The sequence below is a fragment of the Acinetobacter sp. C26M genome, from assembly GCF_023702675.1.
GTDB lineage: Bacteria > Pseudomonadota > Gammaproteobacteria > Pseudomonadales > Moraxellaceae > Acinetobacter.
Window position 1 is genome coordinate 3,285,119 of the sequence record NZ_CP098478.1, and the last position, 57,671, is coordinate 3,342,789.

Genomic DNA, 57,671 nt, shown 5'->3' on the forward strand with positions numbered 1-57,671 from the left:
CATTTTTTATCACCATTTTCCATCAGATCACGCGCTTTTTCAGCTTCGGCTTTCTTATCGGCTTCAGCTTTACGCTTTTCTTCTGCTGCTTTCTTATCCGCATCAGCTTTACGTTTATCTTCAGCGGCTTTCTTATCAGCTTCGGCTTTACGCTTATCTTCTGCTGCTTTCTTGTCAGCTTCGGCTTTACGCTTATCTTCAGCTGCTTTCTTGTCAGCTTCGGCTTTACGCTTGTCTTCTGCTGCTTTCTTATCCGCATCAGCTTTACGTTTATCTTCCGCTAACTTCTTTTCAGCATCAGACTTCTGTTGATCTGTTTTTTGCTGCTCAGCACGCTTCTTTTCATCGGCTTTACGCTTTTCTTCAGCAAGACGCTGTGCCTTGGCTTTTTCGTCTTCAACTAATTCGGGTGGAATATTATCCGAGCTTTCCTGAGCTGCAGTACGACGTGCATTAATCGCTGCATATTCTTCTGCAGCTTTACGTGCTGCTGCTGCTTCGGCCTGTTGCTGCATCTTTAAGAATTCAGCTGCACGTGCTTCTTGTTCAGCCACTGCTTTTTCACGTGATCGACGCTGTTCTTCCAGTAAACGCTTTTCTGTTTCCACATCGACAGCCAATGGTTGTAATGACACCATTTCGCTGTCTTGAGCTGGCTGTGCCGTTTTCGGTTTAGACTCAGTTTTGGGAATCGGATGAGTAACTGGAGCTTGCGTGTGATCTTGCTCAATTTCATCATTGCCCTTTAACAGCAATGCAGCTAATAAAACACCACCACCGAGTAGAACAACGCCGCCCATCCAACGTTGTTTGTTATTCATCGACATTCTTCTAAATACTCCCAGACCGCTTCTAAAGTATGAAACGAACCACAGACTAAAATCAGCTGATTGTTATTACTTTGTTTCAGCACAGTTTCAAACGCTTGCTGGATACTGCCGAACTCGTATACCTGTTGCCCTTGCAATGCATCATGTATCTGTTGCACTGGTGCGGCTCTAGGCACATCTAAATTAGCAATAAACCAATCTTTTACTGTTGTTTTTAGTAAATCAGTGACCGATGGAATGTCTTTATCGGCCAGCATTGAAAATACTGCAACAACATCTGTGTACTGTTTATTGTATTTTAAGAATTTTCGCAACTGCTTCAATAAAAATTCGACGCCATGCGCATTATGCCCAGCATCAAAAATCACGGTTTTATCTTGGATTTGTCGTATTTCAAAACGACCTTGTAAACGTGCTTGTTGGATACCTGTTGCAATCGCTGCTTGCGAAACCTCAATACCACTCGCCAATACAGCGGCAACTGCGGTAGAAATATTGTCGAGTGCTAGCTGTCCAACAGGAAGCTGTAAGGTTGTGCCAGAAGAAGCAAATGACCAAGTTTGGCCATCATCATTGAACTGGTAAAAATAATCCCGATTCAAGGCATATAGCTGCGCTTGGGTTTCAACCACTTTATCTTGAATGGCTTGCGGCAATTGTTGCTGACCAGCAAACACTACTGGAATATTCGGACGAATAATCCCTGCTTTTTCAAATGCGATTTTTTCTACGGTGTCACCGAGCCAATCTATATGATCTAAACCAATATTGGTAATCACAGCAATATCAGGATCAATCACATTGACCACATCAAGACGACCGCCTAGACCGACTTCAAGTACCCAAACATCACATTGTTGTTGTTTAAAAATCAAAAAAGCAGCCAATGTGGTTGCTTCAAAAAAAGACAAACTCAAACCACATTCACGTCGGGCTTGATCCACCAAAACAAAAGCATCAACCAGACTTTGATCATCAACCTCCGTACCTGCCAATTTAACGCGTTCATTAAAACGATAAATATGCGGTGATTGATACAGACCAACCTTATAGCCTTGCGCATTTAAAATCGCAGCCAAAGTTGTGGTGGTTGAACCTTTACCATTGGTTCCAGCGACAGTAAATACCTTCGCTTGAGGTCGCATCACATCCAGTTTTTCAGCAACAGGAATGACACGTTCTAAACCTAAATCAATGCCTGTAACATGAACATGGCCCCAATAATCGAGCCATGTTGTTAGTGTATCTGTTGAATGTGGTGCAAGTGGTTTCAAGGTAAATTCATCAGCTTAGCGACAAGTCGGTATACAGTATCACGTAATGCATGACGATGAACAATTTGATCGACCACACCATGATCAAGCAAATATTCTGCACGTTGGAACGGCTCTTCCAGTTTTTCACGAACCGTCTGTTCAATCACACGTTTACCAGCAAAGCCAATCATGGCTTTCGGTTCAGCAATATGTACATCGCCAAGCATCGCCAATGATGCCGTTACACCACCGTATACAGGATGGGTTAATACCACCAAGTATGGAACACGTGCTTCTTTCATTTTCTGGATTGCAGCCGCAGTACGCGCCATCTGCATCAAAGACAACATGCCTTCCTGCATACGTGCACCGCCAGAAGCAGCAAAACAGATCATCGGTTGGTGCAATGCGATTGCACGTTCAGCGGCCTGCACAAAACGGTCACCAACGACTGTACCCATTGAACCCGCCATAAAATCAAACTCAAAGGCACACGCAATCAGATCTAGGCCTTTCAACGACCCCTGCATCACCACAAGTGCTTCGGTTTCATCTGTTTTGTCTTGTGCTTCACGAATACGATCTGGATAAGGTCTGCTATCTACAAATTTTAATGGATCTTTGGGATTAAATTCCTGACCTAACTCACCATTGACTTGATCAAAGAACCAGTTCAAACGATCACGCGCACGCATATGTAAGTGCTCATCACACTGAGGACAGACATAAGCATTAAATGACATTGCAGTACGTGTTACCAGCGCATGACACTCAGGACATTCAATCGTAGGCTCAGTAAAGGTCGCTTTAAATATCTGTTGTTGATCTGCAACCTGAATACCAGGGACATGACGCTCAGTCCAAGGTGTTGAAGGGTTAAGAACCTTCCCTGATGTTAACTCTTGACTCATACTAACTCATCGAGCGCAGCTCGAAGCTCCTTCACTTTATTCACCGTCTGTTGCGCAGCTTCATCCGCTGGCAATGTCGCAAAAGATTTAACGAAAGCACTTCCTACAATCACGGCATCGGCAACTTGACCCATTGCTTTTGCAGACGCAGCATCACTAATCCCGAAGCCAACGCCTACTGGCACATTGGTTTTAGACTTAATTTTTGCAATACGCTCTGCTGCTTCAGAGGTATCTAAAGTTGCTGCACCTGTCACACCTTTGAGGGACACATAGTAAACAAAGCCGCTCGCCTGATTGACCACATGTTGGATACGTTGGTCTGTTGAAGTAGGTGCAAGCAAGAAGATCTGATCCATTCCATTCTGTTTAAGAACTTCACCTAATTGCTTAGACTCTTCTGGTGGTAAGTCCACCAAAAGTACCCCATCAACACCACAGTCTTTCGCATAAGCAACAAACTTTTCATAACCAATGACTTCGACAGGATTTAAATATCCCATCAATACCACTGGTGTCGTTTGGTCTTTTTCACGAAAGGCTTTCACCATATCCAATGCATCTAAGGTATTGGTTCCACCTGCCAAAGCACGCTCTGCGGCTAAAGCAATCACAGGGCCATCTGCCATCGGGTCAGAGAATGGTAGACCCAGTTCAATGACATCGACACCTGCTTCAACCATTTGGTGAAGCAATGGAACGGTTACCTGTGGATGCGGGTCACCTGCCATAACATAAGAAACAAGCGCTTTACGTTGCTGAGATTTAAGCTGTTCAAAACGAGTGGCAAGACGTGACATAGGATTATGCTTTCCTGATTTATATAAATTAAGGAGTTGTTTGTAGTCATACAAAAACACTGCATTGTAACGCTATTTTTTGTTCATTGAACAGAGTTTGACGTGATTGCGACAGTGAATCTTGCTACTTACAACAGCCTTGCTACATTTATCTATATTTTGAGTTTTTTCTCAATGATCAAAGCTTCCTAATTTTGGGCTTATCGCATAGCATTTTAGAAATCAGCCAAGCTCCTTTATACTAGCCGCAATTTTTAAGTTTTCTTTTTATTTTTATGTCTGCCCACTCTCAGGAAAAAGTACAAAGCAATGCCCTTGCTTTGCTACCGCTATTGGTATTTTTGATCATCTTTCTCGGGAGTGGTGTCTATCATTCAATAATTGGGACAGAATTTGCCTTCTATCAAGTCAAAGCACCTGTTGCAGCCATTCCAGCCGTGATTTTGGCTTTGTTGTTATATAAACAAAAACTAAATGCAGCAATTGAAGAATTTTTGCAAGGTGCCAGTCACCCCAATCTGATTCTGATGTTTATGGTATTTATGCTGGCAGGTGCTTTTGCCAGTGTCTCCAGTGCCATTGGCAGTGTCGATGCAACGGTACAGTTAGGGCTTTCGCTTATTTCACCAGAATTTGTCTTACCCATGCTGTTTATCATTGCCGCGTTTATTGCAACAGCAATGGGAACATCAATGGGCACCATTGCCGCCTGTGCCCCAATCGCCTTTGGTTTTGCCCAAGCCACTGATATTGCAACTGTCTATGCCATTGGTGCCGTAGTCGGTGGCGCGATGTTTGGCGACAATTTATCCATGATCTCAGATACTACCATTGCTGCAACTCGTAGCCAAAATGTTGAGCTTAGAGATAAGTTTAGAGTCAATGTCTGGATTGCACTCCCTGCGGCCATTATTACCTTATTGGTCTATATCTCGATGAGCCATGAGGCGGAAGCGATTCAATCAACACCTTATGATCTCTGGCTGATTTTGCCTTATCTGGCTGTGTTTTTCCTCGCTTTTACCCGCCTACATGTCCTAGCAGTGCTGATGATTGGGGTGATTTTATCAGGGCTAATGGGTCTAATTGAAAAGCCAGATTTTGATATCCTCAAACTGAATAGTGCGATTTATGATGGCTTTGTCGGCATGTTTGAGGTGGCATTACTTTCCATGTTGCTTGGTGGACTATCTACTTTGATGCAGAAAGAAGGTGGTTTACAATGGTTGATCCAACGTATTTACGCCATTACACGCCTCTTCAAATTCGGTAAACAACGTGCTGGTGAATTAGGCATTAGTTTTCTCGTGGTATTCTCGAATCTCTTTGTCGCCAATAACACCGTGGCAATTATTTTATCTGGCGATATGGCACGTGAAGTGGCAAGAGAATATGGGGTTGATCCTAAGCGCAGTGCGGCTTTGCTTGATATTTTCTCGTGCGTGGTTCAAGGGATTATCCCCTACGGCGCGCAATTACTGTTGGCCTGTTCGATTGCCAAACTCTCTCCAGTCGAGTTGATTGGCAATATTTATTATTGCTGGATCCTTGCAATTTGCGCAGTCCTCGCAATTGTCTTTAATTATCCACGTTTAAAAGTGCGCTAGGACATTTCTATCTATTTCTCTCTTTATAATATTTTTATAGCTAAATCAATACTATGGATCTTTAAATAAGTTCACATTACCGTCATAAGCTGTGAAGTATTGGAAACGTTCGCTCTAGGTAATACCTTACTTTTCAAGGATGAAAAGTAAGCAAAAATCCTCTGTTGGACTGACGGTACATCCTTGTTACCGCAGTCCAACAAGGCGGCATCCATGCCGCCTGTCTCGAATGTAAATACAGAATACTCATCCAATAAGAAATAAGAGATTTTTCTTATTCCCAACTAAAGAGACTTTAAAAACTGTTTGGGAGTAACTCCTGTCCAACGCTTAAATGCCCGTCCAAACGCACTCTGATCGGCATAATTCAACCGCTCCGCAATCTCAGAAAAAGATTTACCTTGCTGCAAATACAGCTTGCTTTGCTCCAAACGATATTGATCCAGCACATCCTGAAAATTTAGCTCATAGGCTTTAAGCTGACGTTGTAGCGTTCGTTCCGAACAATGCAAACGCTTTGCCACATAACTTTGCAACACCTCTTCCTGCTGCAATAAACCTTGCTCGATAAAGCCATGTATTTTTTGACGAAATTGCTGCTGTTGGATTTCAAAAGAACTCACGCTATTCAATGAATGCTGTGCTTGAGTGGATAACACTTGATTCAGTTGCAGATCGGCAGCAATACTTTTTGCCTTTAAAATTTGATTGGAAAAACGAATCGCATACTGCCCCTGCTGAATCTGAATCGGACAACCATAGAATTTTTCAAAATGATAAAGCGCTGTATGCGGTGCATAACCAAATTGAATCATCTGCGGTGGCACTAAAGCATCCTGCACGATCGATTGTGAAATTTTAAAGATCAAGGCCAGATTGAGCTCATACATTTCTCGATAATCGCTATAGGATGCACTCCAAACAATTTGAATATATTCAGAAAATTGCTGCACATCGAGTTGTTCTAAATTGGTTTGCTTAAATACTAGCGAATAATAGCGTTGTAATAATTGAAGTGCTTGTTGTAGATCAATACTGGTCGATGCCAAATAGCCCATCAAACCCAAATCTTGCAAATTGGCATGCTCGGCCAACACCAAAGTAATCGGACGAGTAAAGTGTGCTTGAGCAGCCTGTAATAACAAGGCGTAGCGTTCGACATCAAAGTCACGCTCATCGGGGTTTTCCAGACAGGCTTGAAAGGCTTGCCAAAGTTCAGGTGCAACAACTTTAGACAAATCAATTTGTTCCTGTTGCAAAACACGATTAAACAAACGCAAATATCCAATGATTATTTTAACTGACATGGGTCAATCTCATCCTGAGCTGTCGTTATTTGTATAAAACTTGGCTGTAACTGTCAAAACATTTCATCGGACTTTTTCCATACTGAGTTCATGAAGAAAAACAAGGAATAGTCAAGATGAATGCACATGTTTCCTATCAAGTTGATCCTGTTGTCAGAACCAAATTGGACTTCCACCTCGACCAAGCGCCGCGCTTCTGGTTTGGGGGTGATCCGTTCCGTACTCGTATGTTTGATGCTTTAAGCCTCACCTTCCCTGATGGCGAACGTTACTTTATTGAATGTGTCCGTTTATTCCGTGACAAAATTGATGATCCAGACTTGCAGGAACGTGTTGCTGATTTTATCCGTCAGGAAGCACAACATGGTATTGCCCATGACAAAATGAACCAAGTCATGAAAGATCAAGGAATGCCTGTAGATCAGTTCACAACGCGTTTAAAGAAAATTTTTAGATTTGAACTCAAGAATCGCTCACCACAATACAACATTGCCATGACCGCAGCAGCCGAGCATTTAACTGCGCTGATGGCGGATACTTTCTATAGCAAAAAAGCAACTTTGGCGGAAGCTGATCCCTTTGTACGTGCGCTTTTTGCTTGGCATGCGATTGAAGAAATGGAGCATCGCGATGTCGCCTTTGATGTAATGCGTGAAGTCGGTGAAGTGCCAGAAGCAACCCGTCGCTTTGCCTTGGTGTTCACCACAGTGATGATGTTTGGCTTTACCTTGTATCGTACTGATGTGATGCTCAAAACCGATGGTTTTAATTTAAGACAACGTTTTGATATGGCACGTAAAGGTTTGCCTTGGTTCTTTGGTCGTAACGGGATTTTAACAGCGAAAAGAGCACAATATAGCGACTGGTTTAAAAAGGATTTCCATCCAAATCAACATCCGGTTATTCGCCAGTATGATGTCTGGATTGATACTTTAGCCAAAACCAATGATCCAATTGCGGCAGGTGAAGCGTTCTGGCAAGCTGGGCTTTAAAAATATATATTTTAAATCTCCTTATACTTAATTAAAGGTATAAGGAGTTAAGTATATAAAGATAAATTTTTACTTAAAAATATTCTTAGTTTTTTCTAAATAGTCTAGATTTTCCTTATTTCTATGTTGAATTGCATTATCTAGTCTATCTACCACACAGCCACCCCATTGCTTAAATTTAGCTTTAGGAATAGATTCGTTTTCTGCTATTCCCATTTCAGCCATACATTCCTTTCTATAAAAGTGATCTAAATTTAGTAATAAATCTGAATTAGCTTCAGATTCAGTATTCACAACTGCAATTTTTTTGCCATCTTCAATATAATAATCAACTTTGGTTCTTGAACACCAAGTTCCAGCTTGATTGCAATTCTCATAATCCATTAGAGCAGATTGCATAGGTTGTTCAGCTAATACATGAAGAGATGCTACTAGTAATAGTATAAAAAAAACTCTATTCATTTTATGCGTAAAAACCTCTAAATTTTACATATCACCACTTCGCATAATGCTGTTCTAATAAACCATATTGCTGATCCAACGCCACCAGCTCGACCTGTTCATGTGCAATGGTGCCACTGACCTTCGCCTGCCATTGATTAAACTGACTACCGATCAACCGTAAATTAATATTTTCAAAACGGCACCAGCCTGTTTCGACAACCAAATTCAAACATCCGCCCAATGAACGAATCGACCACGTCGTTTCATTTTGCTGTTCAAATAAAACATCCGTCAGTGGATACAAACGACCATTCACCCACAAGGCATTTTCATTACCAAAACTTTCATTGACTCCCGATGCAAGATTCAACCCAATCCGACGGTCCTGTGCATCACGGAACTGGCAAGACAACCAGAACCAAGCTGTTTCAGGACGCAAAAAGCCACAGGTATCATCCAAAGCTGCAAGGCTCTGCGCATTAAATTCAATCTGTTGTCGATCTGGGCTGATAAAGAATCCCTCAACCGCCAATGTGGTTTGCTTCTGGGTATAAGTCCAACCATTAATCCCCGTCGGGCTACACAAACTTAAAGCATCCGTGCCCGCACAAAAAATTCGGGCTTTCAGTTGTACTTCACCATGTTTGGTCACTTGGATATAGCGCACCCCATTGGCATGTTGCATATCGAATTGATAAGCCGATTTTTTAAAATGACTTTGACTAAATAAAGGTTGTTCATCCAATTGAGTCTTTAAAGCCAATGGCTGAATCGCATTCCACTCAATCACTTTCTCTGACTGATGGTCGTAGACATAGAAAAAACCATGCCCTGCCCAAGATAAATCAACAATTGCGACCCCAATGCTGTAATGCTCATGCTGCAAACCACAGAATTTAAATTTTTTATATTTAAGCTGTTTGCGCCAACCTGTTAACACCTGACCATAAGGTGTTTTATAAATATAGTCATCCAAGTTAATGCGCGAAGGTACTTGCTCAAAACGCCCATAACGCGGTTGACCATTGGCTTGTATCAAATCCATTTTCTATTCCATGATTGCTGAGTCGCATCTACGCCCATAATAGACTGTAAGTGATCAAATTTACTACTATTTTTATGTTGGAAAATTCTAATTACCACATATTTTTTCCAGCAATTTTAAAATTCTGAACAATACTTTTTAGCTCACTATTTCATCAAATATTCATACAGAAGTTTTATTTTAAAAACAATCTTATACCACCCGATCAAAAACCATGATGACTCATAGACTATTAAAAGCAAACGTACTCTGTCTCATGATGCTGGCTTTAACAGCTTGTAATGACAATGATGATAATAACGAAACGCCAACAGTTGAACGCAAAAATCAGAATATCAACATCCTTGCGTTTAACGACTTTCACGGTAATTTAGAACCACCAAAACGTTTTATTGAAGCAGATGATCCCAGTGATAACAGTAAAACCGTACGCATTCCTGTTGGTGGCGTCAGTTATTTTGCCGATGCCATTAAAAAGCTACGTGCTCAATACCCCAATAATGCGGTGGTTTCAGCGGGTGACTTAATTAGCGCTTCCCCACTCACTTCATCGCTGTTCTTGGATGAACCCACCATTGAAGCCATGAATGACATTCAGATTGATTTCAATGCGGTTGGTAATCATGAATTTGACCGCGGGACAGATGAATTACGTCGTTTGCAAAATGGTGGCTGTCAACAATATACCAGTGCAAAGCCCTGCCAAATCAATACCAAATTTGAGGGTGCAAAATTCAATTTCTTGGCCGCCAATGTTTCAATGAAGAATGATTCCAAGAAAACCCTATTCCCTGCTTATAAAGTCAAAAGCTATGGTGGCATTCCTGTTGCCTTTATTGGCATGACCCTGAAAGCGACACCAAGTATTGTCTCAGCTGCTGGTATTAAAGATGTTAACTTTAATGATGAAGCGGATACGGTCAATGCCCTAATTCCTGAGTTAAAAAAACAAGGAATCGAAGCGATTGTCGTGGTAGTGCATGAAGGTGTGGCACCAAGTACCAAATTTAATAAGAAAACTTGTGATGGTCTCAGTGGTCCATTACTCGGTATCCTCGATCGTTTAGACCCAGCGGTTGATGTAGTCGTTTCAGGTCATACCCATCAATCTTATATCTGTGATTATGCCACCAAGAATCCACAAAAACCGTTTTTACTTACTTCTGCGGGTCAATACGGCACAGCCATTACCAACATTCAGTTAGAACTAGATGGCAAAACAGGTAATGTGATTAAAAAAGATGCCAAGCAAGTTCCGATTCAAAGTGAAGCCTATAGCTCTGGCACAACCACGGTAGGCTTGACCAATCTATATGAAAAATTCAATAAGACGCCAAGCATCGAGGCAATTCTGGATAAATATCGCCAAGCCGTCACAACCATTTCAGCCCGTGTGGTCGGTACAGCCAATGGTGTCATTAATCGTAATGCCACCGAAAGCGGTGAAAGCCCACTTGGTAATTTGATTGCCGATGCGCAACAAGCCATGGCATTAACAGCAAGTAATCAAGGCTCTGACTTTACTTTGATGAATCCAGGCGGTGTTCGTGCCGATTTATTGGTAAATAGCAGCAATCAGATCACCTTTGGTGATGTCTTTACGGTACAGCCTTTTGGTAATTCGATCGTGACTCTTAGTCTGACAGGCAAGCAGATTCGTGATGTGTTAGAACAGCAATGGTCAGGTGCAAACACAGCCACAGTTCGTATCTTACAGCCATCTAAAGAGTTCAGTTATTCGTATAAGAAAGATACATCGGCTTCTCCACGCGCCAGCAATATCTTAGTTGCAGGACAAGCACTCGTGGATAGTAAGGTTTACCGCGTGACGGTGAACAGTTTCCTTGCCGATGGCGGTGATAACTTCACGGTATTAAAAGAAGGTAAAAATCCAGTCGGTGGCGGACAAGATATCGATGCATTAGAAAAATATGTGGCGCAGCATTCTCTACTGACGGCACCTAAAACAGATCGAATCAAAGTACTTCATTAACCGCATACGCAATAAAAAAATAGGGAAGCAATTGCTTCCCTATTTTCATTTTTACTACTGATCAATCCAAAGTCAGATAAGTATTTTCCCAAACTGTAGGATTAAACTCACCTTGAACTAAATGAATATAACGCCCCGCAACATGATCAATTGGAATGCAATCATCGACATCCACGACACGATCGGTATGCGGTTTATGCCAATCTTGTTCGATAAATTGTTTACCTAACTGTTTTGCAATCACTGCATCAGGTGCAACGACTAAATGATAGCTATGTAATTCACCAAAAGCGTTAAGTGAATATCCACCTAGATTAATCAAATATAATTTTTCATCCAAAGCCGCCGGTGCGGCATCGGAAAACTGAATTTGATAATTCACACCTTGTGATTGAACACCTGAAATCTGTGCCCAAGCATCTATATGTAAGCCTTTCGATTCACCAAACCAAGCCTGTTTGAGCTGAGGTATGACTTCAGACAATGATTCACCTATTGCCATCACCACATCATGCACTTCAGTATTGGCCTTTGCATGTCGGCCACCCAACATCACCATAAACAAACTTGGCATTTTGAAAACTTACATCTCGACCATTTCAACACCATCAATACGCGCAACCGTCATCAAGTCTTTATCGCCACGACCTGAAACTGTTGCAATAATGATTTGATCTTTCGACATGGTTGGCGCGAGTTTAGTGACATAAGCCATGGCATGTGAGCTTTCAAGCGCAGGAATAATTCCTTCGATTTGAGTGAGATCACGGAAACCTTGTAAAGCTTCATCATCATTGATTGGCACATATTCAACACGGTTCATGTCTTTCAGGAAACTATGCTCAGGCCCAACACCCGGATAGTCTAAACCTGCTGAAATACTATGTGTTTCAATGATTTGCCCTTGTTCATCAGACATTAAGTAAGTACGATTACCATGTAACACGCCCACATGGCCAGCATTTAATGGTGCAGAGTGTTTGCCCGTTTCAATGCCATAACCAGCGGCTTCAACACCGTACATTTTCACGTCTTGATCATTCAAGAATGGATAGAACAAGCCCATCGCATTTGAACCACCACCTACACAAGCCACCAAAGCATCTGGCAAACGCCCCGCTTGTTGTTGGATTTGTTGGCGAGCTTCGCGACCAATAATCGACTGAAAATCACGAACCAGCTGCGGATATGGATGTGGGCCTGCAACAGTACCAATCACATAATAGGTGCTATCCACATTGGTTACCCAGTCACGCATTGCTTCGTTCATGGCATCTTTCAATGTTTTTGAACCACTTTGCACAGGCACCACCGTTGCACCCAACAAACGCATACGATAGACATTCATGGCCTGACGTTTCACGTCTTCAGCGCCCATGTACACCACACATTCCATACCCAAGCGTGCCGCAATCGTTGCTGTCGCCACACCGTGTTGACCAGCACCTGTTTCCGCAATGATACGCTTCTTACCCGATAGCTTTGCCAATAAAGCCTGACCAATGGTGTTATTAACCTTATGCGAACCCGTGTGGTTCAGGTCTTCACGTTTCAGGTAAATTTGCGCACCGCCGAGGTGCTGAGACCATCGTTCAGCATAATAAAGCGGGCTAGGACGACCAACATAGAATGCAAGATCACGGTCAAACTCCGCTAAAAACTGTGCATCATTCTTCATACGACCATAAAGACTCTCGAGGTCTTCAAGTGCAGCCATCAGCGTTTCGGATACAAAACGTCCACCATGAATACCGAAATGCCCTTGAGCATCTGGAAACTGGGTGTAGTCAATCACTTGATTTTTTTGACTAAGGCTTTGCTGATCCACGTTGGACTCCTTGCATAAATTTTTCAATCAGTTGTTGGTCTTTTATACCTTTTGCGGACTCGACGCCTCCGCTGACATCTACAGCAAATGCCGCTGTAGTATCAATAGCTTCACTGACATTTTCAGGGGTTAATCCGCCTGCCAAAATGAGTGGAATTTCAAGTTGCGGGAATTGGGTCCAGTCAAAACTGTGCCCTGTGCCGCCTTTCAGTTCAGGATGCCATGCATCAAGCAAGACGGCACCGGCTCCCGCTGCTTGATAACGCTGGATTTCAGCCACAATATCTAAATCAGGTTTGACTTGAATGGCCTTATACCAACGGCGTTTACAGTGTGCTGCAATTAATTGGCATTGTTCTGGCGTTTCATCGCCATGTAGTTGTAATACATCCAAAGCAACGGAATCAAGCACCGTTTGTATTTGTTCAGCACTGGCATTTACAAATAAACCAACCAGCTGCACATAAGGTGGTACCAGCTTTGCCAAGCTTTGGGCTTGCTCGATACTGACATGACGTGGACTGGGTGGAAAAAATACAAAACCAATCGCATCTGCCCCTGATTCTACAACGGCTTGGATATCTTGTGCTCGGGTAATTCCACAAATCTTGGCGCGAGTTCGTATTTGGCTTTGGCGCATGAGCTGTCCAATTTAAACTGAATATTTTTGAAACTTTCGCATTGTAATCCAATTTGACTTGCTTTGGGCAAAGTTCATTCGGAAATGCAATTGTTTAAAAAACGTTAACACTTTATACTTTGCGTAATCTTGCAACAAGTCTAAAGCAAATTCTTTTGTTTATAGGGAAGTTGGTGTAAGTCCAACACTGCCCTCGCAACGGTAACACCGAATCACTCATCTCAGCTCAAAGCCAAATCACTGCATCGGTATGATGTGGGAAGATGATGAGTAACATCATTTATTTGATGATTATAGTGAAGTCCGGAGACCTGCTTGTTGTTTATTTCCACATTATCATTCACGACGGGTGAATGTCTGGAGCGACATCATGTCTACTGTTTTTCAACCGACTCGTTTAGTTTGTGCTATCGCTATTGCGATGGGGTTTTCTTCACCTGCTTTTGCTCAAGATCAATCAAGCGATAAAACTGCGACGCTAGATACAATTGTTGTGACAGCATCTCGTACTGAACAAAAAATCAGTGAAGTTCCTGCGCGAATCAATATTATTGAACCGAAAATTCTTGAGCAGTCACCAATTGCATCTTTACCACAATTATTACAAACCGATGCTTCTATCAATATGGTACAAAGCGGTGGCTATGGCCAGACAGCTTCTATCTTCCTACGTGGTGGTAATTCAAACCAAACGCTTGTTTTAAGAGACGGTGTCCGCCTGAATTCAGCAACTTCTGGCACAGCCTCTTTACCATTTATTGATACAACTGATATTAAGCAGATCGAAGTATTAAAAGGTCCTGCATCAGTTTTATATGGTACTGATGCAATCTCAGGCGTAGTTCAACTTATTTCTAAAACACCAGAAAAAACCGCTGCATTTGTAACAGGTGAAATAGGTGAAAATAAAACCTATAAATCTGTAGTAGGTGCAGATCTGGCTGAAAATGGTTTCTATGCACAAATTCGTGGGCAACGCCTTGAAACGGATGGGACACCTGTAAAAGAGATAAAAAATGCAGCCGATGCCTCATTTGATCAAAAGGGCTATAGTGCAAAAGTTGGCGTTGATAAAGAGCAATATGCGGCTTCGGTTGATTATAGTGAGAACCAAGGTTCTAGCGATTACGATATCTCAGGCAAATTCGTTTCTCAAGATTTTAAAAATGAAATCATTAACGTCAAAGGACGTTTAAATATTCTTGATAATTTAGCCGTACATGCCCGTTTCTCTCAATTTAAAGATGAATTAGATCAAAATAATTCAATAGATTTTGTGCATAGTAAAACACAAGAATCTGAAATCTATGGTCAATGGGGCTTTACACCAAATCAAAAGCTTCTCGTTGGTGTAACACACCGAAATATTGATGGTGATGTGATTTCCTATGGCACGCCATATCAAGAGGATATTGATTCAACAGGTTATTATATCCAGCACAAATATGATCAAGCAGGATTAAACACCCAAGTTGGTATCCGTGTAGAAGACAATGAAAAATTCGGTACACATACTGTTGCTCAAGGATCTGTTCGTTATCAATTGCTACCTTTAACTAGTATTTATGCAAATATTGGTTCAGCTTTTAAAGCTCCAACACTCAATGATATGTATGCTTATGGCGGTAACCCAAACCTTAAACCAGAAGAAAGTTTGTCTTATGAAATCGGTCTAGACCAAAAACTGGCTTACAATATTTCAACTGGTTTATCTCTCTATACTACAGAAGTAGATAATCTCATTGCTTTTGATGGCGTTCTGAATCAAATGAGTAACGTTGAAAAAGCTAAAATGGAAGGTAGTGAGCTGTATGTGAAATGGCAAGGTGAAAACCTGTTTACTAATTTAAGCTATAACTATGTTCGAGCTAAAGACAAGAAAAATGATGAAGATTTAAGTCGTCGTCCTCGTCAAAATATTGCTTTGACTGCAGGTTGGAGCGATGAACAATATACCTTCTCGACTACAATGCTAGCGAATGGTGATTACGACAACAGTGCTTTTGACAATGTTCAAATCCCTGGACACTTCCGTGTAGACATGCATGGACAATACAAAGTGAATAAAAATGTAGATGTTTTTGCGAACATCCAAAATGTAGGTGATTCAAAATATCGTACCGCTTATGGTAGTGGTAGTTACTACATCAACGGTGGTCGCCTAGCTTCTGCAGGTGTCACATTCCGTTATTAATCGTATGATAAAATAATAAAAAATATTTTCTTAACTCCAGTTTCGGGGTAATGTTCTGACCGACATTATCCCCTTTTTATTTTCAGGATCAGAGAAACAGAACTATGGGACATCGTTTAAGCAAAATCTATACCCGTACAGGTGACTCAGGCACAACTGGCTTAGGGGATGGTTCACGCGTTGCCAAAGATGATTTACGCATCGCAGCATTGGGTGATGTCGATGAACTCAATGCAACCATTGGCGTGCTCCGCGCACAAATCAGTAACAGCCAAATTGAAAATAAAGCCCACTGGGATAAAAGCTTAAGCCTGATTCAGCATTGGTTATTCGATTTAGGTGGCGAAGTGTGTATTCCAAAATATCTTCTACTACAACCTGTATGTATTGATTTCCTTGAAAAAGAAATCGATCACATGAATGAATCACTGCCGATGTTAAAAGATTTCATTTTGCCATCAGGCACTTTAGCTTGTAGTTATGCACATCAAGCCCGTGCAGTCTGCCGTCGTGCAGAACGTGCTTTGTTGTCAGTACATAATCGTGACCAAAATATTCAAGCAACCGCATTACAATTACTGAATCGCTTATCGGACTGGTTGTTCGTTGCTTCACGTGCATTACAACGTGCTGAAGGTGGTAGCGAAGTGCTGTGGCAAAAGAATATTAATGACAGTATCGATCAAGCGTAATTTTTCAATAAAGGCAGAAAAACATGCGAATTATTGGTCATCGTGGTGCACGTGGTGAAGCTCCTGAAAACACTTTGGGTGGTTTTCACTATTTGCATGATTTAGGTGTACGTGCCGTTGAATTTGATGTGCGCCAACTGAAAGATGATCAATTGGTCGTGATTCATGATGATGATTTTGTTCGTACTGCCGGTCGTTCACAACAGGTTGAAAGCTGCAATTTATTAGAAGCTCAGCAATTCGATCATCGCCATCAATGGCAGGCATGGGCATTTGAAGAATACACACCAAGCCTGCCGCATGTTTTGGATTGTTTAACCGATTTTGAGCATATCGAAGTTGAAATTAAGGCCGTTGCAGATGAAGCAGCAGCTGAGCGTTTGGTCTATCAACTGCATCAAGATTTAAAAGGGTTTGAGAAGAGCGCAACCATTACCAGTTTTGATGTCAAAATTTTGGCGGCATTACAACAACATCACAGTTCATTTAAACGTGGGCTATTGGTGGAAATTCCAATTGGTGAATATGCGATCGAACTAGCACAGCAATATGGCTGCAATCAAATTGGTTGGGGAGATGCCTTGGCAACAGATGAAATTATTCAACGGACTCAACAAGCGAATCTTGAGATTAGCGTCTGGACGGTGAATGACGCTGAACGTGCCAAGCACCTTCAGCGATTGGGCATTCAAGGTTTGATTACCGATGTACCCACCACGATGTTGCAACACTTGAAGTAAACAAAAGGCGGAATACATTCCGCCTTTTTTATTCTATTTTTTACGTTGCGCCTGAATAAGACGTTGCCCTTTTGCATCTAATAAATATAAGTTTGCACCATCCAACTGGAAACGCTCAACCCGTTGAATCGAGTCCATCAAGTCAGCTTCTTGTGCTAAAGCACGATTACAGCTTTGATGTTGTGCCATCACATCAAAATCTAGTTTTCGTTGGGTGAAATCGTATTTATAACGACCATAAATATTGTTACACCCAGTATGGCCTGTCACCATTTTTGAAACAGAGTTAAGCAAGAAACTGGGATATTGATTAAAGAACAATGCTCGCTTGCCCTGAATCGTTGTAATCTGCCATTCCACATCCTGAACACCGTCTGTACTCTTACGCACTTGCATTGCTGGTGGCTGAGTTACTCGCTTGGGTTGCAAGGTGTTTTTTTGCACAGGTTTTGGCTGGCTTTGGCACGCTGCAAGCATGACTGCAGCAGAGAATATTAAAGTTTTGTTAAAAAATGCCTTCAAAGAAAAAATGGGATTTTTCATGGTAATTTGCTCAGACATTGATTTATTTCACCTTTTAATTCATTGATTAATTTTACAAATGAATTCTGTTACTGTTCTTTCGATACAACTGTAGAATAATGCTAGTGCTAATTGATTTGGGCATGCTAATATCAGTGATAAAATAGCAATATATCGTCATGATTGGTTTTGCTATCTCGTTTAGTTTTATTATCTTGTGCAAACAAGGTTTTTAGGAGCGCTGACGGATATGACTTCCGCCCCACTCAAAAAAGCACCCATTAACTGGACTGCTAGCATTACCTTAATTGGAACACCAATTCTTGCTGCTATATTAATTCCTTTGTACGCCTATTATTATGATTTTAGTGTAAGTGCATGGGTGAGTATGATTTTCCTATTGGCACTCAGTAGCCTAGGAATTACAGCAGGTTATCACCGTCTATGGGCACATCGTGCTTATGAGGCAGCATTACCGCTTAAAATCTTACTCATGATTGGCGGCACCTTTGCTGTTCAAAACAGTATTTTGTTCTGGGCTTCAGGTCACCGTACCCATCACCGCCATGTCGATGATGTTGATGAAGACCCGTATTCAATCAAACGTGGCTTTTGGTATGCACATTTAGGTTGGATGATTCGCGATCACTCCCCATCTAAACCAGATTTTAAAAATGCACCTGATTTGCTCAATGACAAATTAGTGATGTTCCAACACAACTACTATGTGCCAATGGTGATCGCAGTTCACGTTGGTGTATTAGGCTTGATTGGTTGGGCGACAGGCGATATCTGGGGTGTAATTTTACTCGGTGGTTTATTACGTTTGATCATCAGCCATCATGTCACCTTCTTTATCAACTCACTATGCCATATGTGGGGCAAACGTCCTTATACTGATGAAAATACAGCGCGTGACAACTTCGTGTTAGCTATTTTCACTTGGGGTGAGGGTTATCATAACTACCACCACATTTTCCAATACGATTATCGTAACGGGGTGAAATGGTGGCAATATGATCCAACCAAATGGTTGATTTGGACCAGCTCTAAACTTGGTTTAGCAAAAAATTTACGTCGTATTCCGAGCTTTAATATCAAAAAAGCAGAGCTTGCGATGAAGTTCAAATATGCTGAACGTGACTTGGCAATTTATGGTCATGATGTGAATACTGACATCGTGCAAATGAAACAACGTATCGCACAAGAATATGAAGCTTTCACCCATACTTTAAATGATTGGGCTAAGCTGAAAGAACAAGAGCTTCAAGCGAAGAAAGCAGCGATGGCTGAAAAGATCCATCAAATGGACCATAAACTGAAAGTTGATTTCCAATTGCTTGAACATCGCTTAAGTCACCATCGTGAATGTTTAGAAACCTTGATGCGCAATATCAAAAAAGCGCCTGTTTCTGAATAAGCGATCGATAACTAAAAATGGCCTCAAGAGAGGCCATTTTTTATGCCTGTTCATCTATCTTTCCCCCTCCTTCCGATTCCCCATTTCACACTAATTTTTGCTATAGTCATGATTCAGCTCTCTCTGATGTTTCAGTTATGCAATTCAATTCCCGCTATGCTTCCCTCAATCCTAAGCTCTATCACCAGCAGCAGCCAAGTCCATTGCGTGGTGCTAAAGCAGGTCATTTTAATGAAGCATTGGCTGATGAATTGCAGTGGAGCGAAGAAGATAAAGCCAACTGGGTTGAAATCTGTAGCGGACAAAAAACCTTTGCTGAATTTCCCCCACTCGCCATGGTCTATGCAGGCCATCAGTTTGGGCAATGGGCTGGACAGTTAGGAGATGGCCGCGGTTTGTTGATCGGGCAAATCCTAAATAAACAAGGTGAAACGATTGATCTACATCTCAAAGGTGCAGGTTCAACCCCCTACTCGCGTATGGGTGATGGTCGTGCCGTCCTACGTTCAGTGATTCGTGAATATTTAGCGGGTCATGCATTGAATGCCCTTGGCGTTGCATCAAGTCATGCGGTTGGTTTTACCAGTTCAACTCAGGGCGTACAACGCGAAACCCTAGAGCTGGGTGCAATGTTATTGCGCACATCCGAATGTCATATTCGTTTAGGGCATTTTGAGTGGATCAATCAATACGCCCCTGAGCTTTTGGTTGAATTCACCCAGAAATGTATTGAATGGCATTATCCTGAATGTCTAAAAGCTGAAAATCCAATTCTGGCTTTCGCTGAATCTGTGATTGAGCGAACCGCCATCATGATTGCTAAATGGCAATTGGTCGGTTTTGCACATGGAGTGATGAATACCGATAATCTCAATATTACCGGTTCAACCCTAGATTTTGGTCCATACGGTTTTATGGAACGCTTCCGTCCGAATTGGATTAACAACCACTCAGACTATCAAGGACGCTATACCTATCAAAACCAACCGAGTATTGGTCATTGGAATCTTTGGACATGGCTGAATAACTTAATTCCCCTAGCGACCACAGAGAACAAAGAACAGTTCAAACTCGATCTAGCAGCATGTTTAGAAAAATTTGAACCGACTTTTTTACAACATTATGGTCAAGGTCTATGCCAAAAGATGGGGTTGCCAGAGTTTCATAAAGACAGTCTAGATTGTAGTTTTGCCTTTCTTGGTATTTTACAAACTGAGCAGCTAGATTACACGCAAAGTTTTCTTCGTTTGCAGCAACAGGATTACAAGGCCTTAAGAGATGATTGTATTCATATCCAGCAGTTTGATGACTTCCTAACCCGCTATCAAAATATCCGACAACATCAAGATACTGATGCCTTGGATGAGATCATGCAGCAGGTCAATCCACAGTATATTCTACGTAATCATATGGCACAGAAAGCCATTGAACTTGCGGAGCGTGGTGACTTTAATGAAGTCGATCGTTTGTTTAAGCTATTGAATCAACCTTATCAAAAACAAGCTGATTTAGAAACGGAACAAGATACTGGGCCTTTACCAAGCGATGTAGCTGAAATTTCTGTCAGTTGTTCATCTTAGAAGAAGAAATCTATGAAAATTGGGCTGATGATTGGATGTGCGATTTTAATCCTGTTATTGGGACTGGCTTATTCCCAGTATGGCAAGTTTATCCCAACAATAGGCTCAGCACATCAACCTCTTTCAGCCCATGAAATACAACAGCTTCAAAAAAACAAACCGGTGACTTCAATTGAAGTGTTTAAAAGCCAGCGCATTTTGCAATTGAAACATCAACAGGAAGTCATTCGCAGCTATCCCATGCGTTTAGGCTTTGATCCGATCGGACACAAACAGTTTGAAGGTGATGGTAAAACACCTGAGGGAACTTATTCTATTGATTGGCGGAATCCTCAAAGTGCTTACTATAAGTCTTTGCACATCTCCTATCCGAATAAAGTGGATCGCACCTATGCCCAACAGCAGGGTCAATCCGCTGGTGGTGATGTGATGATTCATGGCACCGTACCAACACGGGCAACATCACTTCCTGCAAGCGCAAGCTATATGCCACGTAAAGACTGGACACTGGGTTGTATTGCGGTGACTAACTCAGATATGGATGAGATATGGCAATTGGTCACGGATCATACGCCCATTATCATTCATCCATAATCAAACAGGCGTTTAAAACCGATTCTGTGGATAGCGGCTTTTATTAAACCGAACAAGGCTTATTCAGGGAATAAGTTCTATAGAGAGAATTGATCTCAATTACGGCGCTGATATCATCACAACCTTTTGTAAAGTAATGTAATATTTTTTAGTAGCGAAGATACCTATTTTTCACTTAACCACATAACAGCAGATAATTTCTACAATAGCTTTGCGAAACTATCCACATTTTCTGTGGATAACGCTGTGGTTATCCACAGGATAAAACTTTTTACAGTACGTCATCCCTTATCATCATCAAGATCCATCTTATTTCAGCTTCTCTATACAAAGGAAAAGAGGCGAACTCATCTGTAGAAACTGTTCCATATTTTCTTGGATATGAGCCGCGTTGAAGCGGCGCAAGGGCGACTATAGCAGTGCAAGACGTTGTAGCAGCGCAAGGCTTATCACAGGATAGCGTAAATCTAGTTACTCATCTGGATATTCAAAGCGATAACCTACCCCATACACCGCCTGAATCCATTCATGACGATTGCCCGTATCTGCCGCTTCTGTGATCTTACGGCGCAGGTTTTTAATATGACTATCAATCACGCGATCGGCAACATCGAAGCTATCAGGGTTAATATGATCAAGTAATTGCGCACGAGAATAAACTTGACCTAAGTGTTCCAAGAACAACTCCAATAAACGAAACTCAGTCGGGGTCAAAGTCAGTGCTTTTTGTTGATACCAAATCCGTTGCTGCGCTTTATCAATACGGAATAAATCATTTTGTTCAGGCTCAGCCTTACGTTCCAAACGGCGTAAAACAGCTTGTACACGAGCAACCAGTTCTTTTGGACTAAATGGCTTACAGATATAGTCATCTGCCCCCATGTTCAAACCTAATACACGGTCAATTTCTTCAGTACGAGCAGTCACCATAATGATCGGTAGATCAGACTGTTCACGGACTTTACGGCAAATGGTCAAACCATCCATACGCGGAACCATCAAGTCCAAAATCATTAAGCTTGGTTTACGTTGCTGAAACTGAGTATAAGCATCTTGACCATCATGAAACATACTGACTTCAAACCCAGCAGCTTCTAAATAGTCACGAACCAACTGTGCGAGTTCAACTTCATCTTCAACCAACATAATATGTTTCATGGTCTTCATCCTATCCATCATCCCCCACCAAAGAGGATTTAAAAGTTACTTAATCTGTTTTGGGAAAGTCAGCACACAACGCAACCCACCTAGAGGTGAATGGTCGAAAGTCAGTGAACCACCTAAAGCTTGTGCCAGTTTACATGATAAAGCTAAGCCTAAACCGGTACCCCCAGTGCTACGTGTACGCGAGTCGTCGACACGATAGAAACGTTCACCTAAACGTGCCAGTTGCTCATCATTCACACCCAATGGACTATCATCAACATACATTATCCATTGTTGCTCATTTTGTTGAGTGTGAATCTGTATTTTTCCACCTTGCTCGGTATATCGAACACAGTTACCCAACAAATTGACAATAATCTGTTTAAAGCGGTCTCTGTCTAAAGATAAGCTAGCCCCTTCCCCTGACAGTGTTACTTCAAGCTGGTTTTGCTCAAAGGTAGACTTAAAGTTTTCAACCTCTTGCAATACTACATCCCAAGAATTAACCGTCGCAAAATAGCATTTCAACTGTTGTGCATCAGCTTGTGCCAAATCGGCTAAATCTTGGGTTAACTTTTTCAAGGTACTCACCTGACGCATCATGGCATCAAGGTGTTCAGGTGTGGCTTTACGAATCCCGTCCTGCATCGCTTCGATCTGTGCCTGCAATACAGCCAACGGTGTTTTTAGTTCATGTGAAGTATCGGATACCCATTGACGGCGTGATTCTTCATGCTGATGTAAAATATCAGCCAAATGATTCAGTTGATTAGATAAATCACCCAGTTCATCATTACGTTTGATCATGACCTGATGCTGATAATTACCATGTGTCAGTTCTAAAGTAGCTTTTAATAAGCGTTGAATCGGCTTCTTAAAATAAGTTGCCATCAACAATGCAGCAACCAGACTTGAAAGTACCGTTAATGCATAGACCAACAGCAAATAACGTTTTTGGTTACTAAAGAAATTGATACTGGATGCATCGTCCTGATCGAGTACAGGTTTTAAACCTAAATAACCAACCACCTTTTCCCCAACCACAATTGGGCGGAACGAAATTTGGTCACTCGCTGGCTCACCTACAATAAACTGCTGGTTTTCATCATATAAAGATAAACGTGAACTTAAACCTAAACGATCAGGAATAGAAACAAAGCGTTTTTTACCATGTTCAACAGGCGCTGTATTAAGTTTGTTTTCTTGTTTATCTTCTTTGCTATCCGTCTTTAAACGAAATTGACGAGGGCTTAAAGGAAAACGTAAGCCTTCGAAAGGCTGATATTCTGAAGGTAAGTTTTGCTTGAGAATTTTTAATTCTTCGTCGTTAAATATCTGCCGATTTTTTACCTCAACACTATTCTGTGCCAAAGTAGGAGAAAGGCTGAGTAAAGTATGGTCATTAAAATAACGTTGCTGTAAGGCAATATCATACTGACGACGTAACCACCACTGCGATAATCGATCATAGTCGTCAGGTGCGGCAGTACCTTCTATTTGCAGAATCTGTGCCTGAATCGCATTACCCCAGTCATGATAAACCGTATAAACATTGCCCAAATTGGCAATTAGACGGTCTAACTTCTGCATTTCCACATCGGCCACATAACGCGCAAAGTTTTTTTGCATGGTCCAATGCAAAACCCCCAAGCTAATCGTTGCGATCAACAAGGTTGTAAGTAATACCGTTAAAAACAGGCGTAAGGCTAAAGGTACGCGACGAACATTCAAAAGCTGAATCTCAATAGTGTTCTATTTATGGATTGTAACCAACATGGTCGAAAAAAACTCTCCATTGTTTCTTCATCTTTATTATCTAATCTTTAACCATCGAATCTCAACTGATCATGCTGGATAAAATAATGAACAAGACAAAAATTGTATTGATGACCACTCTACTCGGTTCTATTTTAGGTTTGGCTGCCTGTCAATCGACAACTCCAGCAGAACAGTCGATGAACCGTGACCACCACCGTCATAATATGCAACGTACACCACTAACACCAGAGCAACGTGCCGAATGGCAAGCTAAACGTGAACAGCGTTTAGAGCAACGTGAACAAATGCGTCAGGAACATCAAGCTCAACGTGCGCAAATCGAACAAGCCTGCCAAGGTAAGCGTATTGGAGAACGTGTGAATGTTCAATGGAATAAGCGTGTAATTGAAGGCACTTGTGAAGTTCGTTTTACCCCAGATAAATCTCAGTTCAAACACCAAGCCAACGCAACAACATAATCAACCTCTTCCTCATCGGCGCTTTCAAAGCGCCTTTTTTTATGGCCAAAGAGCATTCATTTTGAATTACACAGCTGCTTACGATTTTAGATCAGCAGTTTAACTCAAAAGCCTAAAAACCGCCTACAATCTATACGCTTAAGCAGGTTGAACCATAAACTTTGACTTAGCAGTCACTAAGAAATGACCTGCAAAAGCTTGTACCGAACTATAACTTGTTGCACGATTAGCGCTACCAAATGGTGCTCTTGGGCACATCAAACATTGACTAAGATTATAACTCTGGTTTAACCAGTATTGAGGAACCCGCTATGCCACAATACAAAGCACCCTTACGTGATATGCAGTTCGTATTGCACGAATTATTAAATGCTGAAGCACATTACGCGAAACTTCCTGCATTTCAAGACACAGTAAGCCGTGAATTGGTTGATCAATATTTAGAAGCAGCGGCTGATTTCTGCGAAAACGAACTTTCTCCTTTAAACCAAGTGGGTGACCGTGAAGGTTGTACTTGGAATGACGGCGTTGTAACAACACCTACAGGCTTTAAAGAAGCGTATCAAAAATATATCGAACTTGGCTTCCCTTCTCTTTCTGCTGATGAAGAGTTTGGCGGTCAAGCATTACCAAACTCTTTAGGGATTTCTATCTCTGAAATGGTGGGTACTGCAAACTGGTCATGGGGCATGTACCCTGGTCTTTCTCACGGTGCTGTTCGTACTTTAGAACATCACGGTTCTGATGAGCAAAAGAACACTTACTTGCCAAACCTTGTTTCAGGTGTTTGGACAGGGACCATGTGCTTAACTGAATCTCATGCAGGTTCTGACTTAGGTATCATCCGTTCTAAAGCAGAACCAAATGCTGATGGTAGTTACGCAATCTCTGGCGAGAAAATCTTTATCTCTGCTGGTGAACATGACATGGCTGAGAACATCATCCATATCGTACTTGCGCGTTTACCAGGTGCACCAAAAGGCACTAAAGGCATCTCTTTATTCATCGTACCTAAGTTCCACGTCAATGCTGATGGTTCAGTTGGCGAGCGTAATGCAGTACGTTGTGGTTCAATCGAACATAAAATGGGTATCCATGGTAACGCAACTTGTGTCATTAACTTTGACCAAGCAAAAGGTTACTTGATCGGACCTGAAAACCGCGGATTAAACTGCATGTTCACCTTCATGAACACTGCACGTATCGGTACCGCAGTTCAAGGTTTGTCTGCATCTGAATCTTCTTTCCAAGGCGCTTTAGCGTATGCGAAAGATCGTTTGGCAATGCGTTCTCTTTCTGGTCCTAAAGCACCTGAAAAAGAAGCTGATCCAATTATTGTTCACCCAGCTGTTCGTAACATGCTTTTAACGCAAAAATCATTTGCTGAAGGCGGTCGTGCGTTGGTTTACTTATTGGCTCAATATGCAGATATCGTTGAAAAAGGCGAAACTGAAGAAGAACGTAAGTTTGCTGACAACATCTTGTCTTTGTTAACTCCAATTGCAAAAGCATTCTTAACTGAAACTGGTTCTGAATCTGCGAAGCACGGCGTACAAGTGTTCGGTGGCCACGGCTTCATCTCTGAACACGGTATGGAGCAAATCGTACGTGATACACGTATTGCTTGCTTATACGAAGGTACCACTGAGATTCAAGCACTTGACTTGTTAGGTCGTAAAGTCTTGCAAACTCAAGGTGCTATGTTGAAAGACTTCACCAAAATCATTCATAAATTTGTCGAAGCAAACAAAGACAATGCTGCAATGCAAGAGTTCATTGCGCCATTGGCTGCTGCAAACAAAGAATGGGGCGATATCACCATGCAAATCGGCATGCGTGCAATGCAAAACCCAGATGAAGTTGGTGCAGCTGCGGTTGACTACTTATACTTCTCTGGCTATGTAACGCTTGCTTACTTATGGGCACGTATGGCGCTTGTTGCTCAAGAGAAATTAGCAGAAGGTTCAACTGAAGTTGACTTCTACAATGCAAAAGTGACTACTGCTCGCTTCTACTTCAAGAAGATCTTGCCACGTGTTCGCTCACATGTAGACGTACTTTCAACTGGCGTTGCGCCATTGTTTGAACTTGATGCGGAACACTTCGCTTTCTAAACATAGTTTAGAATGAGATGCAACGTTCATCACAGAAAAAGGACTGGTCAGTTTTGACCGTCCTTTTTTTGTTTAATCAATGCTAAATTTACACTATTCAATTTATTTGTTCGTTTTATTTGATCACTTTGCACATGAAACTGTGCGTAGAAGGGAACGATTATGCCAATTTACAATGCTCCTTTAGCAGACATGAAATTCATCTTAAATGATGTATTTAAAGCAGAACAATTTTGGCAGTCTAATGAGAAACTGGCTCATGTAGATGCTGCAACAGCTGAAGCAATTTTAGAAGAAATGGCGAAGTTTGCCCAAAACGTGACACATCCGTTAAACCGTACGGGTGATGAAGAAGGCGCACGTTGGGAAAATGGCGAAGTTTTTACCCCAGCAGGTTTTAAAGAAGCATTCCGTCAATACGCTGATGGCGGTTGGATCGGCTTAGGTGCTGATGAAGAATGGGGCGGTCAGGCAATGCCAAAAATGCTGACTGTACTATCTGATGAAATGTTATTCGCAACCAACCCATCATTCATGCTCTACCCGCTTCTTTCCGTGGGTGCTGGTATGGCCTTAAACAGCTATGCATCACAAGAGCAAAAAGAAACCTATTTACCTAAAATCTACTCTGGCGAATGGTCAGGTACGATGTGCTTAACTGAACCACATGCAGGTACAGATTTAGGCATTATCAAAACTAAAGCTGAACGTAATGAAGACGGTACTTATAACATTACCGGTACTAAAATCTTCATCACCGGTGGTGATAACGACCTAGCTGAAAACATCATTCATCTTGTTCTTGCCAAGACACCTGATGCTCCTGCGGGTTCACGTGGTATCTCGTTATTCATCGTTCCAAAGTTCCTGTTAAATGAAGATGGTTCTTTAGGTGAACGTAACCCTGTAGGCCCTGGTTCAATCGAGCACAAAATGGGGATCAAAGCCTCAGCAACATGTGTGATGAACTTTGATGGTGCTAAAGGCTACCTCGTTGGTAAAGAAAACGAAGGTCTTGCTGCAATGTTCGTAATGATGAACTACGAACGTTTGTCGATGGGTATCCAAGGTCTGGGTGCTTCTGAATTTGCTTATCAAAATGCAGCACAATATGCGACTGACCGTTTGCAAGGCCGTAGCGCAGCAGGCGTCCAATCACCAAACAAACCAGCGGACAGCATTTTAGTTCACGGCGATGTACGTCGTATGTTGTTAAATGTACGTGCGAATAACGAAGCATCACGTGCATTTGCCGTCTATGTCGGTCAACAACTGGACATCACCAAGTTCTCGACCGATGCTGAAGCTGTGAAGCAAGCGAACAACCGTGTTGCATTGTTAACACCAATCGCAAAAGCTTACCTCACTGATACTGCTTTCCAAGCGACTCTAGATGCGCAAATGGTGTTTGGTGGCCACGGTTATATCCGTGAATGGGGTATGGAACAATGTATCCGTGATCTTCGTATTGCTCAAATTTACGAAGGGACCAATGGTGTTCAGTCTCAAGATTTAATTGGTCGTAAAACCATTAAATGTGGCGGTGCATTCATTGCTGAGTACATCACTGAAATCCGTGACTTCGCCAATGATCTAGACACTGATTTGAACTTCATTAAAGATGCAACCTTAGACGCTGCTACTGAAATTGAAGCAATCACGCAGTTCATTATTGAGCAAGCAGCTGAAAATGTTGACTTCCCGAACTCCGCTGCGGTTGATTACTTACATGCAGTAGGCTTACTCAGCTTCGCATATATGTTTGCAAAAATCGCTGCTGCTGCAAAAGACAAGTCTGGTGATTTCTACCAAAACAAAATTGCATTAGCACAATACTTTGTAGACCGTATCTTGCCTGAATTAGATGCACGTTTAGCGAAAATCAAAGCAGGTTCTGATTTGATCATGAACTTCAGCGAAGATTACTTCACCAATCAAGCTTAATTGATTCAGCATGAAAAAAGCGTCTGAATATTCAGGCGCTTTTTTCTTTCAAGCAACAGCGAATAATCTAATATTCAGACGCTCCATCAGGGCTATTTTTAAATAACTCTGGAAGCTGAGCATTTTCATCAAACAGATCTCCTTTAAATATCTTTACGACCTCAATTTGTCCAATAATTTGCTGATTAAATTCATCTAATCGCTCTGCTGGAATCCAAAGTTCCTGACAAAAATCATCTCCAACCACATGTACCTCAAACTGTGCTAAATATGCATCATTGAGTTCAAAACGAGTTACATATCCAACATATCCACTGGCTTGATCTTTGGTATTCCAATCTAGTGCAATTTTTTCTGCATATTTTTGATTCAATACAGGATAAAAAATAGGTTGCCAATACAGTCTTGGAGGAAATTTTTTAAAATGGCTTTTTTCAATGAGCTGATATTCAAACAACCCAATCGGTCGATATAAGTACATATCTTATCCTTATTATTTTATGATGAGAAAGTTGCTTTCATTTCAATCGTCCTTTTATCAACAATTGCAATAAAAAGCTTATCTAGCTAAAAGATAGAAGCATTATTTTGATGCTTATTGTGCATGAAATTTGCTGTATATTCTATCTATTACTCTGCAACATTGTCCTAGCTATGTCTAATTCAAGAGAGAAACTTGAAGGCTTACCTCGTCTACTTGATCGCTTCGGTCATTACGCAGTTGAAGCTTTTCATTATTTAGCCTTATTTATTATCGGCTGTATGATTGCATGGTCAGCCGTACATACCGTGATTGAAATTCTAACGGTAAAACAGTACGCCACTATTGATGACATCTTGCTGCTGTTTATCTATTTAGAATTAGGTGCCATGGTGGGAATTTACTTCAAGACCAATCACATGCCGGTGCGCTTTTTGATTTATGTCGCGATTACTGCACTCACCCGTCTATTGATTGCCGATATTCAGCACAATCATAAAGCCTCTATGGATTTGGTCATTACCACAGGTTCGATCTTGATTTTAGCTGTGGCGATTTTGGTAGTACGATTTGCGTCATGGAACTACCCTTCTGTAATTCGGGGCAAGGATCAAGAACAACAATTGCCTTCCAACAAAACACCTCGACCACAAGATGACGAACTGGCATAAATAAAAAAGCAGGCACATGGCCTGCTTTTTTATTACGTTTGCTATGCAACTCGGAAAACACGATATTTCGAGTCCACCAACACATATTTGCCTTGTACCTGCATCCAGTTATAGCCACGAGGTGGTTCATATAAACGATGGCTACGATAGTTCGAAACGACATAGCGGTTACTGCGGAATTCTGAGGGTAACCGTTCGCCACGCTTGAAGTTAATACGTTGACCATAATGATTACCGCGGTCGCCATTTGACCAGCGTGGCTGTTCACGATGATCGTAACGGTGGTCATAACGATCATAGCGGTTATCGTAGCGATCTCTATGATCATGATTCCAACGATTTGAATCTGCCATAGCTGAGGCAGAAACACCCAACATAAGCGTTGATACAAGTAATACTGCGGTCTTCTTCATTCTTTGATCCTCTGTTTTTCGATCTGAAATCAGATTAAGAAAAACTCAAGGAGAAAGCATGAATAAAACTCGCAACATTGCAAAGCTTTGTAATGAATAGCGAGAAATTATGAAGAGTCCTCTAGAGACTTCATTTTAAAAACCATCAAAAAATCAGCGAATAATCTCAATGGTAAAGTTATCATCAGTCACCAAAAGATAACGTCCATCAACAACAACCCAATGTCTGCCACGTGGTGGTTCACGTAAGGAATAATAGTCCCAGTCTCGAATCACATAGCGCTCGCTTCGGAACTCACCTGGTAATTCATTGCCAACCACAAAAGACTCACGACGATAGCTGCGGTCATATTGTGTGTCTGGATAATATTCGACACGAACACCCGGTCGATGATTCGGATGAGGATAGTAATTATTTTGATTGGGTTGATAGTAGTATCCTTTCGGTGGCGCTGTCGGTGTCGCGCGCTGATTTGAGAACGCAAATGGGTCTTGCGCAGGTGGCTGATAGCCAGGAGTAGTCTGATGATAGGAACGACGCTCTACCCCACTATAACCACTCCAAGCATTGTCCGCATAGCTCATTACTGGGAGATAGCTCAATACAGCCGCCAAGCCATAAATATAAGGTTGAAATTGCTTCATCGTGATCTCCCTAAAAGCAGAGTATCTGTCTATTTTAGAACAAAAAATAAGCACAACTGTTGTAATAATATTTTTTCAGATCAACTGCTGCTTTACAGAGATAAATAGCAACGACCTACAGCTCGACCGAGATATGCTAAAATCATTTTTTTGGTTTTAAGGCAACATCTGTGGCTGAAATGAATTTTGATCGTCTCTATCAATTCTTTTGCAAAGTTCCAAGTGTGCAAGAAGCGCGTATCGTTGCGCATGGTGCAGATGGTCAACATGCATGGTGGTTTAAATTCAATATTGATGTTGAACATCCTTTAGCATGGCAAACAGTTCAAGAGCTTGGACATGTTCTTAATTATTTATCCACCAATGAACGTTTACCGACCCAGTTCTTCCCAGTGTCTCCACCACCCTATATGAATGGTGAGGCTAAAGATTTCTTGGCTTGGGTAATTCAGTGTAATCATCCAGAATTCACTCCAGATGTGGTCTGTGACTGGTTAGAAGCCCGCTTACCAAATCCTGTGGATGATGAGAGTCAGTGGAAAATCAAAACAGATTTAAGCGAACTCGAGCAAATGGCTGATAAGGATTTAGATCAATTAATCCCGCCAAGCCCTTAGTTTTTTTATTGATGATGTAGGTCTTTCAACAAGCTGAATCGCAAATAAACACCCACATTCAGTTTGTTGAACTCACGATCTAAATCACGATAAGTCATAACCCAAATATTCTTGCGGGGATTCTGAATAAGGTAAAATCAGATAATCATTTTTTAAAATCAGATCTTTGATTGCCTTTTGATGAGCGGAGTCTAAAGGATAAATCAAAGCCAAATCCTGAATTAAATCTTCAATTTTTTCTGCTTTAAACTCTTGGGTTTTAACCCATCCTAATAACGCAGCTCCAAGTCCGATAAATTCAAAGCCATAGTGCTGTATCTGCTGAATAATGGCGAAGTTTTCGAAGGGATCAAAATCACAGGAAAAATAACCATTCGGCATCATCGCCAGTTTCAATGCTTCTGTTTCCACAGCAGCCACTTTAACCATTATTTCAGTATTACGAGAGATCAATAGCTGTTGATTGAAATAAATTAGTGCCTCTAGATCACTCTGATCATAGTGCTGCATTTTTTCAGCCAGGCTTGCAAAGCTTCTCTGATAATCTAGATGACTCAGCTGTTGAACATAATGCTGCAGCCTTAAAGGTGTGACAATATTACTTTCAATCAGTTGGCTTTCTCGGCTGCCAATATCTTCGATTCCTGCAAAATATTGGCTGTCGTCAAAATAAAGCTGATCCCCCAATTGAGCATGCATAGAGGTGTATTCTGCTTGTGACCTATCATCTAGAACTAGAAACACTTTCTTTGGTTTAACATCTTGTTTTAGAGCTAAATAACTCTCTAAGAGTTCTGCCCAACTTTGGATTTCAACAATATCTGCATAATGATTAAATTGATGTACATCTAAATCAATCTGCTCATCCTGTCTGATATTCAGTTTAATTTTCGCCATTGTGTAGAACTCTATTTATGCTGCATTAAAAGGTGGATAATCCCGACCATTCCATAAAACGATAGATCCAGTATTTTACTTTTGATTCATCAGCATATTTTGCATAATCCACCGTGATTTGACGGCCATTTGCGTTTGTCCATGCTGCATCAAAGTACTGTCCTGCATCTTTAAACACGGGTGCTTGTGCTGCACCAATCACGCGCATGTCGGTTTCAAGATTATAATTTTTTAGATTACGCGCAGTTAAGTTGGCAGAACCAAGAACGATCTCCGCTTGCTGGGCATTAGATTTAAGCAATATTTTGCTATGGCATTGCTCTCCACGGGTATCACACCAACGGATTGGAATGCCTACCGCATTCAGTTCCGAAGCCACTTGGCGATTGGGAATACCATTCTTTTGGCGACCGAAAGCATCTTTATTCGGGTCAAGCATAATACGAATATTGACACCACGTTGCTTGGCTTGTTTCAAGGCTTCAATGATATTACGCTCCGATAAATAGAACATCGCCATATCTAAATGCTCTTTGCTCTTCGCAGTCTGAATCATTTTCAGCACAGCATCGTAAATGGCTTTTTCAGTCAGCACTTGTACTTGTGGCAATGTTTTATCTTCAGCTAGCCCGCCCATAATCACAAATGGGCTCGAACCTTTTGACATATTGGCAACGGCTTGTTCAGTTTGCAACACATCAATCGCTGTTGGCCCATCTACCACCAAAGCCACATTGCTATGATGCGAACTACCATCGTGTGGATTTGCCGAAGTCACCAGACTTTTCCAGCCGTCAACCGTATCAACTACCAAGGTTTTACGGTGATTGGCTTTGAAATTGAATAATTCTAGATAACTGCGCAAGGTAATTTTATCATTGCCAAATGGGCTACTTAACCAACCACCTTCAGGATTATTGCCCAAGTTTTGACAGCAGATATACCAAAAACCTGACCACAGTGGATTCGAGGCACGCAATGGTTTTAAATCAGTTTCGATGACATCCACACCCGCTTGGCGTAGTTGTAGATAATGCTTTGGAGTCAACCCACCATAAACCGAATTAATCGGATCAGTAATCACCACAACTTCGACATTTGGATGCAAACGGCGCTTCACAATTAAGGCATCGGTCAGTTCTTGCATTAAAGGAAACTGTTTGACTGTCGACTTACCCACTTCCTGATTAAATAGGAACATATCCAGCACAATGGTACTCTGTGCCTGATCAATCAACTGGAAGACTTCTTTGAAAATATGCTGATCAACTTGTTGTTGACCTTGCGCATCGATATAGGTCTGATCGGCTAAAAATTTCACATTGGCATGACGTAGTTGCCCAGTAAAATCCAGACCTTTCGGAAGTGGTTTTACTGTGTGATAGATTGCCGAAGCAATGTATCCAATCGCAAAAATACACAATATAACTGCCATGTAACGTCGACCTGACCAGTTTAATTTTCGATGGATTCGTTGGAAGATACGCATATAAACAAAAAAAGCCCTAGCCGAATAAAAATCACCCCAGCCCTCTTTATCAAAGAGGGGGAACTTTATGTAGGCTAGAGCTTATACTTTGATTTTTCAATGCTAATTTAGTGATCATTTAAAAAATCAAAAATTAAATTTTCACTTAGAAGTTAAAATTCACCCCAACCGTGAAATTACGTCCCACTTGTGGAATCGTTGATAAGAACGATGCATGTTGGTACACCTGATCATCGAGCAAGTTATTGGCATTTAGATAAACACGGTAATCAGTAGCCTTACTATATTTACCTGTGTATGCCACACCTAAATTCAGCATGTTATAGCTTTGGGTATTAGTCTCATAAGCAGCGATCTTGTCTTGCTGGAACACGTGATAGTATTCAGCTGAACCGCTAAAGCCATCACCAAAATCAGCATTTACTTTTGTTCCTAAGCGTCCAGCAGGTACACGTGGCGCATTTTCATTGTCGATTTTGCCACGCACATAGTCACCAAATACACCGACTTTGTACATGTCCGAGATCTGATAACCCGCCTCTGCTTCAGCACCGTAGAAGCGTGCTTGATCTTGGGTATATTTCACCAAACGGAAATCTTTATAACGATCTAAAGTTTGAGCATAGATATAGTCGTCAAACCAGTTGTGATAGACATGCACATGGTAGTCAAACTTGTTATTGTCATAATGGAAACCAAGTTCCACATTATTGGATTTCTCTTTCTTCAACTGATCATCACCTAACTCATAAGTGTTGGTCGCGAAATGTCCACCATTTGCATATAGTTCTTGTGCTAATGGTAAACGTTCCTGATGAGAGGTTACGAAAGAAAGTTTATAGTTCGGTGCAAACTCCCAATTGGCCGCACCAGAAACAGAAAAGGCTGAACCGTCGAAATCTTTTTTAGTTGAATCTTCAATATCAATTTTTTGTTGGTCTGCACGTGCTGCCAGCTCGACATGCACATCATTAAACTGTGCATGTTCTAAGGCAAAAATACTCCACTTCTTCGTAGTATTTGGTGCTAAGAAAGCTTCCTCACCCGTGAGTTCTAATTTTTGTTGACCATATTGGGTTCCAATCACCCCTTCCAAAGGACCCAATGGATTATGTACCAACTCTAGACGCCCATCATAACCTTTGTTTTTAAAGCGAGTGGCGATGGTATCTTCTTCAATTTCATCATGTTTATAATCGGTATAACTGGCTTGAGCACGTAACTTTTTAAATCCTGCAAAGGGATCATTCAATTCTGTACGCACATCATAACGCTCAGATTTCAGATCAATCCAAGGACCTGCCTCATGTGCATGATCGTGGTCGTGATCGTCATGCCCATGATCATCTCCATCTCCATCTCCATGATCATGCTCACCACAATGCAAACTTAGACCATGTAAATGGCAGCTCTCATATTCATGGCTATGTCCCGGCAGACCATATTTATCTTGGCGATTGCTATATGAAATTCCTGTAAAACCGCGATCATAAATCCAAGACAAACCGACATTTACCGTTTCACCTTTGGCAAAGGTATTACCGACACGACGCTCTTTCTCACCTTCGTGCACATAGTTCGGCGCGATATAGTCATTGGCTTCACGATTTAAGCCTTCAACACGCAAGGCCACTTGATCACCAAGAGCGACCGTTACCCCAGCCGTTGCCAGCTTTTCATCACTGCCCGTGTTGTAACGTAAACCCACATTACCTTCATAGCCATTTTCAGGCATTTTGGTTGGAATCTTACTATCCGTTACATTCACCAAACCACCGACCGTTCCTGCACCAAACAATAAAGTCGATGGTCCACGAATTACTTCAACCTGTTGTGCTAAAGCAGGATCTACAGTCACTGCATGGTCAGGAGATAAAGTTGATACATCAATATTTTCAGAGGAGTTTTGCAAAACTTTTACACGTGGACCATCTTGACCACGAATCACAGGGCGGCTTGAACCTGCACCAAATTGATTGGAATAGATCCCAGGTTCACTACTCAATGCCTCACCAATGGTGACAGCTCCCTGTTGTAAGCGTTTTTGATCCACTACGGTATCGGCAACCGCAAAATCTTTCGATGTTTGCTCTAATGGATGTGCTTTAATTCGTATTGTCTCTAAACTTGTCACTTGCTCATTTTCTGCTGCAAACGTAGATACAGATACAACAGCTAAAATAGATAAGGTCAAAATATTCTGTGGAAATGACATATCGTGTCTCGAATCAGTCGATCGTTATTTTTGTTATATTATAACATTTCATTTATTTTGCAATAAAAAACAGTGCAACAACGAACATTTGCTACACTACTTCTTCATGATTCAATGAATGGTCGTTTTTCAACGATATGCCTTTTACACTTTCCCATGCCGTCCTCGCTCCACCTTTATCCAAATTAAGTCAGGGGCATTTGCCTGTCGCAGCCTTGGCAATTGGATGTATGACCCCCGATCTCTATCGATTATTTACCCAAGAAAATATCGCTTTAACCCACCAGTGGTCAGGCATCTTATTTCCAAATCTACCCATTGGATTATTCTTTTGCCTCTTATGGTATTTAATCTATCGTCCTGTGACCTATCGCTGTCTTGAAATCAGACACCCTTTAAATATTCACTCACTGGATGATTTCATTTCTTTCAGCTTTCTGAGTTGTCTGGCACTTATACTGGGGATCAGCACACATTTGATCTGGGATGGACTCACCCATCTCGATTTTCGAACTTTTGCTTTTAAAGAGATTCTGGCTCAGAACATTTCATTGTTGGGTTTTAGTTATCCATTACATTTTGTCTTGCAGATTGGCTCTTCCGTTATTGCTTTGCCGTTCCTAATTAAAATGTGCTGGCATTATTATAAGACCCATCAACATCCAGATCCCGTTCCAGCTAAACTCAAAGGGTTTGCACTACTCAGTGTCATCCTGTCCATCTCATATGGGCTGTTCTCAGTTTTAGACTACAACCAACATATCAGTACTGATCTTTGGAACAGTGAACGCTATTTTTTTATTGGTAAATCGATCAATGAGTTTACACAAGCTGGCTTAACGGTCTTTACTGTGGCTTGTCTATTATTCTTATTTTTAGATCGTAAACACCATCTAAAATCATTTTAACAAAAAGCGTCTGTTTAAAATTCGCTTGAAAACATTAAGACTTGAGACTATACGTCCAACAAGGCATAATCTCCCCTTCATTGGTGCTGCGCTGTTTACGCATTCACCTTCTACAGCCAATATAGTTTGGATAAATAATTCAATATGATGCGCACTCATTACTGTGGCTCTTTAACAGAAGCCCAAATCGATCAAACAGTTACTTTATGCGGATGGGTTCACCGTCGCCGTGACCATGGTGGTGTGATTTTCCTTGATATGCGTGACCGTGATGGTCTCGTTCAGGTCGTTATCGATCCAGATACGCCTGAAGCATTCGCAACAGCAGATAAAGCACGTTCAGAATTTGTATTAAAAATTACAGGTCGTGTACGTCGTCGCTATGAAGGTACTGAAAATGCCAACATGGTGAGTGGTCAAATTGAAGTTTTAGGTAAAGATATCGAGGTTCTAGCAGCTTCTGATACGCCGCCATTCCCATTGAATGATGAAAACACCAATATTTCAGAAGAAATACGTTTGAAATATCGTTTCTTGGACATCCGTCGTCCAGAAATGTTAGAGCGCTTACGTTTCCGTTCTAAAGTCACTAACTTGATCCGTAACTATTTTGAAGATCATGGTTTCTTAGACGTTGAAACACCAATTTTGACACGCGCAACCCCAGAAGGTGCACGTGACTATCTCGTGCCAAGCCGTGTTTCAAATGGTAGCTTCTACGCACTTCCACAATCACCACAATTGTTCAAACAGTTGTTGATGGTGGGTGGTATCGACCGTTATTACCAGATTGCTAAATGTTTCCGTGACGAAGATTTACGTGCGGATCGTCAGCCTGAATTTACCCAAATCGACGTTGAAACATCGTTCATGAGTGACGATGACATCATGGATTTAATGGAAGGCTTAACGGTTAAAATGTTCAATGAATTATTGAATGTAAAATTCGATAAATTTGAACGTATGACCTATGCCGACGCAATGCGTGACTATGCATCTGACAAACCAGATATGCGTATTCCATTGAAACTGGTTGACGTTGCAGACTTGATGCAAGACGTAGAGTTCAAAGTCTTTGCTGGTCCTGCAAAAGATCCTAAAGGCCGTATCGTTGCTTTACGTGTTCCTGGTGCTGGTTCATTGCCACGTAGTGCGATTGATGAATACACCAAATTTGTTGGCATCTACGGTGCAAAAGGCTTGGCGTACATCAAAGTCAACGAACTTGAAAAAGGTATTGAAGGTCTTCAATCTCCAATCGTTAAATTCATCGAGCCAATCGTGCTTGATCTATTAAAACGTGTTGGCGCTGAAAATAGCGACATCGTGTTCTTTGGTGCGGATAAAGCTAAAGTTGTAAATGATGCGATGGGCGCACTCCGTGTGAAAATCGGTCATGACTTGAAGCTGACTACTTGCGAGTGGGCTCCACTTTGGGTTGTTGACTTCCCGATGTTCGAAGAAACTGATGATGGTAAATGGACTTCTGTTCACCACCCATTCACACTACCAAAATCAAGTGTTGAAGAAGTGAAGAGCAATCCAGGTGAAGCCCTTTCTGTTGCATACGATATGGTCCTGAACGGTACTGAAATCGGTGGTGGTTCGCTTCGTATCTATACTTTAGAAATGCAGAAAGCAATTTTTGAAGCTTTAGGGATTGGTGAAGAAGAAGCAGAAGAAAAATTCAGCTTCTTATTGAATGCACTCCGTTATGGTGCGCCTCCACACGGTGGTTTGGCATTTGGTCTTGACCGTTTAATCATGTTAATGACGGGCGCATCTTCGATTCGTGATGTGATTGCATTCCCGAAAACCAAGACAGCTGAATGTCCATTGACTCAAGCACCTGCACCAGTTGAAGCAAACCAATTGCGCGACTTAGGTATTCGTTTACGCGAAAAAGCAAAAGCTGAAGAAAAATAAACCATAGGTTTATGATTCAAATAGAACCCTGCTCTATGCAGGGTTTTTTATATTCGAGTTTTGCTTTGCGAACATGGCAGCTAGTGGCATAATAGACTGCTTTTTTATTGAGAGATCCGTCTTATGGCAATGCGTCCTGATGTACGTCGACATGCAATTGTAATTATTGTATTTTCACTTGCTCAATGGTTTTTCATGCGTTACATCTTGGCAAATGAACTCTTCAATATGGATACCAATCAACGCATTTTATACTTCTGTGTAAGTAGCTTGGCGGGTGCTCTGCTGATTTTTGTCGCATTAATCTATATGGTGCTTAAGGGCAACGTAGACAAACAAGACTAAGATCATGTCGTTTTACGCTACCCTACTTCGTATTCTCCCTTTAACACTTTTGCGTAGTATCGCAAAAGTGGTGGCCTACTTTATCAATCAAAATCCGAATAAAAGTATGCTGTGGAAAACCAGAATCAATTTAGGACTAGCTTATCCTCAACTTAGTCCAGAACAAAAAGAACAGCTCGCCAGAGAAAGCGTCACCAAACAATGCCTCAGTTATATTGAATCTGGAAAATGCTGGGCGATGCCACCTGAATGGAGCATCCAGCAGATTCATACGGTACATCATTTAGAAGTATTAACAGATGCGCTCAGTGATCCAAGAGGTGCACTGATTATTACTCCGCATTTGGGTACATGGGAAATGATGAATGCTTGGGTGCATCAATACGGCATTCCAACCATTATGTACAAACCAATGAAAGATTCTGGCTTTAATGCATTTGCCTTGCATGCGCGTCAGCGTCTTAACGCCACATTAGTCCCAACTGATGCATCTGGTGTAAAGGCCTTGTTTAAAAATCTGAAGCAAGGTGGTTTCAGTGTCATCTTGCCCGATCATGTCCCAGATCCGTCTGGCGGTGTCATTGTTCCTTTTTTTGGGATTCCATGCCTAACCAGCACGCTTGCCAGTAAAATGGCACAAAAAACCCAATGTCGCCTAGTCGGCTTAAGTTGTTTCCGTCGTGAAGATGGCGAAGGTTTTGATGTCTATTGTGATGATCTGAATGATCCAAAATTATATAATCGAGATATCGAAATTGCCACAACAGCACTTAATCAAGCAGTTGAACAGATGATCAATCGCTTTCCTGCTGAATATATGTGGGGTTATAAACGGTTTAGAGGTGAATCAACTAATAAAGATCATTATAGATAATCAAAACTTATTTTTATGAATTCCATCGTCAACTTAGTTCAAATCAATTCAGATTAAAACGCTAGAACTACAAAAACTTAATAAAACAATGATATATTATCATTCTGTTTAGACTTACTCTTTACCTAAATGATTCCTAAAATTATTCATTATTGTTGGTTTGGAAAAAAGAATATTCCAGAACCATTACAACACTATATCAATGGTTGGAAAGAAAAATGTCCCGATTGGGAAGTTAAGCTATGGAATGAAGAAAATTTCGATATTAATAGCCACCCTTTTACCCGATCTGCATATCAACAAGAAAAATATGCTTTTGTTTCAGATTATGTACGTGCATGGGCATTATATGAATTTGGAGGTGTTTACTTAGATACGGATGTCGAAATCAAGTTACCAATCGATAATTTCTTAAGTTATGAAGCATTTAGCGGCTTTGAAGGAGTTGACTTACCTTTTACTGCTGTATGGGGGTCAATACCAAAGCACAGTTTTTCAAAAAAAATCTTAGACTACTACCATAATAAAACTTACTCTAATCAATCTCCTCCTAATACTCTATTTATTTCAGATATTCTCACTACTGATTTCCATATAGATAAAAAAACAGATTCTTATCAAGTTGGAAGTGATAATAAAAATATTATTCATATTTTTCCATCGAACTATTTCTGTTTAGATCTCCCAATAAACTACACGACACACCATTTTGTTGGCTCATGGATAGAAGACCACCACAATAGAAAACCATATAAGCAACAACTACATAATAAATACTACTCAAACAAGCTAGAAAATGATTTTTTTTGTGAAAAAGATCAACTAAAGAAAATAGCTAAAAAAATAAACCTAAGCCAACTATTAATAATTATACGTTACTACGTCCGGGCAAAGATAAAATAAGAATCAAAAAAGGTTGCATATTAAAGCATATGCAACCTCTTGATATAAAAGTTAAAGCTATAAAGACGATATTTCATAAAGATTCGGAGGCGATAGAGCCACACCATTCTTAATTTCTATAGCCACTCACTCAAAAATATAAAGTGCTTGAGCTAACTTTTTAGACTTATCTAAAAGTACATCACTTTAATGTATAAAAAACAGATAAATTGAATATAAAATTATGTACTAAAAATGCTATGACAATCATAATTATAAAAATAATGGTATATTATCCAGATATCTTAGACTTAAATTCTATTCCATGATCCCCAAGATTATTCACTACTGTTGGTTTGGAGGAAAAAAAATTCCCGAACCACTACAACACTATATCAACGGCTGGCAAGAGAAATGTCCTGATTGGGAAATTAAGCTATGGAATGAAGAAAATTTCAACATTAACAGCCATCCTTTTGCTCAAAAAGCATATGAAGAAAGAAAGTATGCCTTTGTCTCAGACTACGTTAGAGCATTTGCATTAAATGAGTTTGGAGGGGTTTACTTAGATACAGATGTTGAAATTAAACACTCGATAGATGAATTTCTAGGACTAGAAGCATTTAGCAGTTTTGAAATTGACGCGATTCCTTTCACTTCTGCCGTATGGGGAAGTATTCCTCATCACTCACTCACCAAAAGAATGTTAGATTATTATGACTCAAAGATTTACAGTCACGATGAACCACCCAATACAGTTACGATCAGCAATCTTCTAACCAACTTTTATGCAATTGACCCGCATAAAGATGAGAATCAGATTGGCAATGATGGATCCAATAAAATTCATATTTTCTGTTCTTCTTATTTCTGTTTAGATCTTCCTCAAAATTATACCACTCATCACTTTATTGGCTCATGGTTAGATAAAGATAAAAAAGAAAGCTACAAAGAAAAAGTACATACCGTACATTATACAAATAAAGTTTTAACCGAAAATGTAGCAACAGATAAAATTTTCTTAAAGAATTTGGCAAAAAAAATAAATATTACAAGCCTATTTAACTTGATTCGATATTATCTAAAATATAAGTTCAAGTAGCTTAGACTACTTGAACTCTATTTTCTTTTTGAAAATTTTATAATGCAAACTGTAAATTTGAACAAAAAACCGATAGATCTCTCTTTTTATTTTTAAGCTTATTTTATTTATTTTTACAGGAGAAATCATTTCATTTTTATGTCTTTCTGAACGATCTTTCTGAAGGCAACTCACAAATTTAATATCTTTATTATAAATAAAGTCTTGAATACATAGTGCTGGCTGCATCTGATATATTACTTTATTGGCAATATAGCTATCAAACATAATATCATCAATTGGTTTTACAACATCCAATCCACTAATATAATCAAATAAATTTCTAGCTCCTGCATTGGAAATAATATAACCAGCTGTGCCCAAATGCCTCCCTTTTAAAATAAATAGGGACCTATCATTAATAATATCTTTTTTAGAAAAAAGCTCAACCTGAACCGAATCTGAAAATGCTTCAAGTTTAATAACCTCTGCACTTTCAGGTATCCAGGAGCTATCTTTTAGAAACGATTTTGCTTTTGAACCTAAATAAATATCATCTTCAAAAATTGCCATATAGGGTAAGTTATTATCAATTACTTTTTTCCACAAAGAGAGATGGCTTAAAAGACAACCTATCTCACCTTTTGTTAAAGAACAATTTTTAAGTTCGATTCCTGTATTTTTAAGTGCCTCATCAATCTGATGAGGTTCAATAGCATCAAAATATTGAAATTCAATTTGTTGAGTCATAAATTGCTTATTTATATGCACCCTTCTTTCAAGTGCATTTTTTAAGCTAACGACAGAAATATCCATTCAATGCTCTCTTCTCAGGATCTTGCTAACAACGTACTGTTATTTGAGTAATTATAGGATAAAATAGGATATGACTCAAATTCGCTATATCCCTTCGATGATCTGTTTAAGTATTATTATTCCTGTATACAATGTTGAAAAATACATTCATGAATGTCTGCTAAGTGCATGCAATCAAATAGAAAATAATATCGAAGTTATTATTATCAACGATGGTTCAACTGACCGATCCGCACAAATTATTGATGATTTTATAGACAAACTACCCAATTCGCTCAAACAGAATTTTGTAGTCATTCACCAAAAAAACCTAGGTGTAAGTCATGCGCGAAATAATGGCGTACAGAGTGCTAATGGTAGCTATATAACCTTTATAGACTCCGATGACATCATTGCTGACCAATATATTTCTAAGATATTGTCTGCGATTCAGAAATTTCCTGATCTGATCCAGTTTAATGCATATTGTTTTTTCGAGGGTGCGCCTGAAAAAAACTATCATCTATCCCAACCGTCATTATCTGGTCTACACAAGGTCAACGATGAATTACTTCGCAATATTTTCAATCAAAACAATTGGTTCTCTTGGCTAAGAGTATTTAAACGAGAGTTACTTCTCAATAATCCATTCCCAACAGATATGACCCATTTTGAAGATGCATTTATTGTATCGAAGATACTTACTGAAATTGAGAGTGTATTTATAATTAAAGATAGCATTTATAATTATAGAATTTTAGAAAGTAGTGCTACGCGCGAGAATAATCTAGCAACAAAAAATAAGCTATTAAATAGTTGCTCTGTTTTAATTAAAGAACTAATTAAAAATACTAAAAAAAATGAAGTATTTGCAATACCACTACTTCATTTTTCTTACATCTACCTAGATGAATCAAAAAAAAGTAAAGGTTATTTTATTACGAATAAAAACTGGAAAGAAATCAAAAAAGAAATGAAAGGTTTAAAAGTTAATCTCAGTATTATACAAACAAAAAGAGAGAAACTTTTATTTATATTTCTAGACTTCGGCATTTTCGGCCACTATTTAGCCAGAAAACTAAGCAAAGTTATAAAATAAATACCCAAGAGTAGCAATATATTCTTGGGAAACCCCTTACTTAAATCCAACAGTCTTAAAGAAAATAAGATTTCTGATTTGTTGAAAAATTCGACTTAATTCTAAAAAGATTTTATCCAGCCCTGTTTTTTTATCATAATGTCTTCTGGTTAAGCGTTCTTTATACAAATGACTTGCAAAACGCACACTATCCTTTGTAGAAAAGAGTGTTACGTCTTGGATACACAAGGCTGGTTTCATCTGAGATACAGATAAAATTTTATCTTGAATAAGCTTTTCAAACATCAAGTGATCCAAGGCAATCAACTTATCCAATGACTGAATGTAGCTGATTAATTGCTTAGCCCCATGTAAAGAAAGAATATAACCAGCCGTCCCAAGGTTCTTACTTTTAAGCTCAAAAAGTGCTCTATCAGGCTCACTATTAAAGGTTTTAATCTTTTGTCCTAATGCAACTTTGGAGGTAAATTCTTCAATCTTGATCAGATGCCAATTAGAGTCAATCCAAGAGTTATCCGTAAGAAATACTTTAACATTTTCACCTAAATAAATATCATCTTCGAAAATAGCCATATGTGGAATATTCTCGTTGATCATTTTATTCCACAAGAAAACATGGCTCATAAAGCATGCAACTTCACCTTTTGTTAAAGACTGTCTATCAACGTTTAAGTTAAGTTCTTTCGCAAAAAGAGCTGCTGGCTCAGGAGTCAAAGCATCAAAAAAGTCAAAACTTATACTTTTTTTACCAAACTCACTACAAATATGTTCTCTACGTTCACTGGCCGTCGAGAGACTAATAACAAATTTTTTCATAGTAGTAAAAAACTGAAGATTAGTCATATTTTACTACCTTTTTGAATAAGCTTCACCACCAATTCATATGGGCAGCGAAGTTGTCTAAAAGTTAAGAAAGATCAAGCAGAGAACCATCCAGATACATTCCCTTTTCATAATAATGGCTCAGGGTTTTTCTTTCCTTACCGGCAAGCTTAATCAATCTTGGCATTTCCTGAGGCGGGTAATTGATTGCCATATCAATCAGCACTTTTTCTTTGACCCATTGATGCTTCACTTGGAAAAATAAGGCATTTTTATCACAGTTAATCAAACTCATACTTGGTAAATGGCTACGCATCACCTTCTGACAAGCCACATAGGCAACCAAATATTCTAAACGACCAATCTGTTGAAATAAGTCCTGATATTGTGGCTCTGTTTGCTTAAGTTGCTGTAGATAAGCTTTAGGGCTCATTTCAATGGCTTTTGCCAACTCATTGAACCACGCTTTAAAGAAGATATTTTTCTCTGTACTGGCCAGTAACCAGTTCTCTAATACGGGAAACTCTTTAAGGGTGGTGTTCTTCGCACGATAGTAGGCAAAGCTATTGGTTTGATTCTTCAACACTAACGCTTGAATCCAGTCCAAACTCTCATAAACAATCGTACTGGCATCTAGCCAAATGCCACCATGTTGATAAATCAGCTCAAAACGGATGAGATCAGCTTTTTGCTGAGGTGTTGCATGTTGAAAGCGCTCATAGTCAATGTCACAAAAATCCTTAACGGTATCAGGGGTTAAAAAATTAACCTCATAGTCCGGATTGGTTTTTTTCACTTGCTCAACACATTGTTCAACAAAGCTTGAAAGTTTCCCTTCCCAATACATCCAGATTTTTTTAGGAATCACCGCATTTTGCACAATCGGATTAAGAACAATTAAATCGGCTTCATTATCTATTGCTTCATTCACTCCTCTCTTTTTATTCGAATACATCGTATAAAACTTTAAGAGATAGAATATTTTTTTAAATATTTTCATAGAGGGAACTCAGCAAAAATCAAATCACTTGTGCTTTTCATGTCATGCCAATGATTTACACATATCACTTTCATTAAAGGAAGAGATGCTTAAAAGCATAAAAACGGTCACGCCACATTCTTTTCTGCTTCTTGAAACCATGAGACGAATCACGATTTTCTAAATCCTTACGCTGAATCCCCTGACTTGCAACAGTACCTAAAATATCACTGTCTAAACCTGCTGGTTTTACAAAAGGTTGCCAAACGCCTAGACCTTTACCATTTTTACTGAGCCAGCCTTGGAAGAAGATATCGACAGGAACATGAATTTGTTTCCCAACTTTTACAAACTCTTCTGCACCTTTGCGAGACCAAAGCAATCCGACCCCACGAATCGGAAAATAGTAAGCATGCCATAATTGATATTGATCTATCTGGATAATGTCTTTTGCTAATTTTTTCTTTTTAGCAGCCATATTTACCACGTACCAATCTAATTCTTTATGCTGATCTAAATAGTTAAGAAGCGAATCAAGATTCTGCTTAAAGTTGGGTAGAACCTGAATATCATCTTCTAACACCACCAAATAATCAGCATCAGTTTCAAGAAATTTTTCAGCACAGCCATAGTGGCTCAGATAACAACCTAATTCAGAATTAATCAGACTACGCCCTAAAATTTTCTGTGCTTCTACATCATCATAATTTGTAAACTCTGATAAAGGCTTACCACGACCATCGTAGGCAGCAAAGCGGGTAAATGGCCAACCTTCGTGCTGCAATTGGGCCGTTGCACTGGCTAGACGCTGATCACTGCCATCAAGGTTAATTAGATAAGTTTCAACTTTCATCATTTATCCTTTGGCCGTTTCAGCCAATAAAACGTTGGGTATATAGCCTGCCAATTTTTGATTTAAAGCTGCATAAATTTCTGTCGCTGCCACATCACTCAATTGATCTAGACTTTGCATGCACCCATATTTAATTTGTTCATTACCCAAGCTTTGCAAGAAGCTGCTTAAACTGCTTTCATTTTTCAAATAGGCAATATCAAGATCAGGCTTTAACAAGGCCTCATCTTTTTGAATTTTCAAATGATTCATCAATGAAATCGGATTAATTTGCTCGACACTGCGAAATTTATACTGAATCTGCTTTTCCAGAAATGTCGGATGCTCTAGTAAATAGTCTTGTAATATTTTACGGTCAACCGCGTGTGGATAATGGTGAATCTCAAAAAACTTTTTAAATCCAAGCATATCTGCCCCCAACATTTGAGCAATCATATGTTTAGGTTGAATGGGCTTATTAAAATATTGATTTAACAATTGACGGTACCAAAGCTTGGCCTTGAGCGCAAAACTGCTCTGCCAATGCCCGTAAATCACCATTTTCTGATCGACAAGAATATCTTCCAGCTGCGCAGGTGCGTTAAAAAAGAAATCATCATTCAAATAGAAAAAATAATCCGATAATCCCTGAATATTCCAAAGCATGGTTTCAATCGAACGTGTATTGAAAGTCGGCAAGTATTGTTCATAACCCGCAAAAATTTCGCGATGATCTACAATGCGAATTTTACCTGCTTCACAAATCCCATCCGTTATAAAATCATCAATCCACTGTGGTTGCTGACCATCGGTCACAATATAGATATGTCGGCAAAATGGGACATATTTCAAAATAGATGCAACGTTATAATAAATTTCATGGTTGCTGGCAAAGCGAGTATCACTAATAGCATCAGAAGCTAATACTTTGCCCTGATACTGCATGCGCTTCTGCTTTAACTTTGGATCATTGCCATCCACCCAAGCAATCACCACATCAACCGGTTGCATCATTTCACTCATCAATTCACTCTTAAACGATTAGAAGGCACAAGAATCGGCCAAACATGTTTAATCTAGGACTACATGATAACATCACTGATCTGTTCACAGGCAGTCTCTTTTCGTAATGCTAGGCATCTTGATCATGTAATCATTCCATATAAATCAATATATTATAATTATTAAAATTCTCACATCAGAGAAGTGCTCATGCATCGCGCAATTTAGCCAATTTAGCAAGTTTATTAATCGCAACTTAAACTCTGACAATCCCTAACAAAATCAAACCTTTTGGAATCATTTCTCATCAATATTTACGACATTTTTATTAGACGAATTTAGGTATTTTTATTATAATTACAGGTTACTTTAATGGGATTTAATCTTTTGACTGATGATTTATAATTACTTTGAGTATCAAGCAAAAATAATTAGAACTAAATTTGTTTCAGATAAAGCGTATCTGACTAAACGGTTTATCTGCAAATTAGGTTATACCCCTAATTTTTGCTCGCCAAAAAGCTTCAATGAAAAAGTTACTGCCCGAATGATTTTTGAGCGAAGTCCGCTATTCACAAAATTAGCAGACAAATGCGCAGTCAGACAGCTGGTTTCAGCAAAAGTCGGTGATGCCTATTTTGTTCCATTGATTGGCATTTACAAATGTATTGATGAGATTGATTTTAATCAGTTACCCAATCAATTTGTTTTAAAGTGTACCCATGACAGTGGCAGCGCCATGATCTGCCGCGACAAGAGCAAATTTAGTGTAGAAGCAGCAACAGCTAAAATCAAAAATCATCTCAAAATGAACATGTATTTTAGAAAGCGTGAATGGCACTACAAAGATATTTGCCCTAAAGTGCTGGTTGAGGAATATGTTGAGCTCTATGTCGACCCTACCAGCCAATCCACCATTACTACGTGTCGTGTGCACTGTTTTGAAGGCCGTCCCGAATATTTGGAAATTGATGTTCAAGATGCTCAAGGCAATGACTACTCAAATATGTATGACACTCAATGGCAGTTACAGCCATTTCGGGTCGATCTTAAAGAAAACTCTCCTTCCGCTTTAACGGCACCGAAGCAATTGCAAGAAATTATTCAACTGTCAGAAAAGCTTTGTTTTGCGTATGGTTATAGCCGAATTGACTTCCTATTGTCTCAAGATCATGTGTATTTTAGTGAAATCACCCTCACTCCGAATGCAGGGCGAATGGTCATTACACCAGTAGAATGGGATTTAAAATTAGGCTCACTCTGGTTATCCTATTAGCCGTTCATCATGTATTAGAATCTGTTAGGTATTTATGAAAATAGCGATTGCTGGAACAGGATATGTCGGATTGTCAAATGCTATGCTATTTGCACAACACCATGAAACCATTGCACTTGATATCCTACAAAGTAAAGTAGATTTGCTGAACGACAAAATATCACCGATTCAAGATCATGATATTTCACTCTTTTTAAAAGAAAAAAACTTAAATTTCACAGCCACCACTGATCAGCAACTGGCTTATCAAGATGCTGATTTTATTATTATTGCCACCCCAACCGATTACGATCCACAAACCAATTATTTTAATACGCAAAGTGTAGAAAGTGTCATCCAAGATGTTTTGGCAGTCAATCCAAATGCGACTATGATCGTTAAATCAACAGTGCCTGTTGGTTTCACTGAACAAGTCAAAAACAAATATCAAACCCAAAACATTATTTTCTCACCAGAGTTTTTACGTGAAGGCAAAGCACTACACGACAACCTTTATCCTTCGCGGATTATTGTCGGTGAACAGTCTGAACGTGCCCAGCAATTTGCAGACCTACTGGTCGAAGGTGCGATCAAGCAGGATATTCCTGTATTGCTGACTCACTCGACCGAGGCTGAAGCAATTAAGCTATTTGCCAATACCTATTTAGCAATGCGGGTTGCCTTCTTCAATGAACTAGATACTTATGCACAAAGCTTTGGTCTAGATACGAAACAAGTAATTGATGGCGTTTGTCTCGATCCTCGTATTGGTAGCCACTACAACAACCCGTCTTTTGGCTACGGCGGCTATTGTCTGCCAAAAGATACCAAGCAATTACTGGCTAACTATAACAACGTCCCAAGCAATCTGATTAAAGCCATTGTCGATGCCAATCGCACTCGTAAAGATTTTATTGCAGATTCAGTTCTCGCACGAAATCCAAGTACGGTGGGAATTTACCGTTTAGTGATGAAAAGTGGCTCTGACAATTACCGTGCCTCAGCTATTCAAGGCGTGATGAAGCGACTAAAGGCGAAAGGTCTGGAGATTATTATTTATGAACCAACCTTTCATGAAGACAGCTTCTTTAAGTCAAAAGTCACTCAGGATCTAAATGAATTCAAACAATCTTGCGATGTGATTATTGCCAATCGCCTCTCCAATGAATTGCTAGATGTACAAGATAAAGTTTATACCCGAGATATTTTTGGAGGCGATGAATGAAAGTTCTAGTCACAGGTGCTGCTGGATTCATCGGCTTTAGTGTTGCAAAAAAACTGCTGGAACGCGGTGATAATGTGGTCGGTTTTGATAACTTCAACGATTATTATGATCCATCACTGAAAGAGGCACGTGCTCAGCAATTGCAACTACTGGCTGAACGCAACGATACAGGCAGTTTCACTCTGATTCGTGACAATCTCGCCAATAAAGCTGTGGTGGATCAATGCTTCCAAGATCATACTTTTGATCGTGTCATTCATTTGGCTGCACAAGCAGGTGTACGTTACTCATTGGAGAACCCGCATAGCTACGTGGAAAGCAATCTGATTGCGTTTACCAATATTTTAGAAGCTTGTCGCTATGCAGAAACGCCGCACTTGACCTATGCAAGTACCAGTAGTGTGTACGGTGCCAATACTACCATGCCATTTAGCGAACAACACGGCGTGGATCATCCTTTACAATTCTATGCTGCAACTAAACGCGCCAATGAATTAATGGCACATAGCTACAGTCATTTATTTAAATTGCCAACCACAGGGTTACGCTTCTTTACCGTCTATGGCCCGTGGACGCGTCCAGATATGGCCTTATTTAAGTTCACTAAGAACATTTTTGAAGGTAAACCGATTCCAGTATTTAATCACGGCAATCACACACGTGACTTCACCTATATCGATGATATTGTTGAAGGGATCATTCGTACCAGCGACAAGATTGCAACACCTGATGAGACTTGGGACAGCAACCATCCAAACCCTGCAACCAGCAATGCCCCATTTAGAATTTTCAATATTGGTAACAACCGTACGGTGAAACTGATTGAATACATTCAGGCCATTGAAAAAGCAGCAGGCAAAGAAGCGATTTTAGACCTTCTCCCCCTCCAGCCAGGTGATGTGCCAGATACCTTTGCTGATAGCTCTGCGCTAGAAAACTATGTGGACTATAAACCCGCCACTTCGGTGGTTGATGGAGTGAAAAACTTTGTCGATTGGTATCGCCAATACCACAATATTTAACAACCCTTAAAGCAAAAAAAATCAGGCATTCCGCCTGATTTTTTTATCCTATTCATCTATTCAATTTCAAGATAAATAACACTTGAATTATTGCCAAGACTCTTTAATCCAATCCGATGGCAATACATAGCGATACCACTTACCACCGCCACCACTGATCGCATCAGGTGGGTTAATCTCACCATGGAAAATAATAATTTTTGCACCTTTCGGTTTTACAGGTGGCTGGAAATAAGCAAATGGCACTCGTCTTAAACAGTGGTATTTATAGCTTTTGCACCACTCTTTATTCCAATAACTCAATTTGCCTTCTTTATGCACAAACCAAGACAGGTACTCTTGTTCATTACGGAACTTTTGACTGATCTCTTTAAAGTTTGCACGGAAGTACGGCAAAATATCAGGGAAAGCGCCCAGTTTAAAACGATAAACCGAACTATTGCCTGTGATACGCCAAGGGCGTTTCCAGTCGTGAATCACCAAGAACTCACCTTCCGCTTGGAAGAAGCAGTCAATATTATCAATGATCACTACATCCAGATCGAGGAATAAAGCATTTCCTTTTAAGCCATACAGATCAGGTTCAAAGGTCGACAGTTTATTCCAGCCACGCTCAGGGCTACCAGCAGGTAAATCTAAAGATGGAATTGGGAAACATTGAACATTCGGGTCAATACCTTCGGTACGATCCGTTAAGCACACCATTTTAAAAGGCAAAGTCAAATGACGTTTGACCATGTTATACAAACGGTTGACGTACTCAGCACCATACTTGGTTCCCCACTTCATGCATAAGATCACATTGTCTTCATGAGTTGCCGAATTTTGTTGAATATCTACCATCTGATAACCTTAAATGCTTGAGATACGAGGCTACACTTTGTCCAAAAAAACAAAAAGTGTTCAATCATATGCACTGAATATACGCTCATCTTAGCATAGAGCGGATTGTTTTTTTTAGTATTAATTCGTCAATAAAAAAGCGAAGCCTAAGCTTCGCCTTTGTGCACGATTACAGCTTATTTAATATAAGTTAACCAGTGCGCATATTTGTCATTGCGACCTTGTACTGCGTCAAAGAAAGTCTTTTGAATCACAGTGGTAATCGGACCACGCGAACCACAACCGATTTCACGGTCATCATATTCACGGATTGGCGTCACTTCCGCGGCAGTACCGGTAAAGAATGCTTCATCTGCAATGTAGAATTCATCACGGGTAATACGGCGTTCCACCACTTCATAACCAAGGTCTTTAGCAATGGTAATCACGGTTTGACGGGTAATCCCTTCTAACGCGCCACCTGCTAAATCAGGGGTATGCAAGACACCATCTTTGATCAGGAATACGTTCTCGCCCGCACCTTGGCAAACAAAGCCTTGTGGGTCAAGCAACATTGCTTCGTCATAACCTGAACGCGCTACTTCCTGATGAGCCAAGATCGACACCGTATAGTTACCACATGCTTTTGCTTTACACATGGTCACGTTTGGATGGTGATGCGTGAATGAAGAGGTTTTTACACGAATACCACGTGCCATTGCTTCTTCACCTAGGTATGCACCCCAACCCCATGCTGCAACCGCGGCATGAATGGTGTTGTCAGTTGCGGCAATACCGAGTTTTTCAGAACCAATCCAAATCAATGGACGTAAATAGCAAGATGCTAATTTATTTTCACGAACCACATCAATTTGTGCTTGTTCTAGTGTCGCTTGATCAAATGGAACATTCATTTGATAAATTTTTGCTGAATTTAATAAGCGTTTAGTATGATCTTGCAAACGGAAGATTGCTGTACCATTCGGTGTTTCGTAAGCTCTGACGCCTTCAAAGACACCCATGCTGTAGTGTAGTGTGTGAGTTAAGACGTGAATTTTTGCATCACGCCAATCAACTAATTTTCCATCTTGCCAAATAAAACCATCACGATCAGCCAAACTCATCGCATATACTCCATTTTCTTTTTTACACAATTATTCACTTTCCAATGCTTGCGCAGTTGGATCAATTAATCTTTGCCATAACTTGCAAACGATCTCGCGGGTATCGTGCCAATCCGCAGCATTGACTTGCATAGATTGATTTGCAAGCGCTAGACGGTGGCTCTCAGCTCGTTCACGGAGATAAGCGTGTATTAATGCTGTGGCATCTTCACTGGATAAGCAGCCTGCTTTAGCAGCATCTTCTAGAATTCTTACATTATCGGAAAAATGGGCGAGATCTGTATTCGTCCCACTCCATGCAAGCACAGCATACTGTGCCATAAATTCGATATCAACGATACCACCTGAGTCCTGTTTTAAATGAAAAATCCCATGTTTTTTTTGCTCAGAAGATGATCCCAAATGATCCTTCATCTTTTGGCGCATTTTCAACACTTCTTCACGCACTACATTTTCATCACGTACTTGGGTCAGGATTTGGCAGCGGATCTGTTCAAATTGCGTGCATAATCCACTATCTCCCGCAATCGAGCGAGCACGCACCAAGGCTTGATGCTCCCATAACCAGGCACTTTTTTGTTGATATTGCTCATAAGCTTTTAAACTGGTGACCAACATCCCTGCTTCACCTGAAGGTCGAAGACGGGTATCAATTTCATAAACACGACCATCTAGGGTCTGCGTGGTCATTAAAGACATAAACTTTTGTGCAACACGAATGGCAAACTCAGCACCACTAATGCCCTTACGCCCATCAGTTTCACTATGTTCTTCAAAGGCATGGATAAATACTAAATCTAAGTCTGAGCCATAGCCCAATTCAATGCCACCTAATTTACCATAGGCAATCACGGCGAAGCCTTTGCTATCAAGACTACAACGCTGCCCATTATTTCCGACTGGATAACCATGACGCTGCGCAACTGCCTCATAAGCCAAGCGTAAAGTCGCTTGTACACTCACTTCGGCAATATCAGTGAGTGCATCAGAGACTTTCATCAACGGACTTTCTGCAAGCACATCACTGGCGGCAACTGTCAGTACATTGCTCTTTTTAAATAAGCGGAGCACTCGCATTTGATCTTCAACTTGATCAATCTCGATGCGTAGCAACTGTTGACGCAGTGAATCTTCCAGATCTTTGCGTTGCGGCAGACCAAAATCCATCGATAAAAATTCATCGAGCAAAACTGGATACTGCGCCAGTTCCTCACAAATCCATGGACTGACCGTTGCCATCTTGACCAGTCGCTGTAAAGCACCACGGCTTTCCATCAGCATCACCAGATAAACCGTACGACGTAGCACCGATTCGACCAATGGCATCAAACGTAACAGTGCCATTTGCGGTTGATCCGACTGTAAAATCGCTTCGATCAAATGCGGCCAGAATTTCTTTAAACGCTCTAAGGCACTGGCAGGGATTTTGCGTAATGCCTGACCATGCCAAAAGTTTTGAATCAAGCTCTTGGCATCATCATCCAGTACGGCATGGAGTTTTTGTTCAAGCTGTACAAAATCATCAACAGGTTCAGCAAATTCTTTTTCCTGAATCAATTGTTTAAACTGTACTTTGACCTTGGCACGTTTCTGATTGAGTACATCCAAGAACGAAGCCCAATCAGCAAAACCCAATGTATCCAACATGCGCTGTCTCAATTCAGGCTCAGTTGGTAAGGATTGAGTCTGCTGATCATTCAAAGCTTGAATCGCGTGTTCGACTCGTCTTAGGAATAGATAGGCATCTTCCAGATCAATTACCGCTTGCTGATCCAATAATTCTGCTTCACCCAAGTGATGCAAATTGACCAAACATTGTCGATCTTGTAGTTCGCGCTTCGATCCACCATAGATCAACTGGAACACCTGCACGATGAACTCGATTTCACGAATCCCGCCTGCACCGAGCTTAATATCCTCTTCGATATTACGGCGCATGACCTCACGTTCGATCATGGCTTTCATTTCACGCATAGCAGCAAAAGCGGAATAATCGACATAGCGACGGAACACAAACGGACGTGACATGTCTAGTAATTCTTCGCCCGCTTTGCCACCTGTAATCACGCGCGCCTTAATCCATGCATAACGTTCCCATTCACGCCCATGCTGACTCAGATATTTTTCTAATCCGCTATGGCTAATTGCCAGCGCTGAACCATCACCCCACGGACGCAAACGCATATCGACACGGAACACAAAACCATCTGCGGTAATATGATCAAGCAGATAAATCAGCTTCTGCCCCCACAGAATACAGAACTGCTGTACATCAATACATTTACGTCCATTGGTTTCGCCTTGTTCATCGAAGGCAAAAATCAGGTCAATATCACTAGAAAGATTCAGCTCTTGCGCACCGAGCTTGCCCATACCAATCACAATCAGATCTTGTAACTGACCTGAATAACCGATGGGTTCACCATGTTTAGCTAATAAAGGTGGTAATGCAAAAGCTTTGGCGGCACAAATACTGGCATCGGCAAAATCGGATAGCTCACGTGTCAACGTCACCACATTGGTGAGTTGATTGGCATCTTGCCAAATCCAGCGAAACATGAGCTTGGCACGGAGTACGCGTAACGCTTTCATCCATGATTGTTCATCAGTGACTTCAGCTACTGCCAATTGCACTTTTTGATAGATGGTTTCGGTCGACAGCGAGTCCAGAAATTGATCTTCGGAATAGTCTTGTTCTAATTGTAATTTGTATAAATTTAAAACTTGTTCAGCATATTGGCTTGCAACTAAGGTTTTTTGTAGCTGTTGCGCATTCATATAAAAAGGCTCGACTGATGTCATGTCATCTAAGTTAGTTATATCAGTTACAAGCTTATCTTTAAAATCTCTTTAGACTAATTTCGCTTTGCTTTTTTGTTGATCCGTACATAAATCAACCTGTTCACGTTCGATTGGCAGCAACACGGTAAACACCGTGCCTTCGCCCTCATTGGAGCTGACATTGATTTCACCCAAATTCATTTCCACAAAGCGCTTACACAAGCTTAAGCCCAGCCCTGCGCCCTTCTCTCCTGCGGTGCCTTTATAACTCATGGTAATCCGTGGCTGGAACAGATCGTTGATTTGTTGTTGAGTCATGCCGAGACCAGTGTCTTTGACATAGACTTCAACATAAGTGCCTTTATTTTGTGCTTGGATATAGACTTTGCCCGTACCATCGACATCGGTAAATTTCAGCGCGTTAGAGACCAAGTTCTGAATGACCGAAGTGATCATATTCATATCGGCATAGACTTTAAGATTTTCATCGACTTCATTAATCAGTTGAATATTCTTCTTAATCGCTAAAGTTTTGAGAATATCGGTCACGATATTAGTGATCTGTCGCAGCTTAAAGTTGATGGGGTGATAGACAAAACGCCCACCTTCGGCCATCGCCCAATTCAGCAAGCTTTCCAACAAGTTATAGGTCGACTGTGATGTATCATAAAGATAGTCGGCAATATTCTGAATGCTCGACTCATCTAAGGTTTCGCGTTCTTTGGCTAAGATTTCCGAGAAGCCCAATAGCCCATGAAATGGTGCACGTAGGTCATGGGAAATAATGGAAAAGAATTTAGTTTTACTAAAATTGAGTGCAGCCTCTTGTTCGTATAATTCTTTCAGCTCATCATGGTTAAACTTCAATTCCAGTTGTTGCATGAAGTTGACGCAATGTTCTTGCAGGAGTTGTTTTTGTAGATCGCTAAAGCCTTGTGCAGCTTCATCAAACAGGATGATATAACCCAGTGAGGTTTGGTCTGGATGCCTGAGATGTAGCGCGACCGCAGTTTGGATTTTCTTTTTTAGGGGTGCGAGAAATGCCAGTAAGGTTGAGTATTGCGGATGATCGCTATCAACCAGATCACCATTCACAAATAAGGTATTTAGACTTTTGGTAATTTTTGCAGAATCAATGGCTTTGAGTTTTTCAGGGCAACGGTGCCACAGGTAAGGTTCTTGATGAAATGCCAGCAATGCGGTACTGGCTTGCATCAGTTTTCGGTTGAACTGTAAAAATTGCTCAAGCAAATTCTGCTCTGAAGTTAGCCCCAAAGAAAGAGAGATTTTACAAGCACTTAACTTTTCGGCTTGCTGTAGTTCTAATAATTGAATCGTCATTCCCGCCTCTCGAATATTTTCGTTATACGGTTCTTTACGTTTTATATAAAAAATGTGAAAACTATCACTTAGTATTAACAAACTTTAACAGAAAAGGCAATTGTTGATTCAATCAATTCGCAACAAAACGTGAAATTTCATTAAATTTAAACTTTGCAATTATCTTGTATAAATCTGACCTAAGGTAAATGTATTCAATAAAAGTGAAAGGAAAAAATTTAGCATATGGTTCTATCCATTTTTTATAGGGGAAGCTACTCGGTGTAACTGGATGCAATACATATTTTCTTTT

At 40.4% G+C, this 57,671-nt stretch carries 52 protein-coding genes and 1 riboswitch (1 of these 53 cut by a window edge); of the genes, 24 read left to right on the top strand and 28 right to left on the bottom strand.

Annotated elements, in window-relative coordinates; all coding sequences use genetic code 11:
• The 4 genes in view from NDN11_RS15030 to trpA are tightly spaced (each overlapping or abutting the next) and all read right to left on the bottom strand, a layout consistent with a single transcriptional unit that may run on beyond the window.
• Positions 1-827: the 5' portion of an SPOR domain-containing protein gene (locus NDN11_RS15030; protein WP_167249857.1), read on the bottom strand. 238 nt of this gene lie to the left of the window's left edge; 827 of the gene's 1,065 nt are visible here — the first part of the coding sequence; the start codon lies at positions 825-827; the stop codon falls past the left edge of the window.
• On the bottom strand, positions 818-2,104 hold the full coding sequence (gene folC, locus NDN11_RS15035; protein ID WP_251110094.1) for a bifunctional tetrahydrofolate synthase/dihydrofolate synthase: 1,287 nt from the start codon (positions 2,102-2,104) through the stop codon (positions 818-820). Before folC ends, NDN11_RS15030 begins: the two co-directional genes overlap by 10 nt.
• Positions 2,101-2,997, bottom strand: coding sequence for an acetyl-CoA carboxylase, carboxyltransferase subunit beta (accD, locus tag NDN11_RS15040; protein ID WP_004802814.1), 897 nt, complete (start codon positions 2,995-2,997; stop codon positions 2,101-2,103). Before accD ends, folC begins: the two co-directional genes overlap by 4 nt.
• Positions 2,994-3,797: a tryptophan synthase subunit alpha gene (gene trpA, locus NDN11_RS15045; RefSeq protein ID WP_167249863.1), complete on the bottom strand. Its 804-nt coding sequence runs from the start codon at positions 3,795-3,797 to the stop codon at positions 2,994-2,996. The genes accD and trpA overlap by 4 nt, the downstream gene beginning before the upstream one ends.
• A gap of 275 nt (positions 3,798-4,072) precedes the next feature.
• On the opposite strand from trpA, the gene NDN11_RS15050 reads away from it, so the two are divergent.
• Complete coding sequence (locus NDN11_RS15050) at positions 4,073-5,404, top strand: Na+/H+ antiporter NhaC family protein (protein WP_251110095.1); 1,332 nt, start codon at positions 4,073-4,075, stop codon at positions 5,402-5,404.
• Positions 5,405-5,688: 284 nt separating this feature from the next.
• Here the strand turns inward: NDN11_RS15050 and NDN11_RS15055 are convergent, their stop codons facing one another.
• A complete protein-coding gene (locus NDN11_RS15055) occupies positions 5,689-6,711 on the bottom strand; it encodes an AraC family transcriptional regulator (RefSeq protein WP_241312100.1) in 1,023 nt (340 codons plus the stop codon).
• Between the two features lie 116 nt (positions 6,712-6,827).
• Here NDN11_RS15055 and NDN11_RS15060 point away from each other — a divergent pair, with 116 nt between their 5' ends.
• Positions 6,828-7,703: a metal-dependent hydrolase gene (locus NDN11_RS15060; protein ID WP_016651169.1), complete on the top strand. Its 876-nt coding sequence runs from the start codon at positions 6,828-6,830 to the stop codon at positions 7,701-7,703.
• A gap of 69 nt (positions 7,704-7,772) precedes the next feature.
• On the opposite strand, the gene NDN11_RS15065 is transcribed toward NDN11_RS15060, so the two are convergent.
• Complete coding sequence (locus tag NDN11_RS15065) at positions 7,773-8,102, bottom strand: hypothetical protein (protein ID WP_251110096.1); 330 nt, start codon at positions 8,100-8,102, stop codon at positions 7,773-7,775.
• 94 nt (positions 8,103-8,196) lie between these two features.
• Positions 8,197-9,192: a DUF2804 domain-containing protein gene (locus tag NDN11_RS15070; RefSeq protein WP_251110097.1), complete on the bottom strand. Its 996-nt coding sequence runs from the start codon at positions 9,190-9,192 to the stop codon at positions 8,197-8,199.
• Positions 9,193-9,406: 214 nt separating this feature from the next.
• Between NDN11_RS15070 and NDN11_RS15075 the strand changes: the two genes are divergently transcribed.
• Positions 9,407-11,185, top strand: a complete 1,779-nt coding sequence (locus NDN11_RS15075) for a bifunctional metallophosphatase/5'-nucleotidase (protein ID WP_502801323.1) — start codon at positions 9,407-9,409, stop codon at positions 11,183-11,185.
• A gap of 61 nt (positions 11,186-11,246) precedes the next feature.
• Here the strand turns inward: NDN11_RS15075 and NDN11_RS15080 are convergent, their stop codons facing one another.
• From NDN11_RS15080 to NDN11_RS15090, 3 genes are read right to left on the bottom strand one after another with little or no spacing between them, the layout of a single operon-like run.
• Complete coding sequence (locus NDN11_RS15080) at positions 11,247-11,759, bottom strand: DUF1543 domain-containing protein (protein ID WP_251110099.1); 513 nt, start codon at positions 11,757-11,759, stop codon at positions 11,247-11,249.
• A gap of 9 nt (positions 11,760-11,768) precedes the next feature.
• Positions 11,769-13,013: a tryptophan synthase subunit beta gene (gene trpB / locus NDN11_RS15085; RefSeq protein ID WP_159414313.1), complete on the bottom strand. Its 1,245-nt coding sequence runs from the start codon at positions 13,011-13,013 to the stop codon at positions 11,769-11,771.
• The gene (locus NDN11_RS15090) at positions 12,994-13,653 is read right to left on the bottom strand and encodes a phosphoribosylanthranilate isomerase (protein WP_251110100.1); all 660 of its coding nucleotides are present in this window, start codon (positions 13,651-13,653) and stop codon (positions 12,994-12,996) included. Before NDN11_RS15090 ends, trpB begins: the two co-directional genes overlap by 20 nt.
• Before the next feature lie 119 nt (positions 13,654-13,772).
• Positions 13,773-13,986: riboswitch (cobalamin riboswitch) on the top strand.
• A gap of 37 nt (positions 13,987-14,023) precedes the next feature.
• Between NDN11_RS15090 and NDN11_RS15095 the strand changes: the two genes are divergently transcribed.
• The 3 genes from NDN11_RS15095 to NDN11_RS15105 all read left to right on the top strand — a co-directional run bounded on the left by NDN11_RS15095 (position 14,024) and on the right by NDN11_RS15105 (position 17,279).
• The gene (locus NDN11_RS15095; protein ID WP_251110101.1) at positions 14,024-15,847 is read left to right on the top strand and encodes a TonB-dependent receptor plug domain-containing protein; all 1,824 of its coding nucleotides are present in this window, start codon (positions 14,024-14,026) and stop codon (positions 15,845-15,847) included.
• 104 nt (positions 15,848-15,951) lie between these two features.
• Entirely contained in the window at positions 15,952-16,539 is a 588-nt protein-coding gene (locus tag NDN11_RS15100) for a cob(I)yrinic acid a,c-diamide adenosyltransferase (protein WP_167249881.1), read from the top strand.
• A gap of 23 nt (positions 16,540-16,562) precedes the next feature.
• On the top strand, positions 16,563-17,279 hold the full coding sequence (locus NDN11_RS15105; protein WP_251110102.1) for a glycerophosphodiester phosphodiesterase: 717 nt from the start codon (positions 16,563-16,565) through the stop codon (positions 17,277-17,279).
• Between the two features lie 33 nt (positions 17,280-17,312).
• On the opposite strand, the gene NDN11_RS15110 is transcribed toward NDN11_RS15105, so the two are convergent.
• On the bottom strand, positions 17,313-17,840 hold the full coding sequence (locus NDN11_RS15110; protein ID WP_159886515.1) for an META domain-containing protein: 528 nt from the start codon (positions 17,838-17,840) through the stop codon (positions 17,313-17,315).
• A gap of 211 nt (positions 17,841-18,051) precedes the next feature.
• Between NDN11_RS15110 and NDN11_RS15115 the strand changes: the two genes are divergently transcribed.
• The 3 genes from NDN11_RS15115 to NDN11_RS15125 all read left to right on the top strand — a co-directional run bounded on the left by NDN11_RS15115 (position 18,052) and on the right by NDN11_RS15125 (position 21,395).
• Positions 18,052-19,221, top strand: coding sequence for an acyl-CoA desaturase (locus NDN11_RS15115; protein ID WP_005193015.1), 1,170 nt, complete (start codon positions 18,052-18,054; stop codon positions 19,219-19,221).
• Positions 19,222-19,358: 137 nt separating this feature from the next.
• Complete coding sequence (locus tag NDN11_RS15120; protein ID WP_251110103.1) at positions 19,359-20,801, top strand: protein adenylyltransferase SelO; 1,443 nt, start codon at positions 19,359-19,361, stop codon at positions 20,799-20,801.
• A 12-nt stretch (positions 20,802-20,813) separates the two neighbouring features.
• The gene (locus NDN11_RS15125; protein ID WP_251110104.1) at positions 20,814-21,395 is read left to right on the top strand and encodes a L,D-transpeptidase family protein; all 582 of its coding nucleotides are present in this window, start codon (positions 20,814-20,816) and stop codon (positions 21,393-21,395) included.
• A 471-nt stretch (positions 21,396-21,866) separates the two neighbouring features.
• Here the strand turns inward: NDN11_RS15125 and NDN11_RS15130 are convergent, their stop codons facing one another.
• Together NDN11_RS15130 and baeS are read right to left on the bottom strand one after the other, a co-directional pair.
• Positions 21,867-22,553 carry a response regulator gene (locus tag NDN11_RS15130; protein WP_005193024.1) on the bottom strand — a complete coding sequence of 229 codons (687 nt, stop codon included), beginning with the start codon at positions 22,551-22,553 and terminating at the stop codon, positions 21,867-21,869.
• A 45-nt stretch (positions 22,554-22,598) separates the two neighbouring features.
• On the bottom strand, positions 22,599-24,272 hold the full coding sequence (gene baeS, locus NDN11_RS15135) for a sensor histidine kinase efflux regulator BaeS (RefSeq protein WP_251110105.1): 1,674 nt from the start codon (positions 24,270-24,272) through the stop codon (positions 22,599-22,601).
• A 131-nt stretch (positions 24,273-24,403) separates the two neighbouring features.
• Between baeS and NDN11_RS15140 the strand changes: the two genes are divergently transcribed.
• From NDN11_RS15140 to NDN11_RS15150, 3 genes are all read left to right on the top strand, one after another.
• Positions 24,404-24,778, top strand: coding sequence for a heavy-metal resistance (locus NDN11_RS15140; RefSeq protein WP_251110106.1), 375 nt, complete (start codon positions 24,404-24,406; stop codon positions 24,776-24,778).
• A 311-nt stretch (positions 24,779-25,089) separates the two neighbouring features.
• Entirely contained in the window at positions 25,090-26,892 is a 1,803-nt protein-coding gene (locus NDN11_RS15145) for an acyl-CoA dehydrogenase C-terminal domain-containing protein (protein WP_005193034.1), read from the top strand.
• 162 nt (positions 26,893-27,054) lie between these two features.
• Positions 27,055-28,836, top strand: a complete 1,782-nt coding sequence (locus NDN11_RS15150; protein ID WP_004652441.1) for an acyl-CoA dehydrogenase C-terminal domain-containing protein — start codon at positions 27,055-27,057, stop codon at positions 28,834-28,836.
• Positions 28,837-28,903: 67 nt separating this feature from the next.
• Here NDN11_RS15150 and NDN11_RS15155 read toward each other — a convergent pair whose 3' ends face one another.
• Positions 28,904-29,317: an ADP-ribosylation/crystallin J1 gene (locus NDN11_RS15155; protein ID WP_251110107.1), complete on the bottom strand. Its 414-nt coding sequence runs from the start codon at positions 29,315-29,317 to the stop codon at positions 28,904-28,906.
• Positions 29,318-29,490: 173 nt separating this feature from the next.
• Between NDN11_RS15155 and NDN11_RS15160 the strand changes: the two genes are divergently transcribed.
• Positions 29,491-29,988 (top strand): phosphate-starvation-inducible protein PsiE, encoded by a 498-nt coding sequence (locus NDN11_RS15160; protein ID WP_004652444.1) that lies wholly within the window; start codon positions 29,491-29,493, stop codon positions 29,986-29,988.
• A 41-nt stretch (positions 29,989-30,029) separates the two neighbouring features.
• On the opposite strand, the gene NDN11_RS15165 is transcribed toward NDN11_RS15160, so the two are convergent.
• Together NDN11_RS15165 and NDN11_RS15170 are read right to left on the bottom strand one after the other, a co-directional pair.
• Positions 30,030-30,401 (bottom strand): RcnB family protein, encoded by a 372-nt coding sequence (locus NDN11_RS15165; protein ID WP_167249895.1) that lies wholly within the window; start codon positions 30,399-30,401, stop codon positions 30,030-30,032.
• A 153-nt stretch (positions 30,402-30,554) separates the two neighbouring features.
• On the bottom strand, positions 30,555-31,046 hold the full coding sequence (locus NDN11_RS15170) for an RcnB family protein (protein ID WP_251110108.1): 492 nt from the start codon (positions 31,044-31,046) through the stop codon (positions 30,555-30,557).
• A 179-nt stretch (positions 31,047-31,225) separates the two neighbouring features.
• On the opposite strand from NDN11_RS15170, the gene NDN11_RS15175 reads away from it, so the two are divergent.
• The gene (locus NDN11_RS15175) at positions 31,226-31,663 is read left to right on the top strand and encodes a hypothetical protein (protein ID WP_004802764.1); all 438 of its coding nucleotides are present in this window, start codon (positions 31,226-31,228) and stop codon (positions 31,661-31,663) included.
• Between the two features lie 84 nt (positions 31,664-31,747).
• Here the strand turns inward: NDN11_RS15175 and NDN11_RS15180 are convergent, their stop codons facing one another.
• The 3 genes from NDN11_RS15180 to znuD form a co-directional block, all read right to left on the bottom strand.
• Positions 31,748-32,560 (bottom strand): hypothetical protein, encoded by an 813-nt coding sequence (locus tag NDN11_RS15180; protein ID WP_251110109.1) that lies wholly within the window; start codon positions 32,558-32,560, stop codon positions 31,748-31,750.
• 25 nt (positions 32,561-32,585) lie between these two features.
• On the bottom strand, positions 32,586-34,049 hold the full coding sequence (locus NDN11_RS15185; protein ID WP_251110110.1) for a phospholipase D family protein: 1,464 nt from the start codon (positions 34,047-34,049) through the stop codon (positions 32,586-32,588).
• A gap of 145 nt (positions 34,050-34,194) precedes the next feature.
• Positions 34,195-36,264, bottom strand: a complete 2,070-nt coding sequence (znuD, locus tag NDN11_RS15190; protein ID WP_251110111.1) for a zinc piracy TonB-dependent receptor ZnuD — start codon at positions 36,262-36,264, stop codon at positions 34,195-34,197.
• 137 nt (positions 36,265-36,401) lie between these two features.
• Here znuD and NDN11_RS15195 point away from each other — a divergent pair, with 137 nt between their 5' ends.
• The 6 genes from NDN11_RS15195 to NDN11_RS15220 all read left to right on the top strand — a co-directional run bounded on the left by NDN11_RS15195 (position 36,402) and on the right by NDN11_RS15220 (position 42,301).
• The gene (locus NDN11_RS15195) at positions 36,402-37,172 is read left to right on the top strand and encodes a DUF4184 family protein (RefSeq protein WP_251110112.1); all 771 of its coding nucleotides are present in this window, start codon (positions 36,402-36,404) and stop codon (positions 37,170-37,172) included.
• Positions 37,173-37,316: 144 nt separating this feature from the next.
• On the top strand, positions 37,317-39,098 hold the full coding sequence (gene aspS / locus NDN11_RS15200; RefSeq protein WP_251110113.1) for an aspartate--tRNA ligase: 1,782 nt from the start codon (positions 37,317-37,319) through the stop codon (positions 39,096-39,098).
• A gap of 123 nt (positions 39,099-39,221) precedes the next feature.
• Positions 39,222-39,443 carry a hypothetical protein gene (locus tag NDN11_RS15205; RefSeq protein WP_005269244.1) on the top strand — a complete coding sequence of 74 codons (222 nt, stop codon included), beginning with the start codon at positions 39,222-39,224 and terminating at the stop codon, positions 39,441-39,443.
• 4 nt (positions 39,444-39,447) lie between these two features.
• Positions 39,448-40,317 (top strand): lysophospholipid acyltransferase family protein, encoded by an 870-nt coding sequence (locus NDN11_RS15210; RefSeq protein WP_251110114.1) that lies wholly within the window; start codon positions 39,448-39,450, stop codon positions 40,315-40,317.
• A 129-nt stretch (positions 40,318-40,446) separates the two neighbouring features.
• Positions 40,447-41,220: a glycosyltransferase family 32 protein gene (locus NDN11_RS15215; RefSeq protein WP_167249912.1), complete on the top strand. Its 774-nt coding sequence runs from the start codon at positions 40,447-40,449 to the stop codon at positions 41,218-41,220.
• A 304-nt stretch (positions 41,221-41,524) separates the two neighbouring features.
• Positions 41,525-42,301: a glycosyltransferase family 32 protein gene (locus tag NDN11_RS15220; RefSeq protein WP_251110115.1), complete on the top strand. Its 777-nt coding sequence runs from the start codon at positions 41,525-41,527 to the stop codon at positions 42,299-42,301.
• A gap of 6 nt (positions 42,302-42,307) precedes the next feature.
• Here the strand turns inward: NDN11_RS15220 and NDN11_RS15225 are convergent, their stop codons facing one another.
• Positions 42,308-43,096: a glycosyltransferase family 25 protein gene (locus NDN11_RS15225; RefSeq protein ID WP_251110116.1), complete on the bottom strand. Its 789-nt coding sequence runs from the start codon at positions 43,094-43,096 to the stop codon at positions 42,308-42,310.
• 70 nt (positions 43,097-43,166) lie between these two features.
• Here NDN11_RS15225 and NDN11_RS15230 point away from each other — a divergent pair, with 70 nt between their 5' ends.
• Positions 43,167-44,174: a glycosyltransferase family 2 protein gene (locus NDN11_RS15230; RefSeq protein ID WP_251110117.1), complete on the top strand. Its 1,008-nt coding sequence runs from the start codon at positions 43,167-43,169 to the stop codon at positions 44,172-44,174.
• A gap of 36 nt (positions 44,175-44,210) precedes the next feature.
• On the opposite strand, the gene NDN11_RS15235 is transcribed toward NDN11_RS15230, so the two are convergent.
• The 4 genes from NDN11_RS15235 to NDN11_RS15250 all read right to left on the bottom strand — a co-directional run bounded on the left by NDN11_RS15235 (position 44,211) and on the right by NDN11_RS15250 (position 47,830).
• Positions 44,211-44,990 carry a glycosyltransferase family 25 protein gene (locus NDN11_RS15235; RefSeq protein WP_251111557.1) on the bottom strand — a complete coding sequence of 260 codons (780 nt, stop codon included), beginning with the start codon at positions 44,988-44,990 and terminating at the stop codon, positions 44,211-44,213.
• Positions 44,991-45,081: 91 nt separating this feature from the next.
• Positions 45,082-45,996 carry a glycosyltransferase family 32 protein gene (locus NDN11_RS15240; RefSeq protein WP_251110118.1) on the bottom strand — a complete coding sequence of 305 codons (915 nt, stop codon included), beginning with the start codon at positions 45,994-45,996 and terminating at the stop codon, positions 45,082-45,084.
• A 73-nt stretch (positions 45,997-46,069) separates the two neighbouring features.
• The gene (locus NDN11_RS15245) at positions 46,070-46,828 is read right to left on the bottom strand and encodes a glycosyltransferase family 25 protein (RefSeq protein WP_251110119.1); all 759 of its coding nucleotides are present in this window, start codon (positions 46,826-46,828) and stop codon (positions 46,070-46,072) included.
• A 3-nt stretch (positions 46,829-46,831) separates the two neighbouring features.
• Positions 46,832-47,830 (bottom strand): stealth family protein, encoded by a 999-nt coding sequence (locus NDN11_RS15250; protein ID WP_251110120.1) that lies wholly within the window; start codon positions 47,828-47,830, stop codon positions 46,832-46,834.
• A 373-nt stretch (positions 47,831-48,203) separates the two neighbouring features.
• On the opposite strand from NDN11_RS15250, the gene NDN11_RS15255 reads away from it, so the two are divergent.
• Genes NDN11_RS15255 through NDN11_RS15265 form a run of 3 tightly spaced genes read left to right on the top strand, consistent with a single transcriptional unit; the run spans position 48,204 to position 51,311 of the window.
• A complete protein-coding gene (locus tag NDN11_RS15255; RefSeq protein ID WP_167249926.1) occupies positions 48,204-49,085 on the top strand; it encodes an ATP-grasp fold amidoligase family protein in 882 nt (293 codons plus the stop codon).
• 34 nt (positions 49,086-49,119) lie between these two features.
• Entirely contained in the window at positions 49,120-50,289 is a 1,170-nt protein-coding gene (locus tag NDN11_RS15260; protein ID WP_167249931.1) for a nucleotide sugar dehydrogenase, read from the top strand.
• Positions 50,286-51,311: an NAD-dependent epimerase gene (locus tag NDN11_RS15265; RefSeq protein ID WP_251110121.1), complete on the top strand. Its 1,026-nt coding sequence runs from the start codon at positions 50,286-50,288 to the stop codon at positions 51,309-51,311. The genes NDN11_RS15260 and NDN11_RS15265 overlap by 4 nt, the downstream gene beginning before the upstream one ends.
• Positions 51,312-51,398: 87 nt before the next feature.
• On the opposite strand, the gene NDN11_RS15270 is transcribed toward NDN11_RS15265, so the two are convergent.
• The 4 genes from NDN11_RS15270 to NDN11_RS15285 all read right to left on the bottom strand — a co-directional run bounded on the left by NDN11_RS15270 (position 51,399) and on the right by NDN11_RS15285 (position 57,379).
• Complete coding sequence (locus tag NDN11_RS15270) at positions 51,399-52,154, bottom strand: glycosyltransferase (RefSeq protein WP_251110122.1); 756 nt, start codon at positions 52,152-52,154, stop codon at positions 51,399-51,401.
• Positions 52,155-52,330: 176 nt separating this feature from the next.
• Positions 52,331-53,257 (bottom strand): branched-chain amino acid transaminase, encoded by a 927-nt coding sequence (locus NDN11_RS15275; RefSeq protein WP_004652473.1) that lies wholly within the window; start codon positions 53,255-53,257, stop codon positions 52,331-52,333.
• 30 nt (positions 53,258-53,287) lie between these two features.
• A complete protein-coding gene (glnE, locus tag NDN11_RS15280) occupies positions 53,288-56,035 on the bottom strand; it encodes a bifunctional [glutamate--ammonia ligase]-adenylyl-L-tyrosine phosphorylase/[glutamate--ammonia-ligase] adenylyltransferase (RefSeq protein ID WP_251110123.1) in 2,748 nt (915 codons plus the stop codon).
• Between the two features lie 72 nt (positions 56,036-56,107).
• Positions 56,108-57,379 (bottom strand): sensor histidine kinase, encoded by a 1,272-nt coding sequence (locus tag NDN11_RS15285; RefSeq protein WP_251110124.1) that lies wholly within the window; start codon positions 57,377-57,379, stop codon positions 56,108-56,110.
• Between the last annotated feature and the right edge of the window lie 292 nt (positions 57,380-57,671).

Coding starts and splice junctions, on each gene's coding strand:
- accD (WP_004802814.1), bottom strand. CDS start 2,997: ATGAGTCAAGAGTTAACATCAGGGAAGGTTCTTAACCCTTCAACACCT.
- trpA (WP_167249863.1), bottom strand. CDS start 3,797: ATGTCACGTCTTGCCACTCGTTTTGAACAGCTTAAATCTCAGCAACGT.
- NDN11_RS15050 (WP_251110095.1), top strand. CDS start 4,073: ATGTCTGCCCACTCTCAGGAAAAAGTACAAAGCAATGCCCTTGCTTTG.
- NDN11_RS15055 (WP_241312100.1), bottom strand. CDS start 6,711: ATGTCAGTTAAAATAATCATTGGATATTTGCGTTTGTTTAATCGTGTT.
- NDN11_RS15060 (WP_016651169.1), top strand. CDS start 6,828: ATGAATGCACATGTTTCCTATCAAGTTGATCCTGTTGTCAGAACCAAA.
- NDN11_RS15065 (WP_251110096.1), bottom strand. CDS start 8,102: ATGCAATCTGCTCTAATGGATTATGAGAATTGCAATCAAGCTGGAACT.
- NDN11_RS15070 (WP_251110097.1), bottom strand. CDS start 9,192: ATGGATTTGATACAAGCCAATGGTCAACCGCGTTATGGGCGTTTTGAG.
- NDN11_RS15075 (WP_502801323.1), top strand. CDS start 9,407: ATGATGACTCATAGACTATTAAAAGCAAACGTACTCTGTCTCATGATG.
- NDN11_RS15080 (WP_251110099.1), bottom strand. CDS start 11,759: ATGCCAAGTTTGTTTATGGTGATGTTGGGTGGCCGACATGCAAAGGCC.
- NDN11_RS15090 (WP_251110100.1), bottom strand. CDS start 13,653: ATGCGCCAAAGCCAAATACGAACTCGCGCCAAGATTTGTGGAATTACC.
- NDN11_RS15095 (WP_251110101.1), top strand. CDS start 14,024: ATGTCTACTGTTTTTCAACCGACTCGTTTAGTTTGTGCTATCGCTATT.
- NDN11_RS15100 (WP_167249881.1), top strand. CDS start 15,952: ATGGGACATCGTTTAAGCAAAATCTATACCCGTACAGGTGACTCAGGC.
- NDN11_RS15105 (WP_251110102.1), top strand. CDS start 16,563: ATGCGAATTATTGGTCATCGTGGTGCACGTGGTGAAGCTCCTGAAAAC.
- NDN11_RS15110 (WP_159886515.1), bottom strand. CDS start 17,840: ATGTCTGAGCAAATTACCATGAAAAATCCCATTTTTTCTTTGAAGGCA.
- NDN11_RS15115 (WP_005193015.1), top strand. CDS start 18,052: ATGACTTCCGCCCCACTCAAAAAAGCACCCATTAACTGGACTGCTAGC.
- NDN11_RS15120 (WP_251110103.1), top strand. CDS start 19,359: ATGCAATTCAATTCCCGCTATGCTTCCCTCAATCCTAAGCTCTATCAC.
- NDN11_RS15125 (WP_251110104.1), top strand. CDS start 20,814: ATGAAAATTGGGCTGATGATTGGATGTGCGATTTTAATCCTGTTATTG.
- NDN11_RS15130 (WP_005193024.1), bottom strand. CDS start 22,553: ATGAAACATATTATGTTGGTTGAAGATGAAGTTGAACTCGCACAGTTG.
- NDN11_RS15140 (WP_251110106.1), top strand. CDS start 24,404: ATGAACAAGACAAAAATTGTATTGATGACCACTCTACTCGGTTCTATT.
- NDN11_RS15145 (WP_005193034.1), top strand. CDS start 25,090: ATGCCACAATACAAAGCACCCTTACGTGATATGCAGTTCGTATTGCAC.
- NDN11_RS15150 (WP_004652441.1), top strand. CDS start 27,055: ATGCCAATTTACAATGCTCCTTTAGCAGACATGAAATTCATCTTAAAT.
- NDN11_RS15155 (WP_251110107.1), bottom strand. CDS start 29,317: ATGTACTTATATCGACCGATTGGGTTGTTTGAATATCAGCTCATTGAA.
- NDN11_RS15160 (WP_004652444.1), top strand. CDS start 29,491: ATGTCTAATTCAAGAGAGAAACTTGAAGGCTTACCTCGTCTACTTGAT.
- NDN11_RS15165 (WP_167249895.1), bottom strand. CDS start 30,401: ATGAAGAAGACCGCAGTATTACTTGTATCAACGCTTATGTTGGGTGTT.
- NDN11_RS15170 (WP_251110108.1), bottom strand. CDS start 31,046: ATGAAGCAATTTCAACCTTATATTTATGGCTTGGCGGCTGTATTGAGC.
- NDN11_RS15175 (WP_004802764.1), top strand. CDS start 31,226: ATGAATTTTGATCGTCTCTATCAATTCTTTTGCAAAGTTCCAAGTGTG.
- NDN11_RS15180 (WP_251110109.1), bottom strand. CDS start 32,560: ATGGCGAAAATTAAACTGAATATCAGACAGGATGAGCAGATTGATTTA.
- NDN11_RS15185 (WP_251110110.1), bottom strand. CDS start 34,049: ATGCGTATCTTCCAACGAATCCATCGAAAATTAAACTGGTCAGGTCGA.
- znuD (WP_251110111.1), bottom strand. CDS start 36,264: ATGTCATTTCCACAGAATATTTTGACCTTATCTATTTTAGCTGTTGTA.
- NDN11_RS15195 (WP_251110112.1), top strand. CDS start 36,402: ATGCCTTTTACACTTTCCCATGCCGTCCTCGCTCCACCTTTATCCAAA.
- aspS (WP_251110113.1), top strand. CDS start 37,317: ATGATGCGCACTCATTACTGTGGCTCTTTAACAGAAGCCCAAATCGAT.
- NDN11_RS15205 (WP_005269244.1), top strand. CDS start 39,222: ATGGCAATGCGTCCTGATGTACGTCGACATGCAATTGTAATTATTGTA.
- NDN11_RS15210 (WP_251110114.1), top strand. CDS start 39,448: ATGTCGTTTTACGCTACCCTACTTCGTATTCTCCCTTTAACACTTTTG.
- NDN11_RS15215 (WP_167249912.1), top strand. CDS start 40,447: ATGATTCCTAAAATTATTCATTATTGTTGGTTTGGAAAAAAGAATATT.
- NDN11_RS15220 (WP_251110115.1), top strand. CDS start 41,525: ATGATCCCCAAGATTATTCACTACTGTTGGTTTGGAGGAAAAAAAATT.
- NDN11_RS15225 (WP_251110116.1), bottom strand. CDS start 43,096: ATGGATATTTCTGTCGTTAGCTTAAAAAATGCACTTGAAAGAAGGGTG.
- NDN11_RS15230 (WP_251110117.1), top strand. CDS start 43,167: ATGACTCAAATTCGCTATATCCCTTCGATGATCTGTTTAAGTATTATT.
- NDN11_RS15235 (WP_251111557.1), bottom strand. CDS start 44,990: ATGAAAAAATTTGTTATTAGTCTCTCGACGGCCAGTGAACGTAGAGAA.
- NDN11_RS15240 (WP_251110118.1), bottom strand. CDS start 45,996: ATGAAAATATTTAAAAAAATATTCTATCTCTTAAAGTTTTATACGATG.
- NDN11_RS15245 (WP_251110119.1), bottom strand. CDS start 46,828: ATGAAAGTTGAAACTTATCTAATTAACCTTGATGGCAGTGATCAGCGT.
- NDN11_RS15250 (WP_251110120.1), bottom strand. CDS start 47,830: ATGAGTGAAATGATGCAACCGGTTGATGTGGTGATTGCTTGGGTGGAT.
- NDN11_RS15255 (WP_167249926.1), top strand. CDS start 48,204: ATGATTTATAATTACTTTGAGTATCAAGCAAAAATAATTAGAACTAAA.
- NDN11_RS15260 (WP_167249931.1), top strand. CDS start 49,120: ATGAAAATAGCGATTGCTGGAACAGGATATGTCGGATTGTCAAATGCT.
- NDN11_RS15265 (WP_251110121.1), top strand. CDS start 50,286: ATGAAAGTTCTAGTCACAGGTGCTGCTGGATTCATCGGCTTTAGTGTT.
- NDN11_RS15270 (WP_251110122.1), bottom strand. CDS start 52,154: ATGGTAGATATTCAACAAAATTCGGCAACTCATGAAGACAATGTGATC.
- NDN11_RS15275 (WP_004652473.1), bottom strand. CDS start 53,257: ATGAGTTTGGCTGATCGTGATGGTTTTATTTGGCAAGATGGAAAATTA.
- glnE (WP_251110123.1), bottom strand. CDS start 56,035: ATGAATGCGCAACAGCTACAAAAAACCTTAGTTGCAAGCCAATATGCT.
- NDN11_RS15285 (WP_251110124.1), bottom strand. CDS start 57,379: ATGACGATTCAATTATTAGAACTACAGCAAGCCGAAAAGTTAAGTGCT.